Genomic DNA, 55,981 nt, shown 5'->3' on the forward strand with positions numbered 1-55,981 from the left:
TCGGACAATTACGGCCTTTACGATACGAGTGCACCGCCGATCAGCACCACAGATCCGGTCTATACCGGGGGACCGGTTTCGACTGTCCCAACCTACGGTACCGCAAACGACCAGAAGACGACGGGTCTGTACCTGCAGCAGGATCTGACCTTCTGGGACAAGCTCACCACCAGTGTCGGCGTCCGAAACGATTGGTTCGATCTGAGTCAGGACGATCTTTTCTCGAGCGCATCGGATTCCGACACGCAGAGCAAGTTCACCAAGCGGTTCGGCGTAAGCTACAAGATCACCGAGGAATTCGCAGCCTTCGCAAGCTATGCCGAGTCAGCTGCACCTCCCGGCATCGGTACCGAGCCCACGACTGGACGCCAGTATGAGGTCGGCATCAAGTACCGTCCGGAAGCCTTCCCTGCGCTGTTCACGGCGTCCGTCTATGACCTGACGAAGAGCAATATCACCGTCTACGACAGCGTCACCTATCTGCCGTCGACAGTCGAAAAGGTCCGCCACCGCGGTTTCGAACTTGAAGCCAAGGCAGAAGTGACCGAGAGCATCGACGTCATCGCAGCCTATAGCTATATCGACTCCAAGATCGACGAGCCCGGTGGCGTCAATGACGGCAATCGCCTGATGCGCGTACCCAATCACCTGGCATCTGTGTGGACGACCTACACGCTGGACGGCGCGGGCGCTCGCGGCGACATGACGTTCGGCGTCGGCGGTCGATACATGGACTCCTACTTCCTCGACCTTGCCAATAGCGGCTCGTCGGAAAGCGCCTTCGTTTTCGATGCCTCCTTCACCTACAAGATCCAGAAGAATACGACGTTCCAGCTCAACATGAGCAACGTGTTCGACGAGAAGCATATTGCCAGCCAGGACAGCGGCGGCGTCTATTACAATCCCGGCCGTACCGTTATGGCGACGCTGCGCCAGACCTGGTAACGCGGAACTCGAAACGACAAAGCCCACGCGCCTGAAAGCGCGTGGGCTTTTCCTTTGGGATGATCGCGTGGCTAGCGAACCTGCAGCATCCGCCGCCACGCCGCGGGGGTCTCGCCAGCAACCTGCCGGAATGCCTTGGTGAAATGCGCCTGGTCGGAGAAACCGAGCTGTGCAGCAATGCCTGCAACTCTCAGGTCGTTGTCGAGCAGCAGTTTCTTGGCAAGATCGATCCGCCTGGCAAGCTGCCATTGGAGCGGGGTCTTGCCTGTCGTCTGCTTGAAGACGTTGGCAAACCAGCTTTCAGACAGGCCGACGGTGGCCGCCATTTCAGCGACGGTCATCCGGCAGTCGCCAAGCCCGTCGATGCGGGCTGCAAGCTTGTTCATCTGCGCCTGGGTCAGACGGCCGTCGGCTTTACCAGCACCCTGTTCGGAGATCTCGAGCAGTCCGGTGACGATGCTGCCGACCAAGCTTTCCGCATAGACCTCATGGCGGGAGGGATTGTCCAGTTCTTCGGCAAGCAGACCGGCAAGCACCTGCAGTCCCGGTGCATCCTGTAATTCCGCTGGCTGCTTCAGCGCCGACATGGCGGCAGCCTGCCCGACCGATGGCGACAGGAAGCGCAGCAGACGGTCTTTATGAATATGCAGGTTGAGATGCGAGAAGCGATGAAGTGACGTGCTCGTCGTCCACATCGGCACGCCCGCCGGAATGTAGATTGCCCGGTTCAAGGGCCGGTGATTCCGCTCGAAATCGCCATTCTGGTTCGAAATGCGGACCCTCGATGACACGTCGTCGAAGAAGATCATGATGCGCGGATCGGCGGCGAGGTAATAGCCGTTGGCGCCTACCTGGCTTTCCGCCTCCCAGAGAGCGCCGACCATACCGTCGAAGCGTCTCCATCTGACCGGGGAGATCACCCGAATGCCATCCGTGCGCCAAACCATGGAATGCCAGAAATTCACAGGGCACACAGCTCCTAACAGCTCGCTTTGCGCAGCAACGCGAGCGCGGGTTTACCACAACATGACAAATACCATTTTTTGGAGATGTTCATCAACGAAGAAGACTCCTCCCCGGATGGCTTCGTGTCTAAGGCCCACTCATCCCATGAGGCACTTGGCAGAACAGCGGCAATCCTCCTCCAGCCGTCGTTCGATTACCCGACAAGCCTGCAGCTCCTCGCGCGGCCGGCTTTTTCGTTCTTCAGGTACGCGAACAATGCCGAAAGGATGTCTTCGGGCAATTGTTTCGGCTGGACAGCGCTATGCCGTCTCGAAGGTTCGTGTCCGATCAAGGCGGCCGATCGGACGTTCTGTGTAGGGCGCGACTCCGTTCGATTTTTAAGTTTGGCAATGACACATTCAGTGCATGATGTTAGCCAGAAATCGCCGGGTGCTGGGTTGGGACGGAGCGTCGAAAAACGCGCTGGGCTCATTGACCTCGATCACCTCTCCTGCTTCCATGAACACGACACGGTCTGCCACCTTTCGTGCGAAGCCCATCTCATGGGTCACGACGATCATGGTCATCCCTTCTTCCGCAAGCGCGACCATGGTGTCGAGAACTTCCTTCACCATTTCCGGATCCAACGCCGAGGTGGGCTCGTCAAACAGCATGATCTTTGGCGTCATGCACAGGGCCCTGGCGATCGCCACGCGCTGCTGCTGCCCTCCGGACAGCTGACCTGGATATTTGTCGGCCTGTTCCGGGATCCGGACCTTGCCGAGAAAATGCATGGCCATGTCCTCCGCTTCCCGTCGCCGCTTGCCGCGGGACAGGATCTGGGGCAGGGCACAGTTCTCCTTGACCGTCAGGTGCGGGAAAAGGTTGAAGTGCTGGAACACCATCCCGACCTCGCGCCGGATCGCATCCAGGTTCTTGACGCTGTCGCCGAGCGGGATGCCATTGACGGAAATGCGGCCCCGCTGGTGCTCTTCCAGCCGGTTGATGCAGCGGATGAGGGTGGATTTCCCGGAGCCGGAGGGGCCGCAGACGACGATCCGCTCCCCCGTCGCGACGGTGAGGTCGATGTTCTTCAGGACGTGGAAGCTGCCATACCATTTGTCGAGGGCAGCCACTTCGATTGCGTTCAGGTGGTTCGAGGTCATCGGTAGCCCCGGGATTGCACGCGGATTTCAAGCCAGCGGCTGTAGTTGGATATGCCGAAGCAGATCAGGAAATAGATCAAGGCAACAAAGACGTAGCTCTCCACGTAAGGAGCGCCCCACACCGGGTCGGTGGCCGCAACGCGGGCAGCGCTCAGCATGTCGAAGACACCGACGATCAGCACGAGGCTGGTGTTCTTTACCATCACGATCGCCGTGTTGGTCAAAGGAGGAATGACCTTCTGCAGCGCCTGCGGGAGGACGATGTGCCACACCGCTTTCCAGCCGGGGATGCCCAAAGCCCTGGCGGCCTCGATCTGACCGGCGGCGACACCCTGCAGGCCGCCGCGGATCACTTCCGCCAGATAGGCGGCGGCAAACACCGTCAGCGCTGCCAGCGTGCGCCCGAGCTTGTCGATCGACCATCCTGCCGGCAGAAGCAGCGGCAACAGGATGGAGGCCACAAACAGCAGCCCCACCAGCGGAAGGCCGCGGACCAGCTCGATCGTCATCAGGGACAACATGCGTGGGATCGGCAGCGACGACCGTCTTCCGAGCGCCAGGAAGACTGCGAAGGGAAAGCCGAGGCCGAGCGACAGCAAGGCAAGCAGCAGGGTCACCGGCAGTCCGCCCCAGCTCGATGTCGGTACCGGCGTCATGCCGAGGAAGCCGCCCCACATCAGACTGAGCATGACGGCCACGGACGCGACCCAGACAGCGATCAGTCTCTGGCCCCAGAGCCGGGGCGAGAGCGAGGCAAGGATCATCGCAAGGATCAATCCCATGACCAGAAGCGGTCGCCATTGCTCGTCCGGCGGATAGACACCAAACATGATGAAGCGGAATTTCGCCGCGATGAAGGCCCAGCAGGCACCGGCTTCGCGGCAGGCGGAGGGATCGTCGGTGGCCCATACCGCGTCCAGCACCGCCCAGTTCAGTGCCGGGATCATCAGGATCATCAGGAAACCGGTGGAGACGGTCAGTACCGATGCCACCAGATCGCCGAAGAAAAGCTGCAGCAGGGGCCTTCGCGGTGGCCTTGGCGGAGCGGATGGCTCGATATGGACAGCTGTTGAGGCGACATCAATGACGGTCATCGTGCCTCCACCAACGCGACATGCGCATTGTACCAGTTCATCAACAGCGACACGGCAATGCTGATGGTCAGGAAGATGCCAAGCAGCAAGCCGATGCTCTCGATCGCCTGGCCGGTCTGGTTGATCACCGTGCCGACCACGAGGCCAAGCTCCGGGTAACCGACTGCCAGCGCAAGCGTGGTGTTTTTGACGGTCGACAAATACTGCGATGTCATCGGGGGAATGATGATGCGCAGTGCCTGCGGGATGATGATCTTGGTGAGCGTATGCCGTTCCGACAGCCCGATCGCGCGTCCGGCCTCCCACTGCCCGATCGACACGGCGTCGATGCCGCCGCGGATGATCTCTCCGATGAAGGCGGAGGTGTAGATCACCAGGCCGAGCATGAGGGCGGCAAATTCCGGCGACAGACGCAGCCCGCCCGTGAAGTTGAACCCCCGCATTTCGGGAAGGCTGATCACGGCACTTGGCTGGAGAAGCAGCGCCGCGCCGAGGGCAACGACGGCCGTAAGCCCAAAAAGCGCCAGAACGGGATGGCGGTCATGCAACCGGCCTGTTCCCATCATGAGGTGACGCAAGCGCCAAGCGCCCAAGGTCAAGAGGATGACGAGGCCGATCATCAGCCAGGCCATGGCGTCCAGTTCGAGTGCGGGAATGTAGAAGCCCCTCAGCGACAGGAAGACGCCGGGTAGGGGATTATAGGCCTCGCGCGGCGCCGGCAGCGCTGTGGTTGCAAGCGCGTACCAGAACAGCAGGTGCACGATCAGCGGCATGTTGCGCATGGTCGTGACGAAGACGCCGGCGACACCCGATGTCAGCGGGTGCTTCGATCGCCGCGCCAGTCCGACAAGCAAGCCAAGCGCCGTCGACAGGAAGATCGCGAGGGCCGATATCGCCAGCGTGTTGCCGACGCCCGTGACGTAAGCCCAGAGGAAGGTGTCGGAGGGGTCGTAGGGCAGGACGCTTTCCGAGATCGGGAAATTGGCGCGACGCCAGAGGAAGTCGAAGCCGACCCTGATCCCGCGGGCATCGAGGTTCGTGACGGTGTTGTTTACAAGCCAGAGGAGGAGGGCGGCAAAGCCGCCCAGCAGAAGGATCTGCCCGCCCCAGCTTCTGAACCGTCTGTTATCGAGAACAGCGGAAATCATGATCGACACCAATCGCTATTGAAAGGCCATCGGGAACATCAGCCCGCCATCGGAAAACAGCCTGTTGGGGCCGCGTTCGATCTTGAGAGGACTGCCGGCGCCAAGGTTGCGGTCGAACATTTCGCCATAGTTTCCGAGCTGCTTGACGATATTGTAGGCGAACTTGTCATCGAGCCCGAGCGCCTTGCCGTTACCGGGCTCGACGCCGAGGAAGCGCTTTACCCGCGGGTCGTCCGAGCCCATCATTTCGTCGATGTTGGCCTGGGTGATGCCGTAGAGCTCCGCATTGAGGAGTGCCTGGATCGACCAGTTGACGATATCCGTCCAGTTGTCGTCGCCGTGGCGCACGGCCGGTGTCAGGGCATCCATATACTTGGTCGCCGGGAAGATGACGTAGTCGTCGGGCTTGTCGGATTGCGTGGCGCGAACGGAAGCAAGCGCCGCCGCATCGGTGATGAGGGCGTCGCAGCGGCCGGAGAAGAAGGCCTGGCGGGTGGCGGCAACGTTGTCGAACACGACCGGATTGAGCCGCAGGTTCAGCTTGGTGGACACATCGTTGACAACGACCTCGGTGGTCGAGCCGGTCTGAACGCAGACGGATGCCCCTGTCATCTCTTCCACTTTGGTCACGCCGGATGCCTTTGCGACCATGAAGCCTGTGAACTCGTAGTAGGTCGGCGTGGTGAAATTGATGCCGTTTGCATCGCGCTGCAGCGTCCATGTGAGGGTGCGGGGGAGGATGTCGATTTCGCCGGTCTGAAGCGCCGGAATGCGCTGCTGACCGCTCAAGGGGACGAACTCGACCTTGTCCTTGTCGCCGAAGATGGCGACTGCCACCGCGCGGCAGGTTTCGACGTCGAGGCCGGTCCAGTGGCCTTTGTCATCAGGGGATCCAAACCCAATGGTGCCCTGACTTGCACCGCAGATAATGCGACCTCTCTCCTTTACCTTGTCGAGCGTTGGTCCTGCGTGTGCCGTCGTCGCCATCAGTGTGCCGACGACTGCCACAATGCCGATTGTCCAGTTTTTCATGTTGTCGTTCCCTTTGTTGTTTTTGGTTCGTGATTTGCTCAGACAGCCTTCTTCACGGCGGGCGCTGTCGCGATCGCTTCGATGATCGGCTCGAGGTCTGCCCAGAGATCGTCTTCATCTTCCAGACCCACGTTGATCCTCAAGATCGTGCCGGGATGGGCATGAGCGTCAGTCGCGCGGGTGATGGTCATCGGTGCAAGAAGGCTGTGGGTGCCGCCCCAGGAGGCGCCGATCGAGAAGGTCTGCGCCGCCGTCAGGAGGTCGGGGAGAGCAGCCTCGGCGTGCGGGGGAATGACAAGGCTGAACACGCCGCTTGCGCCGGCAAAGTCTCGCTGGAAGAATTCATGGCCGGCAGCGCCGGGGAGGGCTGGATGAAGCACCAGTTCCGGCGCAACGCGGTCCGCAATTTTCCGGGCAAAATCCAGGGCAACCCGGCCGCAATGGGCAAGCCGCACGCCCATGGTCTCCAAGCCGCGAAGCGCCAGCGCGCAATCATCAGGCGAAACCCCCATCCCGATCATCCGCATGGTGTCCTTCAGCCTCTTGTGGAGCGCGATGTCCTTGACCGCGATCGAGCCCATGAGAAGGTCGGAATGGCCGCCGACATATTTCGTCAGCGCCATCGACGAGAAGTCCATGTCATGGGCGAGCGGCTTGAAGTAGAGCGGAGTCGCCCAGGTGTTGTCGCAGCCGGTCAGAACGCCGCGGGATTTTGCGGCCGCGACGATGGCGGGAATATCCTGGATCTCCATCGTCGTAGACCCGGGCGATTCCGTCCAGATCAGCTTGACGGTGTCGTCGATAAGGGTTGCGATGCCGGAGCCGATCATGGGGTCATAGATGCGGTAGGAGATGCCGCGCGGCTTCAGGTAGTTCTCGCAGAAGCCCGCCACCGGCGGATAGGCGCTGTCGGGAATGAGAACCGTGTCGCCGGGCATCAGTGCAGAGAGGAAAACCACAGTGATGGCGGCTTGTCCCGAGGGAACGAGAACTGTCCGAAGCCCCTGCTCCAGAGCCGTGATCGATGCCTCGAGCGTGCGGGAGGTCGGTGTCCCGTGGAGGCCGTAGGTGTAGCCGTCGGGGCCTCGCTTGGAGCGGTTGGCATAGGCTTCTGCGCTGTCGAAGACGATTGTCGATGCCCGGTAGGTTGGTGTTGCAAGGCTCGCAAAACCTTGGTGGGAAACTTCGGGCCGCTTTACGCAGAGCGTCTTGTCACGCATGAACTGTCCTCATTGGATATTTTCCAACAGTCTAAGCAGGAGCGAGGTAGACAAACAATTGACCAGAGGATCTAAGTCTATGCATAAACCGTATAGGTGAGGGATGAACTTCCGTCAGATTGAGGCCTTTCGCGCCGTCATCATCAGTGGCACCGTCTCGCGCGCAGCCGAACTCATGGGCGTGACGCAACCGAATGTCAGCCGCCTGATTGGCGAACTGGAAGACTCTGTTGGATTTGCGTTGTTTGACCGAGTTAAGGGGCGGTTGATTTCGACTCCGGAAGGACAGGCATTCTACCGCGATGTCGATGCCAGCTTCAAAGGGCTTGATCTGCTGCGCTCATCCGCGGCTCGGATCCGGGATTTCGGTTCGGGGCAGATCCGCGTGGCAAGTCTTGCCGCTGCTGGATCAACGATCGTGCCGCGTGCAGTGAAACGGTTTCGGGAAAGCTACCCCGCGGCGATCGTGACGCTCAGCATCATGTCATCTGCTGCTGTACGCAACCATATTGTCGATGGCGATTTTGATCTCGGTCTCGCGGCCGATGAAGTCGACTTGTCAGGCGTCGAACATCAGGTCTTCGGTAGCTTCCCGGCGCTATGCGCCATCCCGCCAGGCCATCCTCTGGTAAAACGAGACGTTGTCCGGCCGGAGGACTTTCATGAAGTGGATTACATAGCGTTGTCGGCAGAGGATCGGGCTCGGCTCCAATTCGAGCGTCTCTGCGCCGAAGCAGGATCCAGACCTAATCTTGTAATTGAGACCCCTTTTGCCATCACGGCCTGCGCACTCGCGCTTGAGGGAGTAGGCCTGGCAATCGTCAACCCACTTGCTATCGATGGTTTTGCTCAGCGCGGCCTGATTTTTCGACCCTTCGAGCCCTCGGTCTACTTCAAGAGCTATCTATTGTTTCGGCCGGATATGCAAAAGGCGAGCCTCGTGCGAGCCTTTGTCACGGCACTGATGGCAGTTCGTAACGCAAGATAGGAACTGCTACTGGTCCTCGCCGCTGCGAATGCAGGGTGGTTTGCGGACTCTGTGCGGATAAGTGCCCTCTTTCCAGCGCAGGTCCCGGTGGAAGGCAAAATACATTTCATCGAAGTGGTTCGTGAAACATCGACACCGCGACCCCTGGCCGTTTGCCCTGTTTTCTAAAAACGTCGAACTTCGTTTTGTCCAGGGTTGCGTCCTTTCTTCCAAGTCGGTAAACGTAATAACATTACATTAACGAGCAGCGCGTTGCTCGCCATGCGCCGCGGGAGATAGACAGTAGTCGTGACTGAAGCATGCCTTACCTTTGACAATCTGACCTTGGGCTACAATCGCCATCCTGCTGTGCATCACATGACCGGTGTCGTACGCAAAGGAAGCCTCGTGGCCGTTGTTGGCGGGAACGGATCGGGTAAATCGACCCTGATGAAGGGTATCGTTGGTCTATTGCGACCTATGAGTGGTACGTGCTCGATAGCACCGGGCACCCGCTTCGCCTATCTGCCACAGCTTTCCGAGCTGGATCGCTCTTTTCCAGCTCGTGTGCTTGACCTTGTGTCGCTCGGTCTCTGGCCCAAAAGGGGTCTTTTGGGTCGTCATAGCGCAGAAGACAGGCAAGCGGTGACGCAAGCGTTGCTGTCCGTCGGCCTGGAAGGGTTCGAGAAGCGTTCCATCGACACACTTTCGGGAGGACAGATGCAGCGAGCGTTGTTCGCGCGTGTCCTCGTGCAAGATGCTGATCTCATTCTGCTTGACGAACCATTCAACGCTGTCGACTCCAGGACGCTTACCGACCTGATAGCGCTCATCAAGCACTGGCAGGATCAAAGGCGCACTGTCATGGTCGTCGTGCATGACCTTGATCTGGTGCGCGAGCATTTTCCCGAGGCGCTTCTTCTGGCGCGGCGGTCGATTGCGTGGGGTGAGGCGCGTCAGACACTCTCTGCCGAAAATCTTCTTCGCGCACGCCAGTTCGGCGAGGCATGGGACGAGAACGCTCCATGGTGTGGGCAACCAGCTCATCACCTGCATGAGACAATGATCGGTCATGACGGCATCGCGGCGTCACCGGCACGTGGCGGGATGTAATCGATATGCTCTATGAGACGCTGATACTACCGTTCGTAGAATTCGGGTTCCTGCAAAGGGCGCTGTTTGGCGCATTCATGTTGTCGCTCAGCGCTTGCCCGGTCGGCGTCTTCCTCATGTTGCGCCGCATGAGCCTGACTGGCGACGCAATGGCGCATGCGATCTTGCCTGGTGCAGCTGCCGGCTTTCTGCTTTACGGCCTTGAGATCGTTCCTATGACCATCGGTGGTTTGATTGCCGGCGTGGTCGTAGCACTGGGTGCCGGCGCCGTCGCCCGGTTCACGATCCAGAAAGAAGACGCCTCTATGGCCGCCTTTTATCTGATTTCACTCTCGCTTGGCGTGCTCATGGTTTCTTTGCGGGGCTCAAGTGTCGATCTTATGCACGTCCTGTTCGGAACGGTGCTGGCGCTGAACAATGATGCCTTAATCCTGATCGCCATGGTGTCGGTGATGACGCTTTGTGCTCTCGGAGTTTTCGGACGGGCGCTGGTGGCTGAATGTATGGACCCCTTGTTTTTCCGCTCCGTGTCACGCCTGGGCTCGCCGGTCCATTTCCTCTTCCTTGGTCTCGTCGTGACCAATCTCGTCGCTGGCTTCCAGGCGCTTGGCACCTTGCTTGCGGTCGGATTGATGATCCTGCCTGCGGCTGGCGCACGCTTCTGGACGCAAAGCGTTGCAACGATGTGCCTGTTGTCGGTTGCGATCGGGTTGTTTTCCTCGGCCGTCGGCCTCCTGTTATCCTACCACGCATCCTTGCCATCAGGACCGGCGATCATGTTATCGGCAGGCTCTGTCTACTTTTTCTCCGTCATCGCAAGCCCTCGCGGCCTGCTTTTGTCGCACCTGCGGCGCACCGCTCACCGCAGCGCCTGAACCGTCCCAGCACTGGATATACAATGAAGAACATGAGTAATCTCATCGCCAGGATGACAGTTGTGACATTCGCCTCATTGGCTGTTCCCGCTCTTGCTCATGCGGAAAAGCTGTCGGTTGTCGCCAGTTTCTCAATCATCGGCGATTTCGCCAAAGCTATCGGTGGCGAGCGTATTGCTTTGCGAACACTGGTTGGTGCCAACAGCGATGCCCACGTTTACGAACCGAAACCAGCTGATGCATTGGCATTGGCCAAGGCGGACGTCATTCTGGTGAATGGATTGCTGTTCGAGGGCTTTATGGACCGTTTGATCCAGGCAAGCGAAGCGACAGCAAAAGTGACCGTTTTGACCGAGGGCGCGGACATTTTGAATGATCCGGCGGGTGGCCATTATCACTATGTCGATGGAAAGGCGGTCTTTCACGCAACGCCGAACGACCCACATGCGTGGCAGTCAGTTGGCAATGCCAAGATCTACATCCAGAACATTGCCAAGGCGTTCTGTGCCGCAGATGCACAGGGCTGCTCGACATACGAAGCAAATGCGACCGCGTACTCAGAACAATTGGCGGCTCTTGCCGAGGAGATCGAGGCAGCTGTGAGCGCGATCCCGCAAGAGCGGCGTGTAGCGGTTGTCGCGCACAACGCCTTTCGCTACTTCGAGCGGGATTACGGCGTGACCTTCTTAGCGCCCCAGGGCGTTTCTACCGAATCTGAGGCATCTGCCGCAGACGTCGCCTCGCTTATTCGTGAGATCCGCGAGAAGCGTGGTGCTGCCGTATTTGCAGAAAACATTTCGGATGCACGCCTCGTCGAGCAGATCGCTTCAGAAGCCGGACTAACGCTCGGCGGCACCTTGTATTCGGACGCCCTGTCGCCAGCCGGCGGACCCGCGTCGACCTACATCGACATGATGCGGCACAACGTCCAAACCCTCACATCTGCGATCAACCGCGGCTGAGTCACCGTCCAACTGGCGGAAAAACCGCCTTTTGAATGTTATGTAATATCATAAATAGGAGAGATGAATGAGACGTTTAATCCGAGGCGCATCTGCGTTGGCGCTATCAACGGCCTTGCTGGGATCAGCGGCGTTCGCCCAGGATGATGAGGAAAGTGTAACACTTTACCGCGTGTTCGTCGGCGACCATAAGGATCCGAAGGTTACGGCGTTTGACCTGAGCAAGCCTGAGAAGCGCTGGACGTTCGACACAGTCGGCCGAAATAAGCTTTACAGCGTCAATGAAGGCGCCAGCGTTGTCGCGGTTCAGTCTGACAATGATGCCGTCACCTTTATCAATAGCGGGATTACCCTTCACTCGCATGGTGACCATTCCGACATCACGATTACCGATCCGTCGGCCTTGGAAAAAGCCTTGACCGGCCCGCGCCCGTTTCACGTCATCGACCATGACGGCAAGATCGTCATCAACTTCGACAAGGGTGGTTACAACGAGATCATCGACGCTCATGAGCTGACCGACGGCGAGATTGAATCGATACGCCTGAAGCAAGCCCGAGCTCATCATGGTTTTGCGGCGCCTGTCGGAAACGGCTGGGTAACGACGGTCGCTTCCGATGCTCCGGTCGAAGGCGATTCTGCTCCGACGCGCGTCGGTTTGCGTGCGGTGAAGGAAGACGGCACGCCCACAGGTGATGTCGCATCCTGCACAGGCATTCACGGCGAAGCCTTTTCCGGCGCTTACCTCGCAGCGGGATGCAAGGAAGGCATTCTGACGGTGATGGCGAGCGCCGATGGCCCAGTGACCAAGATGCTGAACTATCCTGCCGACATGCCGAGCGGCGAGACGACCGGCACGTTGCTGGGTGCCAAGAGCATGCAGGTGTTTCTCGGTAACTATGGCGCCAAGGGACTTGTCGTTGTTGACCCCGCGGACGAGCCGAACTTTCGCTACATCGAGCTTCCTTTCCGCCGTATCGACTTTGCGCTTGATCCTGCCAATGCCCGCTTTGGTTACGCATTGACGGAAGATGGCACTCTCCATCAGATCGACGTCCTTGATGGCAAGCTTGCTAAAAGCGCTAAGGTGACAGGTCCCTACTCGATGGATGGGCATTGGAACGATCCGCGTCCGCGTATCGCCATGGCTGGCGATGACATTGTCATGACCGATCCCAATGCCGGATTGGTGCGTCGCATCTCCAAGACTGAACTTAAGGAAGTCGGCACGATCAAAGTTGAAGGCAAACCTTATAACATTGCGGTTGCCGGTGGCAGCGGCAAGGTCCACGAGCACGCTGACGGTGATGCTCATGACCATAGCGGGCACGAACACGCTCACAGCCACGGCGATCCCAAGATCTACGCCGGTTATTTTGAGGACAGTCAGGTCAAGGATCGCCCGCTGGGTGATTACGCTGGCGATTGGCAGTCGGTCTATCCTTACCTCAAGGACGGCATCCTTGATCCAGTATGGAAGCATAAGGCTGAAAAGGGCACTTCAAGCGTAGAAGAGATCCGCGCCGAGTACGAAGTCGGTTACAAGACGGATGTGGACCGCATTACCATCGACGGTGACGTTGTCACATTCTTCAAGGGCGACCAGGGGTCCAAGGGCACCTATGCCTATGACAGCAAGGAAATCCTGACCTATAAGAAGGGCAATCGCGGCGTCCGGTTTATCTACAAGAAGACAAAAGGCGATGTTAGCGCTCCTCAGTTCATCCAGTTCAGCGATCACGGAATTGCTCCGAACAAGGCTGACCACTACCACCTGTATTGGGGCAACGACCGCGCCGCGCTACTGAAGGAAGTCACCAACTGGCCGACTTATTACCCGTCTTCATTGAAGGCAGACGAGATCGTCAGTGAAATGAAAGCTCACTAATCGATCGAGCCTTTCCAGACATCCGGTCATGACTGATCGGATGTCTGGATTATGCAGCGCATGGGTATCGGAGGGCGGGCCAGGGAGAGGCAGACAGGCCACATCGTCCGGGCCCGAGCTCACGAGCATTAAATCCTGCTGCTCGACAAGCCCACCAACCATCTCGATATCTACCATCAGATTGCTATCCTCCGCGTGTTGAAGGTTCTAGCCCGAATGTAGCTTATGGCTCTGCCGCGGAACCTTGGTGCCGCATTGCCAAAGCTGATGATGCGGTCTCGTTGATTAAGATTACGAACATCCGGTTGATCGGTACCGCTGTCTCAGACAGTGGAATAATATTCGAAGTTCTAGTCAGCGGGAGCAAGCAGGTGAGGGTTCCAAACGACATCCCTTAGATGTCCGTCCAAATCACGGAAATAGCCAGCGTAGCCGCCGTAAAAAGTTGTCGCCGGGGCTTTTACGATCTCGGCTCCCGCTCGCCCTGCGGCGTCTATAACCGCATCGACCTCTTCTTTGGTCGAGACATTGTGCCCGATGGTGGAAGACGTCGAGCTAGGAGGATCTAGCGGCAAGCCTGTGTCATGAGCGACGTCTACCTGCGACCAAAGCGCGAGCTTCAAGCCACCAGCAAGATCGAAAAAAGCTACTGCGCCATGTTCGAACTCACGTCTAACGATGCCTTCCGTTGGCAGGCCAAGGCCGTCGCGGTAGAAGGAAACAGATTTCTCAAGGTCCTTAACGCCAAGCGTCAACACTGTCACTCTAGCTTCCATGCCCAAACTCCCACATTGTCGCGCGCACCATGCACGCGCATTGTAGTCTTGGGCCGCAAGAGAACAGCGGAAGGACCCATATTGATGGGGGCTGGACCAACCTTCCCGAGCCTAACCTGTTTTAGACGGCAGGATTCTAACTTGCGGCCATTCCGTCGTCAAGACGACTGCCGTTGCGCGGAGCCGGAGAAGACCTCTCCCTAGCAGTTATGGATCAGGTGAGACGTCGGGGAGGGCGATCTTCGCTAAGTTGCGGATCGGCCGAGACTACGAGGGCGGTCTATTAGTTAGTAAATGCTAATAAAGCAATTCCGCAATAAGTAACGCCAAGTGTTGACGTCTAATATACCGTGTTCCTTACGTTCGTTTTTACCTCCCACTTCTAAAAACAACGAACATGCTGGGGGGACGACTTTGACTATACGAAATATCTTACAGGATCGCGGTGGCAACTTTGGTATGATTACGGCTCTTGTGGCGACGCCGCTGATCATAGCTGCCGGTGGAGCGATCGACTACACCTTGGCAACCCGCGAGAAAGTTAGCGCACAGGGTGTTGCCGATAGCGCGGCGCTCGCTGGCGCACGCGTCTTTAACGGAACGAATGCAGGTGCCGCCAAGGTTGCAGCTGAACGTTTTCTAGCGGGTTACGCAAAGAGCTTGCCGGCCGGTATGACATATAACGTTTCCATGACCGGGCAGACAGTGCTGGTGACCGTTAGCGGTAGTTCGCAAAATGCTTTCTTGGGGATGGTCGGCCTGAAGACCATTCCTATTGGTGTTGCTGCCTCGGCCATAGCGCCGATGAAACCAAAGTCAGTCACTTTCACACCCAAGCAAGCCCAAGGCTTTTGGTACAAGAAAGTATCGATCCTTGTTACACGGGCTGGCAGCTCCGCAGAGCAAGCCATCGGAACTGTTATCTATCAACCAAAGACACAGCAAAATTCCGGTCAAGGGGATATGACGATATCTCCCGGAGAGGAGTTCGAGCTAGGAAAGTACTCCAAGCTCGTGCTGCAGATGGAAGTTAAGCAAGACGGATGTCCGCTTGAGTACAAGGCGAAAGTGCACCCGAACAAGGACGTTTTCTGCGAAAAGTTAGGCAAGGGTCAAGCTGGGTACACCGCCTCACTGAAGTACGACACCGTATTGCGCACTGACGATCCCAATACTAGCCACTACCTGTTTGTGGATAAAGTGCAGATGCCCAAGAACGCGTCTAGCCCGCTGGATAAGATCTTGGAGTGCGATCAGAAGGTCAACCACGCGTGGGAGGACGGCGGCGGGTTTGAGCGTCAAGACTTCTTCTACACTGCCGCATCCGTTTGCGCGCCGGATGGTGAATTCGTTCGGTTGACCAAATGATGCGCGGGCAGCCACGACAATTCTAGCATGCAGCCAGATAGGGGTAGGATCTGTGGTCAGCTACAAGTCCGAACCTGCGCATCGACGTTCGCTCCAGCGGCTTCGCAGGGCGTAGCCGATAAATTGAAGCAAGCAAACTCCGGCGAACCCAGGGTAGTACAACTAGTCTGTGTCGACATCGTGCTCAGGGCCAACTACGGTCCACGCTCAACGAAGGATCCCGCCTTCATTGCGGACGTTGCGGTCAACAAGTCAGGGTCCCCAAAAGCGGGCATGCCTCCACAGCGGCCTCATGTCGCCTGTGCGCCTTCGAAGCGGACATCGCAGCGCAGGAGCAGCGCAAAATGGACGGCGAGGCGGGCTGTCGAGGTCAGTCTGTTCGGGCGAAAACGCCCGGTGTCACGCCGACATGCCGTGTGAATGCGACGCTGAACGCGCTGGCGGAAGCGTAACCGATCCGTGTTGCGATTTCGACCAGCGGCGCCTCCTGCCGAACCAAAAGGTCTTTTGCAAGCGCCATGCGCCAGCCCGTCACGTATTCCATCGGAGGGACGCCCACCTGCCTTCGGAAGCGATCGAAGAATGCCGACCTCGACATTGCGGCGGTCTCTGCCAGTTCCTCGACGGACAAGCCCGTGCTGGGGTCCTGATGAATGCGTCGCAACGCTGGAGCCAGGCGGATGTCGGAAAGCCCACGCAACAATCCGGGAGATGTCTCAGCCCCTCCTGTACTCCGCAGAGCATCGATGAAGAGAACTTCCAGCAAGCGACTGAGGATCATGTCCCGCGCTGCAAGTCCGCCGACCATCTCTGTGTGAATCATCCTGACGAGATCCATGAGCCGGCGCTCGCCTCGAGCATGAACGATGTCCGGCAGCAGCGAGCTCAGCAACTGCTTGTCGTTCGCCAAGAAGGAACAGTGACCCACCATGGCCGTGACGTCGGCCGGTGCGTCCGGATCGCCGAGGCGGAAGACGCCGGGACCGGTCTCCAGCCGGCGCGGTAACGTGCCCGGCGGAGGCGGTTGAAGGCTGCTCATGGTGAAGGTGTGGATCTGCGGGACAAGAACGAAATCCCCGGATTGGAGGATGATCGGCGATCTGCCAGCGATCGTCAGCAGGCAGCGCCCTTCCGCAATCGCACAATAGAACGGACTACCAAGCTCGCGACGCTCGACCAACCATGCCCCACCGGCCGTAACCAGCTTGGCGATCGATGGCACGGGCTTGAGCAGCGAGACGATCTCGGCGAGTGGATCGGACATGTCTGGACTTTCACTAAACAGGTGCGGACGTTCAGATATAGATAATCCTGCTCTCGTCGTCCATCCTGGCGCCACACAAGGAGACCACAGATGACGACGAACAATCTGATCGACACCGCGCGCCGTATCCCGACCCCCGACGGAGCCCTCACGATAGCCTACTCGCCGATCCGCCTCGACATCGACGGACGGCCGCCTCTGGAACTGCGTTTGACTGCATCGGCAGAAGGCGATCGCCTCCCCATCGTCATTCTGTCGCATGGATTCGGACCGTCATTCTACGTTCCGTCGAAGGACGGCTACGCGCATTTGGCACAGTTCTGGGCGGAGCGCGGCTTTGCTGTCATCCAGCCCACCCACGCGAGCTCCCGCGTCGGCGGCTTTCATGAAGACGCCGAAGGAGCGCCGTTCTTCTGGCGCGAGCGCGTCGCGGAGATACGCACAGTCATCGATCGGCTGTCAGAGATAGAAGAGCGTGCGCCGGCCGTCTCCGGCCGGCTTGACCAGGACCGCATCGCTGCGGCAGGACATTCTTTCGGTGGCCACACCGTGAGCCTGCTTCTGGGTGCGCAACTCCACGGAGAGACTTTTCGCGATCCACGCATCAAGGCTGGGGTTCTTCTCACCGCGCCCGGACGTGGTGGAAAGGATCTGACAGAAGAGAACGCCGCGCGCTTTCCATTCTTTGACCTCGACTTCTCACACCTGGCGACGACGAGCCTGGTCGTGTGCGGGGCAGACGACAAACCGCGTTTTACGCACCGTGGCCCGGATTGGCACGCCGATGCCTACCATGACGCGGTTGGTGGGCATGCGCTTCTTACCCTTCACGGAGTAGGCCACGGCCTTGGCGGCATCGCCGGGCTCGACGCCAAGGAGACCGAGGTCGAGGCGCCGGATGCGCTCGAGGCGACGAAGCGCATGACGCTGGCCTGGTTGAGAACTGCCCTTGGTGATGACGCCAATGCCTGGTCCTCAGCATGTACGGCGTTGAAGGGTCCGGCGAGCAGCCTTGGAACCGTCGTCGAGAAGTAAGCTAATCATTGAGACCACGTGATAGGATACGCTTCCGACCAGTATCGGTGTGTCAAAAAGGCGGGAGCTAGACGTTGCTTGCGCTTCGTTAGCTCTCCGCGACGCCGTTCCGTTCGGTAGAACAGGCTTACGCGATTTCATTACGGCGAATGGCAGGACATCAAGTAGGATTGACTTCAATAGGGTCGAACTCGGACAGTAGCGCATGATGCCCGAAGTCGGCTCTCCGCCTGCTACACCCTAACATCGGATAGTGTGTTCCCGGCCCCATACTCGTTACTCTTGAGCGCGGCTTGCTACCAAACACTACTAAAAACGGTGACGCATCTTCTGAACGACGAGGCCATGTTCTTACCCGCTCAAAAACTCACAGCAAGGATCGGGTTCTTTCTCTCAGAACCTCGTTTCCCTTGCTCATCAGCGCGCACGACGGGTCGCAGCTCGGTCGGCGACTGCCCGCTCTTTGCCTGCCTTGCCGATTCGAGAAGAGGAGCAGGGTAACTGACTGCGGTGCGCTTGACGGCGCAAGTCATTCTGGTTGATCACACTGCAATCGCGCGAATAGAAAGCAGTCCCGCATGCCATATTACCTCGTCACCCAGACATCGCTCATGGAAGGCGCGGATGAAGTCGAGGCAGCTCGGAAAGTCCTCACGAAGTTAAAGTCAGATGGCGCCGTAGGATTCACCGTGAAATACGATGAAGAAAATAGCCAGCACGTGACGGTCGCCAACGTCCCGGCCTCGGAAGTGGCGCAACCGGCTGCCCGAGAGTCCCTACCATCCCCCGAGCAGATGCAGGAAGACAACATGCTTCAGGCCTCAGCTGTCAATCAGGCCCATACCGGTGTCTCCAAGCCGAGACGACTGTCAGTCAGGAGTGTTACTCTTGGACTGAGCCTGTTCGCAGCCGGCGTAGCAGCGGGGATGGTCATCATGGCTCTAGTCGATCGCACTCCTGGATGAGCCACCGATATCTCCAAGAGGATATTGGACTAGAGCTGCCTTTCGTTGGCAGCATGATCGCAGAGCTACTCCAGCGGATCGATGGCTCGGACCGCTCTACGATTGCGACGCGAATCTAGCTAGACCCCATAACTTGGGGGATGACGACAAACTCTCAGCGGGTCGTTGGTTCGAATTGGTTCAAGGCGAAGACGCGGCTAGCATTTTTGCTCAAAACCATGCCGCCCACTTGCAGTGACAGCATTGCGCCTCAACGCCGCCGTTCGGACATCTGGTGCATCTACGAAAGCAGTCCGAACGCGGTCCTAGACATACCGGCCGCGTCGTCATCCTGCTTACTGGCTGCTCAAGATCATCCTTGATGTTTCGGACACACCGGCGTTCAGAATGGCAACGAAGTCCCTGAGCATCGGAACCCGGCGCGGACGGAAGCTCTCCTCCGTCATCTGGATGCCGGCGATGCGGTCGACGCGGAACTTGCGGAAATCCTGCGCAGGCAAACCACCGACGCATCCTAGAACCCATCGGAAACTCACCGCCAGCCGAAGCTGAAGAGGAGAGTTACGCTAAGCTGGACGCACCAGCCATGGCCGCATAACATAAACAAAAATGGCCTGCAGCAAACCCGGTGCGGATCACCGAGACGCGCAGCTCTTGCATGTCAACTCATAGTTAAGAGGCATCTAATATTTTAGCGCAGGCAGGTAGAGAAAAGATCCTCTACCTCGAATACCGGTATCCAAAAGGAGGGAGGCCACGGCTTTGGCCTCCCTCCACGAGGCAGCAAGCGTTGGTTGAAACCAAACGAAGGGACTGCTGCCTCGGTACAGGAAGGCGCTCACCACGCTCCCTATTGTCACCGAAAAGAGGGGGTGTCTGCCGGCAACGCACAAATATTAGCACAATCTACTATACAAGCAAGCAAGTGATACCACCGCTTTCTTGGTGCTATTGAGGCAGCATGGTTTTCACATGGAGTAAGTAATGCGCCCGGCGCGTGGTCCCGCCGAAACTCGCTGCCGAAGTCACGTAATCCTGCTAAATGGGTAAATTGCGAACAACTAGCAAGTTACGACGATAAGGCCCCTTTAGACTGTTGCTTCGCTTAGATACCTTCTGAGACATAGCGTAGACGTCATACGTATAATAGCACCGTCCCAAATACGATGATTATGGCTGGCACTAACGCAATCAGGTTAGCCTTGACCGCATAGCCGGGATTGGCAGTGATAGCCTTGGCAACGAACAACTGACCAACACCACAGCCGACAATCAACCCAGCCATTATCGGAAGTTTTTCAAGCCCGAAAGCAGCAAGACCAAGACCGGCAAAGAGAAGGCCAAGCCATATCCACGCTGTTACTTTCAGAAAACGCATTCTCACACTCCAAAAGATCTGAAGTGATTATGCCGCCTTCGCCTTTCAGTTGCATGAATGTGTCGATCGCGTCTACAGGAACCAGTCGCAGCCGTCCGCGTTCCGTCCTCGGACGGCTACGCTACCGGCGACATCGGTCGCAAGGCCAAAGCCGTCACTCCACCAGGGCAACGCACCACGGCGCTACCCCATTGGGTATCCAGTGTACTGATTAGTACCTTCAAGCAATTTTTACATTTCTACGAAAACTCGGTCAACGAGACCTTCGAGACGCGCAACGCTGTCCTGTCGCTCCAGCACAAGAACAAGCTTATCGAATTTTCGTGAAGCTTTTCCCAATACTCGCGACGACGCAACCGCCAGGTCTATGACGCGCTCAAGCGATTGGAGAACATCGTTCGCAGCAGCTTTAAGCTCAGGTGACGACCTATCACTACCTTCGATTTCAGTTGCTAAGGTGTACATGCTTGATGGCTGGAAACCCCCAAAGACGGTACCAGCCATATGAGTCGTTTATCTGTCATTCCGCATGTAGCGCCTCAATAGGCGATAAGTCACACACAGGTTAGTCGGACTTCGTTAATTCGGTCACAAAAGCTTTTGGGGCGCTCTATAGTACCACTGCTCCTCAACATTGTAGGGTTAAGTGTTGTGCATCCAAGGGCTTCGCCTCTTAGTGTACTGGCGCTCCCCGGCACATCGTGCCGATCCATCCCGGTTTGCGATACTGCCGGAATTCCCGATCGTTCTAGTCACAAGCGGCAGCTCGTAGGCCTTCTAAATATCACGATGGCTTATCTTTACCGGCGAGATCCGCACGAAAACCGTTAACAATGAAACGAAGATCGCCCGCAACTTTGACGGTAAAGTTTTTAGCCTCACCTACGACACTACTATCGCAAACGGTGTTCTCTTCAGGTGCGCCCCCATTAATGAGGAAGCTGCTTTCCATGTAGAAGTGCGTCAGTGGCTGGTCCATGGATTTTCGATAATTCGCCCGCGGGCAGCCGCCGAAACCCGGTCTGACGCGACCGGCAATCCTGCGCTTCCCACGCCGAGCGCAAGGACAACAGTTCGGGCCTGCAGGCTTCCACCCGTGTCGAGAACGAATGAGATCCCGTCTCCCTGGCCATCGTTGCAGCTCACGGCTTTCGCCCGAACAAAATCAAGACGTGCGCGATGCTCCCGCGCTCGAAGCCGGGAGGCGAGCCTGTCACGCAGGTAGAGACCAAAGTCACCTCGAGACGCAAAAGCGTCGGGACTGACGGCTTTACCCCGCGACGTGAGCCAGTCGGTGAAGTCGTCAGGCTGGTCGGGGAAGATACTCATGCGCGCAGCGGGCACGTTGAGGCGGTGGAGATAGAATTCTGTCCGGTACGCCGTTCCCCGTCCGAACCCCGGATCGTCTCCGATCACGGCAATAGTCGCCTCTGGTGGCAGGATATCGAGAAGATTGATTGTCAGTGCGATCGCCGAGAAACCGGCTCCAACAATGGCGACATCGTAGGTCAAGGACGTTCTCCTTAGCCGTTGGGGGCGCTCTGTCTGAGGTGCCCGAGACGCAAACAAGTCAGGTCATTCCCTCAATCGCTACGATTTTTGTAGAGATTGAGGGGATGTAAAGTGCGGGTATCACGGAGGCGAAGGTGAGGCTGCCGTAGGCGCAACCTTCTCGATGTTGCGCCTACGGCAGCCTTCTAATCGTGCTGTAGATGATATTGCGGTTGGTCCCGAACCAGACGCGGGCATCCACTGTCTCTGCACCAACACTGGCACCGACGATACGCCACATGTCTGACTCTGAACGCTGCAAGAGCTCCCAGTTCATATAAGATTCCATATAGCCGTCGTCAGACATCTCATCGGAAAAATTAGCGAACAAGAATACTCCGCCCGGCTTCAGCATCGCGACGCAAATCTGCGTAAGTTTGATCGCGACCTTATCGCTAAGGTAATCGTAGAGACCCGCGGCATAAATCAAATCAAATGTCCCGAGTTGATGCTTTCCCGTGAGGAGCCCACGCACCGATCCATCGATGGGATCGACGGACGTCCCTTCGAATTGTCTCATGATTGATCCGATGCTTTCGGGATCCTGATCAAGGGCGACCCAGCGCTTGATTTCGCCTTTTGTAAGCGCCATCGATGCCTCCGCTTCCCGGAGGTGTCCGGCGGCAATCGCCAGGATTTCAGTATCCGAGGCGGTCCTCGCCGCGGTCTCATCGACGTAGCTGGTCAGAATGTCTCGCCTTTCCCTGACCGCAACCGGCCCTGGTGCGTTAATTGTGTACTCAAAGATCTGAAGCCCGACAGGAGTCGCCTTGGCAACTTCTTCAGCTATCGCTTGATGTCGATAGATGAAGTCTATCAGTCCGGCATCCCCCGAATACCCACGCGGCTTCTCGAACGACCACCGGGTGAAGGGGCACTGCTGCAATATCTGCGCGGAAGGATGCGCTTGTATGATTGGGACGAGCATCTGCCAGACTTCGGGCCCTGCTTTTTGCCTGATATCATGCAGTTGACCGATCAACCATCTGGTCATCTCGGGCAGATCCTTCCCGGCATCCAACCGCTGCATCGCCAGGTTTATGACAATGGCAAATTGAGCTTTTGCTTCAGCTAGAAGTTCTGCCTGGTTGGTCGGTTTTTGAGAAATAAGACTGTCGCTGACGGATCGGGGCATGATCAAGCTTTTGCCGTCAGGCGAGAAAAGGGGCTGAGCCAAGAAAAATAACCTCATGATTAATGGAATGTTAATTCAAGATTAAATTCTTCACCGATTTGTCATTCGTCAAGGATTATTAGTCTGTCCCGCATTGGGCCAATCAAGCGTCACCAACTTTAGAAATTATTAAATAAGCTGGGCGGTTCGTATCGAGTGCGCGCACGATAAGCTCGTTATCGTTTGTCGCGGATGTCACATGGCGCTACTTAACGTACAGCGGCGATCTACGACGCGTAGCTACAACCGAATTGGTTCTTAGGCCATGCTGCACATGTTTGCCGAGGCAGGTTACGTCGCAGCAGGTACGACGCCCTCGCCGGAAGACTTGCGTGATTTGTACGTGCGTGAGAGCGAGCGGGGCAGGAGACGCGTCACTCGCAAAGGCCTATGGATAGCCGTCGTCGCGTATCTGGCGTATTCTCTTACCGACTACCTCTTTATCCCCGACGTCGCTTACTACACCGTCGGGGGCCGTCTCGTCGTTGGGGTCTGTGCCTTAGCGATCTTAGAGGTCTTAATCTACGTCGGAGCAAGATCCGGCCTGATCGATACTGTCGCGGCTACAGCCGTATCCGTAGCCTATCTTGTTTGGATTCTCACTGCACAGATGTCCAGTGCTGTGGAAGCGCTCTCCTACTACATGGTTTTCGGCGCCATCTTCATGATGAGCGTGAACCTGTTTTTCAGCTTTCGCTTTCCCGTTGCACTCACAGCCTCTGCAGCGAATATGCTCATCTTTCTGGGCACGCTTTACCTATATTCACCCATGTTGCCGCTTTATAAGCTGATCCTCGGAGCCTTCTGCATCTCGTGCTTCATATTTACTTCGTACGTGAACCTGAAACTCAACCGAGAGCGTTACAACGTGTTCCTCAACGCTCTCGAGGCCCGTGTCCAGCACAACGCGGCAGAGGAGAGGGGTAAAGCTCTCCTCCTTTTGTCCAACACTGACTCGCTCACTGGGCTGGAAAACCGCCGGGCTGTCGATGAGCGACTGCGTGATTACTGGCGACGTTGGCTCGACCATAGGTCAATGTTCTACGTGCTGCTGCTCGATGTCGATTACTTCAAACGATACAACGACCGCTATGGTCATCAAGAGGGTGACCGGTGCCTTGTCGCTGTGTCCCATCTTCTACAAGAGGTTGTCAATTCCCACGGAGCTAGGATTGCACGTTACGGCGGGGAGGAATTCATCATCATCGCGCAGCAGCAAAGCGTTGAGGACGCCATCGCTTTTGCAGAGGCGATCAAGTCTGCCATACGTGCGCTGGCTTTACCTCATGAGAACCGACGAGATGGAACCTCGATCGTTACGGTCAGCATCGGATTGTCGTTCGCTAGGAACCAGACCAAGCACCTCGACCGAGTTGTCCACGAAGCGGATCTTGCCCTCTACGCCGCAAAGAAAGGCGGTCGGAACACGGTGGTGGTGTTCGATCCTGGTGACGCGAGGACACGGGATGACGAGGAAGACATAGCAGCGATCCTAAAGGTCGCGGTAAACCACCAGCTTGTATCCCTCGTCTATCAACCGATCCGAAATGTTCAGACGGGCAGAGTGGCGGCTGCAGAGGCTCTGATGCGCTTGCGTCGGCCGGATGGCACATCGATCGCGCCGGTTGATTTCATCCCCGTCGCGGAACGATCAGGGTCAATAATCGAGCTGGGGCGTTGGGCGATACGCACCGTCTGCAGCGACATTCTGGCAGGAAATAAGGTTGAGGTAGCCAGTGTCAATGTTTCGCCGATTGAGCTCAAAATGTCGGATTTCTCAAGTTTCGTCGCTTCAACTCTCTCTGATTTCGGTTTAGCAGGAGCGAGGCTCGCTCTCGAAATTACAGAAGGGATGGAGCTGGAAATAGACCAAGACGTAGTGCGCTGCATCAACGATTTGCGAAAGTTGGGCGTCCAGGTCTGGCTGGACGACTTCGGTACGGGTTTCGCGGGATTGTCGTGGCTGCGTCTCATAGAATTCGATACCGTCAAAATTGATCGGTCCTTCCTCCATGACTGCAACACGGAGAAAGGACGACGAATGATGTTGGACATCATCGGCCTGCTTCGTAATCGTGGAACCCGCATTCTTGTCGAAGGGGTAGAAACTATCGAGCATCAGCGTCTGATGCAGCAGTACGGCATTCATCAGCTACAAGGGTACTATCTTGGCCGACCGGCAGCTGCAGACCAACTTCAATCCATCAACGTGTTACCGTTCGATATGATGAAGAGCCGCGTAGGCTAGGTTCCAAGCATTGAGAGTAGTTTTGAGCCTGTTGGCACTGATGCGACTAACGCAGCCTGTGTTCGACAACCTCGCCTGGCCCTGAGTTCAATTCCTCTCAATGCCATACAACTGAGCACGGATCTTTCATCTTGTCGCGAGAAGGAGCGCTAGCACTTCGATGCAACGAGCCGTCCTTCTTACGCGACCCGCTACGACAAGCAGTGCGCTGATTTCTTAGTCATCACGTGGCAGGTTTGCCCTCGGCTCACTCCCTACGTCATCATTCCAGAGCATAGGCCTGCCGAGCCGCCACGCAGGCGATGGACAGGCTGTCGCGTGGATTTGCTACGAATTTTGGAAGGTCGCTCGCTTCGGTCTTGAGAAAACCCGCCACTGCAGCCGACGAGATCGACAAGAGCATGGCGGGTTGAAACGGCAAGAGTGATAAGCCAGAGAGCCGCTCGCGCTCCGATTCCAGGCTCGTCGGCTCATAGGAAACTTCCAGCTGCCTGGCCAGATCGACAACTGAGAACGGCGTTGTCCCCGACAGCTCGTATGTGACGCCAGCATGGGCTTCGGGCTTCGCCAGCACTGCGACGGCGGCGTCGGCAAGGTCCGCCCGTGCCACGGCGGAAATGCGACCTGTGCCGAAGGGGGTGGTGATCCGGCCTTCGCGAGGTGCGGCAAGCGCGCCGATCAGTTCGGCATAGAGACCGTTTCGCAGGATGGTCCATGCCATGCCGCTGTTCATGACAGCCCGTTCGGTCCATCGATGGGCGAGCGCGAAGCCGAGATGATCACTCGCCTGCGAAAGGCTCGTATAAACGACGTGCTTGACCCCCTGCCGACCGGCTGCCTCCAGCACCGCGCCATGTCGACGGATCACGACATCGTCCTCCGCATATCCGGCGGAGACGAGAAACAGGGTTTTAATCTCCGAAAAATCCAAGGTCTCTGGCCGATCAAAGTCCATTCTTCTGTCAGCTGTAGGTGACCGGCTGGCTGTCAGAGCCGGCAAGCCCGACTCATTCGCCTTATCGGCAACAAGCGAAGCGAGTTGGCCTGATGCTCCCGTTATCAAAATCATGCTATGCTCCTTTTGTGTCAGTGCTGCCCGTCACTTAGGAGGTTCTGACCGCACGCATAAGGAGGCACAATCTTGTCCGATACGCACATCGATGTTCGTCCCGCCGCAGTGCTGATCCCTTGTGGAGCGCCCGGCGACGAAGACTGCGGCCTGCGGCTCATCCTCGATCGATTGGGGGAGCAGTGGACGGTCATGGCGTTGGCGGAGCTTACTCCTGGTCCACGTCGTTACCGTCAATTGGAACGGGCCCTGTCGGGCATCTCCCAGCGGATGATGACCTTGACACTGCGCCGCCTTGAAAGGGACGGACATGTTGTGCGCCATGTCGAAGCGAGCGTTCCACCAAGCGTAACCTATGAGCTCACGCAACTTGGCCGCTCCTTCGCTTCTCAGGTCGCGGCCCTTGTTGAATGGAGCCGAGACAGCAAACATCAGATCGAGCTTGCGCAGGAGAGCTTTGACGCACGACAAGGCGCTTGAGCCGTGCGTCTATGATCATGGGAAGCAGGAGGTCAGCGTCATCGATGACTAGGAACACCTGACCCACTGAGCAAGGCTGAACCGTTATCTCGCAATCGGCGGGTTGATCCGTGCGAACCCTTCCTGCCGGTAATATGGGAAATGCGGATAGGGTGCCGTCACCTCGCTGGCATCATTGAGTTTGGCGACATGTTCGGCAGAAAGGGTCCAGCCGACCGCGCCGAGATTTTGGCGAAGCTGAGCCTCGTTGCGCGCGCCGATGATGACGGAGGAGACGGTTGGCCTCTGGACCAGCCAATTGAGTGCCACCTGCGGTACTGTCTTGCCGACCTCTGCGGCAACCGCTTCCAGCGCATCTACGACACGGAACAGAAGTTCATCGTCAACGGGTGGGCCAAAGCTTGCCGTATCGTGGAGACGGCTTCCGTCCGGAATGGGATCACCGCGCCTGACCTTGCCGGTCAGCCGTCCCCAGCCGAGGGGGCTCCACACCAGAGCGCCAAGACCCTGGTCTGCTCCGAGCGGCATGAGGTCCCATTCATAGTCGCGGCCAACCAGCGAATAGTAGACCTGGTTGGCAATGTAGCGCGGCCAGCCGTAGCGATCGGCCGCGGCGAGCGCCTTCATGATCTGCCAGCCGGAAAAGTTGGAAACGCCGATATAGCGAACCTTTCCGGCGCGAACAAGCGTGTCGAGCGTGGACAGGACCTCTTCGACCGGCGTTGCTGCATCGAAGGCATGAAGTTGCAGAATGTCGATGTAATCGGACCCGAGCCGCTTTAGCGCGTCCTCGATCGATCGGATCAGCCTGAAACGCGAAGACCCCGCATCGTTTGGACCATCGCCCATCGGAAGGCTGGCCTTGGTCGAGATCAGAACCTTGTCGCGACGTCCCTTGATGGCGGCACCGAGCACGTGTTCGGATGCGCCGTTGGAATAGACATCGGCGGTGTCGAACAGGTTGACACCGGCGTCCAGGCAGATGTCGATCAGCCGTCGCGCTTCCTCAACATCTGTGTTGCCCCATGCGCCGAACAGCGGCCCTGAACCACCGAATGTGCCGGCGCCGAAGCTGAGCACCGAGACCTTGAGACCGGAGCGGCCGAGATAGCGATAATCCATTGTTTGTCCTTTGCAACGAGCGAGGGTTCAGCGGTCGCTCAAGTGGCAGGTCGAGAGCGTTGGCCACGACCTGTCTGGCAACCCCTGGTGACCAGACCACAAAGTAGACGCTTGCCAATTTCCGATATAGTCTGCCCAGAAGAACATCATCTGTGAATTGAAAGACCAATGGCGCGCTCTGATATCAACCGATCCGGTGAAATGGAGGTCTTTGTCTGCGTGGTAGAACGCGGCGGCTTTTCGGCCGCAGCGCGCGTTTGCCATATGACGCCGTCCGCAGTCAGCAAGCTTGTCGCCCGGCTAGAGGCACGGCTTGGGGCGCGGTTGGTCAATCGATCAACCCGGGCTTTCCAGCTCACAGCCGAGGGGTGCTCGTTCTACGAAAGGGCGACCCGTATTCTTGCCGACATCGGCGATGCCGAGCGTAGCGCTGGTGCAGGCGAGCAGCCGGTGGGACGCATCCGTCTCAACACCAGCGCATCCTACGCCACGCACATTCTCGCTCCGATCCTGCCGGAGTTCCTGGAGCGCTATCCCGGCGTCACCCTTGATCTCGTCCAGACCGACGCGGTTGTGGACCTCCTGGCGGAGCGGACGGATGTGGCAGTTCGCGCAGGAGCGCTGAAGAGTTCAAGCCTGGTGGCGCGCAAGCTTGGGGATACAGCCATGATTGTCGCAGGCAGCCCCGCATACATAGCGCGCTTCGGTGAGCCGCAGACCGTTGAAGACCTCGATCACCACAACTGTCTTGGCTTCTCCTATGTCCGTAACGTCGATGGATGGCCGATGAAGACGCCTGCCGGAACTGTCGTCATTCCGGCCGTAGGGCGGGTTCAGGCGGGCGACGGCGAAGCGCTGCGCCGTCTGGCACTTTGCGGTGTCGGGCTTGTACGCCTTGCCCGGTTCACGGTCCAAGACGACATCGATGCCGGGCGTCTCGTACCCGTTCTGGAGCAGTTCAACCCCGGTGATCGCGAGGCCTTCCATGCGATCCACACGGGTCAGGGTGGACTGCTCCCTTCGCGGGTGCGTGCGCTCCTGGATTTTCTTGCCGAGCGTGGGAAAGTGCGGGGTTAACGGTGAAGCCCCGCTCGCCATCGCGCTGCTAAGGGGCGACGGCCCCATCAATTCCGACGGCGATTGCCGACCGACAGCGACAAGCCGCTGACACTGATGTCCTTCTGTACAGAACGGGTGCTGCTGGCGCCGGGCGGAGAACCAATTCCCGTCGAGGACATGGGCAGATCGGACCGATCGTTCGCGAATATGTCGACCGTCCCGGCGAAAGCGTCATCAAGACGGCGGAGAAATGCGCCAAACCTCTCATGCGTGTGGGCGCACGAGAGCGCAGATCGGCCGCTTCGGGGATCGCACCTCGCTGACCTTCTGGGCAGGACTCGATGAGCTGATGCCCAAAGCCAAATTCATGGCCGACAACGCCATTCTCGCCACGTGAGATCGAAATGTTCCGCGCCGCGGCTCAGCTCGTCAGAATTGCCACGCAGGCGGCTCACCACGTGGCAAGACCCGGCGTGACTGACCACGAGATCTATGAACCTTTCATGCGATCACAGCTCTCCTTCGGCGACGAGACGGGTGACGAATATCAGATCAGCATAAGCTTACCAGGGTACCACCACCCCGTCGAAATAGAAGCCGCCTGTCGGTCCTTCCTCATCCAGCGTCGCAAGCCGCACGATGCCGCTTGCAGCCTGCTGGACCGTGCGATAGCCGGAATGACCGTTGAAGTCGGTTGCTGTGTAGCCTGGATCAGCCGCGTTCACCTTGATACCCGAGGCTGCAAGTTCCTTGGCAAGAGCCACCGTTATGGCGTTGAGTGCCGTTTTGGAGCTGTTGTAGCCGAGAAAGTTAACACCGTAGAACTGATTATTGGGGTCCGAGAGCCAACCAAGGGAACCGAGGCCGCTGCTGACCATGACGATGTTTGCGTTCCCAACCCTCTTGAGAACGGGAAGAAAGGCCTGGGTCACCAAAACAGGTGCGAAGACGTTGGTCTCGTAGATGGTGCGGATGTCATTGATCGACTGCTGAGAGGGTGGCACCATCTGGCCTGGAATACCCGCATTGTTGATGAGAACGTCGAGCTTGCCATCCTCTGTCTGGACGCGATCAGCCGCCTGCCTCACCGACGCCTCGTCCGTTACGTCGATGTAAATCGGCCTCGCCTCAACGCCTTCAGCAGATAGCAACTGCACAGCCTCTTCGCCGCGCGCAACATCGCGGCTTCCAATCCACACGCCGTAGCCCTTACGACCCATTTGACGCGCCGTTTCAAATCCGATGCTTTTGTTCGCACCTGTGATCAACACTGTTTTCTTGTGCACCATGTTTTCCTTTGAGACTGGCCATTGCCGTTGGACTACCCCTAGGAATAGATGCAGATTTAGCGCCCGATAATCCTCTCAATCCTATATACCGTGATCGTCATGGCGAACAATGAAGACATTTCTGGCTTTAACGATCTAGCGGTGTTTCTCGACATCTGCGAGACCGGCGGCTTTCGGAAGACTGCGCAGCGACTTGGGCTGTCTCCGTCGTCGGTCAGCGAACGAGTGAAGCGTTTGGAGCAGCAGATCGGCGTTCCTTTGCTGACAAGGACGACACGCAGCGTCTCGCCGACGGATGCCGGCCGCTCATTGGCGGAACGCCTCTTGCCTCTTTATGCGGAAGCGCGCGCGGCCCTTAAAGATGCCGCAAGCTCCCAAGCCGAAACCCGTGGCTTGCTGAAGCTGAATGTAACCGGCGCAGTCATGGTCGATATCCTTCCGCCACTTGTCGAAGGCTTCCTTGAGAAGCATCCTGGCGTGCGCATCGAGTTCGTGGTCGAGGATAGGCTTGTGGACGCTGTGGCAGCCGGATGTGATGCTGGCATTCGCTACGGCGAGCATCTCGCTCAAGACGTTATAGCCGTACCGTTGGGTCCAGCAAGACAGCGAGCCGCTCTCGCGGCCAGTCCGTCATACCTCGCAGGTCGAGGAAGGCTTCGGCATCCGAGCGATGTGCTTGATCACGAGTGCATCCGCCTGAGGTTCTCCAGCGGGGCCTACGTGTTGTGGGAGTTTGAAAGGGAAGGCGAGGCACTTGCGGTCGACCCTCAGGGACGGCTGGTCGTCGGTGTGGATGCTGCCGCCGCGGCGATCGACTTTGCCCGGCACGGATGTGGCCTGATCTACACGTTCGAGAACTGGCTTCAACCGCACTTTGATTCCGGAGATCTCGAACCCGTGCTACCGGACTGGTGGACAAATTTTGACGGTCCACGACTGTATTTCTCCCGCAGGTTTATGCCTGCGCCATTGAGAGCGTTCATCGATTTTGTTGCCTCGGAAAGAAGTAAGTAACTTGCGCCACTCGGGATCCGCTTGGCAGGTAGGCGCACTTTTGCTTCGCGCCTTCACAGTGGTTGCCAATGCGTACCTCCGGAAGCTGATATGGCTCCTGTGGAGGGCATGTCACTTGCTCGTTCGAACCGGCATGCCGCGATGACCGGCCGCGTGCGCACAGCAATAGAAGATGCGGCGGTCCAGTTCGCGGCGACCCTTCCCCTGGAACAAAGCACGCAACTTGCCATTTCCGAACGCAACCTTCATGGAGGCCTGCGAAACAGATAGCGCAGATAATGCAGCTAGTGCTCGACGATATCGTCGGATGTCTGTCCGGACGGTGACTGGAGTGGGTTGAGCACCAAGGCCATCGTGAGCGGAACCTTGCTTCAATCTAGCGGTTTGCGGCAGGCTAGGTTGAAGAATTAGGTTGCAAGACGGACCCGCGAAACCGAGTCTCTCCTATGCTCCACAACCGGGATGAAGAGGTCAGGCCGAACCGAGGCTGACCTCCCGTTGCTTTCTCTCCTTTCCGATTACACTACCGCGACTGGTCTGTCATGATAGGGAGTAGGAAGAGTTTCCGGGGTATCAAGTTGCAAAGACCGTGGTGACCTTTGGGGGCGTAGCTCGGTAGCTCGTTTACAAACGCTCAAGCATCTAACTGACGATAGGCTGCAAACCGTTCGCCTGGGACCACTTGCTGTGCTGCATTAAATAGCTCCTAGATTTGTTGACGCCCTCGCGCAGCAATGCGCAAATAACAGCTGATGAGGGTATCCCGCGCGTAACTTGGGTGACGCGCGCGTCCAAGAGCGGCAGGTTTGAGGATGAGGCAGTCGCGGCGGACCGCCTGTGGAGATGCGTTTGGTGCGGGCGCTCTTATTAGCTTTGCGCCCGGGCGGAAGGGTGGCTGTGAGACTAAACAAATATACGGCTTCTCCATTAGCGGGCTTATGAAAGCGCGTAATATATATTATGGAATATGGCGTGCCTCGATCCCGGATGGGCTCTAAGAAGCCACTCCCACTTTCCCAGCTCAGGAACAGTAACAGCAGAACGAACCCTCAAGTTTGCGAAATGTAAGGCCTACAAATCAAGGCTTGGCACTGGTGGATTCCCTTGGGCACTATCGGTGTACCGTAAGTGTCATTATCGGTAGTGCCACGCGTCCGGCGATGTAAACGTACATTAGGCGCACTCCCGTTGCCCGGAACAATCGCACTTCGGCGATGTTCGGCGATCGAGGGAGAAAACGGACATGGCACATGAGCAGGACGGATCGAACGGCACCCCCACAGAGTACGAGACGAAGCATAGCAACTCCCGCCGAACCGGTCGGGGACGTTCCAGGTGGGCCATGGTGGCTCTCGCAGTATTCTTGGTATCGGTCGTGGGTTGGGCTCTTTTGAATTCAGTGGAAGGCAGCGGCTCGGCTCCCTCTTCTCCAGTCGGTATGGAGAATGCCAATCCCGGACCGTCAGCCAAGCCCTGACTACACGCGACGTTTTCGGGTCAGCGTCGCAGCTGCGCGGCCTCGCGGTTAATGATGTCCAATCACTGCAATAATGCTGACGGGCCAGTGGGAGCGCCGCTTTAACGTCGGCGTAGCGCTTTGCCAACTGAATTACTCTTGCCGCACCGGACCGGCTGGAAAGATAATCGATCCGTCAACGGTCTCGTCGGTAAGAGCTGCTTCCAGAGGTTGCATCAGTTCAGCGCCTAGTTCTTCCACTGCATAGTTTCGTGTAGCAACGGCTGGCCAGATCGCGATATCGATGATGTCCGGATCGACCGGGACGCTGTCATCCCTCCCGCCTTGGGATTCCATCCACTTGATCTGGATCACGCAGTCTGTGCTACCCACGAGGAAGATCGGGCCGTATGGCAAAGGATCGGGCAACGACGGGCTGAATATCCCGAACGACATCGAAGGGAACGAGGCTTGCGTCTGCTCTATTCGCGTCCACAGATTGCCGCTCAAGGGCTCGGTGACCGGATGCTCCGGTTCGCTGTCGTAGATAGCGATCCTGATATGTTGCTGAAGGCTGGACCGGGTATAAATCACCAGCCCCCTGGGCGTCACGCACAGGCGGCGTGCCTCCATTTCCGCCGTTATCTCCACGGGAGCCTCAAAAGCTTCGTCCTCCTTGTCCACAAGGTAGAACTGACCGTAGTCGGACTGCCAGGCGAACGTCGCCCATCCTTTCGGCGATGGTGCCATTCCCGTCATCGTTCGTGCGCCTCCGCCCAGTGAGGATAGGTCACGTAGGCCGTCAACGCGCCTTCGCCTTCCGTGGTGATCGTCACGGACTCGCCCTTGGGCATGTAGACGATGTCGCCAGGTCCTGCCGTCACGGTTCCGTCCCCAGTGGAAACCGAGAGCCTGCCTTCTATGACTATCATGGTGTCGTGAACGGCCATGGTCTCTGTAAGCGACTGGTCAGGAGCGTAGCGGCCGTATCCGATGGTAACGGGACCACCATCCTTCTCGTCGATTAGGTTTCCGACAAAGATATCGGCATCCTGTCCAGGTGATCGCTCCAGTTTGGCGTCGGACAGACTGAATTTCTGAACCTTCATTTCTACCTCCCTATTACCGACCGGAGGTAGTGTGGTGGCCGAGATCGGCAAGGCTGACAGTAGAGGAGACGCAGATCACCAAGAGCTCCACCTTACCGACACTCGACCAGCCATTACACGGAGATCAGAGGAGCGGCGGCGCGCACGATGACCCCTTCAGGTATGTGGCTATAGAAGTCGGTCGACAGAGCAGCGCTTCGGGAGCAACCATGCTGATACAGGTCAGAGACAACAACGTGGATCAGGCGCTGCGCGTTCTAAAGAAGAAGCTACAGCAGGAAGGCGTGCTGCGGGAGATGCGACGTCGCGAGCACTACGAGAAGCCATCCGAAAAACGTGCGCGAGAGAAGGCCGAAGGTATTCGTCGTGCCCGAAAGCTCGCGCAGAAGAAGCTGAACCGGGAGCTCGGCATAGCCCCTGCGAAGTCGAAGCCGGCCCGAGGGAAGTAAGCGCTCCCGCGCCAATGCACCCCTATGGTACTCGTCGAGTTAGCTGCAGCTTATGGCTGTCGGCTCAAAGAAGCTTCCCTGGCGGACCAGCATTTATTTCGCCAACAGAGGTCTCGATGCGAACACTGCATCCATCGCTTCCACGACCGCCTGCTCTACCGACTTCTCGAAAATTACTTTCGGTCTGGTCGCCAGAGCCAGAAATGTCGCTTCGATAAGGGCTTCTTTCTCCGGTCCCGCCAGATGGTATCTGAGCGCGCATCGCCCAAGCAGGGATTGAAGCACGAGCTTGTCGTTGTCCGAAAGACTACGCACGGACTTATTCATTCGAACCTCCCAGACTACGTCCTCCCGACATCGCCCTTCCACTCAAGGCCTGCAATCTAGAATAAACGTCGATCGCCACAAGCCCGAACGGAGACGACCGGCAATCGACGACTTAGCCTTTCGACCGCCGCACTGGCTCCGGTTGCTGTGCGGACTGCCACACCGTCTAAAGCGTCTCCTAGCAGCGATTGAGTACGATTTTCCATGACGGCGAGCTAGCGATTGCTCCAACGCTCTTAAGTCGCTCCCGTCGCGAACGACTTGGCTAGCCGCGGAACATATCGAATTCCGATGGGTTTCTCCAGCGCCACGAGGCGGCAACCATGACAGACCAAGACAAAAATCATAATTATGATCGCCGCGGAATGTCAGTCGTCTCGTTCGGCATTCCCGCCACCAAGTGACGGGTAAGCCAAAGCGGCCGCCGGAAATTCCCGGCGGCTTTCTTTCCCCTTTTGAGAACGGAACAGAACCATGGCCGACACCAAGAATCTTGCAGACCTTTTTCATGACACGCTCAAAGACGTGTACTTCGCCGAAAAGAAGATCGTCGATACCCTACCGTTGATGAACGAAGCTGCCAAGAATGGAAGCCTCAAAGATGCTTTCACCCAGCACCTCGCCGAAACTAAGGTTCACATCGAGCGGCTGGAACAGGTGTTCAAGATCATTGGCAAGGATCCCGAGCCGAAGACATGCGCCGCTATCCTCGGCATCACCGACGAAGGCGACGAGATCATGAAGGAATATGCGGGTTCCCCCGCGCTGGACGCAGGGCTCTTGGCTGCGGCGCAGGCTGTAGAGCATTACGAAATGTCGCGCTACGGGACATTGCGGACTTGGGCGCTGGAGCTCGGCTTAAGTGATGCGGCCAGCCTTCTTCAGGCAACGCTGGACGAAGAGCAGGCGACCGACTTGGCTCTGACTTCGATCGCGACATCTGTCGTCAATCAGAACGCCGAAGGCTTATAAGAACTCTACGAGGAAGAGGGGCAGCAGCACAGTGCAGCCCCGCTTCCTCACAGACCAGTAAAGACGCACCAAGCCGCGAGACCACTCATGCCGGACTTAGGGAAAGCCATAATAAGGTACCGAGGTTCCGGGGGGAGACTGCCTCTCGGCTCGCCGGGATGAATGACGGCGAGCCAGTTTCGCCCACACTCTCGCAACGTCCAGCGAACTCCCACGAAGGTTCCTGCAGATTTGTCCATCCCGACTCGTCGGCGGGTGGTTTTCGCGGCACTTCAACGTGTAGATTTAACCGGGCGATCGGACGCCTCCTGGTACGCACGGGGACCCCGATCATCTACACCTCTGCGATCGGCGCCGAACAACTGGACGACCCGCTCGAGATCGTAACGTTTCGGAATGAACTCGACATGGTCGGCAAGGTCCGCTACTTCCGGTCCTACTCTCGCAGGCGTCACGACCGTGCGAATTGTTGGCCATCGGCTGCACACCAGACGGGACAGCGCCAGCCCGTCGAGCCTGCCGGCCTGTTGACGTCAGTGAATATGATGTCGATATCGCTTCGGGACGACAGAATTCACAACGCCCCGTCCCCGGTTAGGGCCTCTGTCGGCTAGAACCCGCATTCTCCGAAATAGTCGGAGGTGCCCATCAGTATCAGAGATTCGTCGTCGACGATAAGGACGACGGTCTTACCGGTGACGGCCTGGGTCATCTGATACTACATTCAGTTTGGCGCCGCCGGGATCGCTATCACCCACATCTTCGATCCGCAGGCAGCGGTTTCTAGCTAAATCGTTCTCGAAGCATGAGCTGCAGCTTCGCGGAACTTCAATGGCAGTCTGCTTGTTTTTTTTCGTTGCCGAGTTTCGTTGCGGAACGAAATCCGCTCGGTTCTGTTCTCCCGCCACAACGAGAGCGGGGGATGGCGTCGCAAGTTTCACAACGTCGTATCGCAACTCCTGACGTTCGATATGGCGGACGTCGAAGACGACGACCTATTCAGCAACATCAACGGCAGACCTACATCCCAACTGGAAAAGATCGTCGTGCGCCAGGAGAGACCAGATTGCATACGACGAAGCTTTCGGAGGCGGAGATCGCCATGGCCGCGTGCCTCCTGACCGCCATGGGCAACAGGAAGCGTATGCTCATCCTCGATATTGTCAGCAAAAACGAGACGTCGGTCGGCAAGCTGGCGGTCATGTTGGGCATGGGACAGTCGGCGCTGTCACAGCAGTTGACTATACTGAAGAACGCGGAGCTGGTTCAGACCCGACGCGATGGGCACACCATCTACTACAGAACCGATTCCGAACAGGTCAGGATGATCCTTGCGACGCTCTACGAGCTATTCGATATCGCAGTGCCCTCGCCTCGCGACGGAGAGATAGCGAACGAGATCCTCGTCACGGGATAAGCGGGTAAGGACGAGAACCGGGAATATCGGCATGAACATCATCGGGGACGACTTCTACGCCCTCTAACGGTTGCCCGTCGTGAGAACCATAGACGGCTGGCACTAATGCCTCCGACGGCCAGCGAGCACAGCGACATGGACCAGGACAGCTGTCGAAAGCAGGATCGAAGAAACCAGCGCCGCGACCGATAGCACTCCCCGGTTTGTGATCTCTACCTCCGCCCTTAGGCCGCTATGCCTGGTCACCATTAACGAGACTTCGGCTCTCTGGACATCATGGATCGACGAGACACCGGGGGCCTGATGCTTCTTCTGGTCAACGACATTTTGCCCGCCATCACTCATTTCTTCAGCTTGTCCTCGACCTTGGCACGGCTGTTGCCAGCTTCCTTAACTGTCTGCTTGACCTTCGCCTTGGATACGCCTTCCTTCTTCGCCTCGTATGCGACCTCGTGGTCCTGCCCTGCGGCGACCCGTGCCCTGTCTTGATTGCGCCCGCGTGTTGTCGTTGCCATCTGAGCCTCCCTGGTTTAAGTGGTCACCGATAACTGGGCAGGATTCGCGAAGTTCCCTGACAGGTGAAGTGCGAGCCGGCCGTTCTTTAACCTTTCCGTGGTCTCCTTGCGATCATGGCAAGGAAACCATCGGATCGCCCAAGACTTCAGAGCCTGAAAATCGAGCCCGACGCGCCGTTACGCGGGGGCCGACGGAAGCCACGCGATCCAAGCCAGCCACAGCTACCTCTCGACCCCATGCCCGCCCGCGTCGAGCCTTGTCTCGCGCTTCTGGCAAGCAAGCCGCCGGAGGGCCCGGCGGGGGGCTACGAGGTGAAGTGGGACGGCTACCGTGTCGCCGTGCATGTTGAACTCGGCGGCAAGGTCCGCATTCTGACGCGCGGCGGACACCACTGGACCGACCGATTTCCAACCCTCGCAAAGGCTGTCAGGGAGCTCGGTCCGGGGACGATGATACTGGACGGTGAGGCTGTCATCCTAGACGAACAGGGGCGAAGCGACTTCAACCTGCTCGTGGCGTCTCTCGGTGGCCGAGGGGGCAGGAAGGTGTCCTCGGACACGGTGCTATACGCCTTTGATCTCCTGTATCTCGACGGTCACGACATATCAATGCTGTCTCTTGAAGAGCGTCGCATGCTGCTCGACCCGCTGTTGGAGAACGGCTCGGATGCGATCCGACTTTCCGAGATGTTCGACACCGACGGGGCCTCTCTGTTCGCGAGTGCGGCGGAACTCGGCCTCGAAGGAATCGTTGCGAAGAGGCTTGACGCGCCCTACAGGTCGGGACGTGGCGGCGACTGGCGCAAGGTCAAATGCATTCAGGCCTACACCTTCGTCGTCATCGGTTACGAGCCTTCCACTTCGTCCACGGGCGCCATCGGCAGCCTGATGCTCGCTGCACGCAAGGGCGACGACCTGGTCTACGTCGGAAACGTCGGGACAGGTTTCTCGGATGCGGTCGCGCGTCGGCTTAGGAAAGAGCTCGACGCGATCGCTACGAAGCGACCGATAATCCGCGTGAAGGCAAAGTCGGCCGTCTACGTCGAACCGATCATCGCCGCCGAAATCGAATACCGCGCGTGGACAGGCGACGGAAAACTCCGACATGCATCGTTTAAGGGCGTAAGGGAAGCTTCGGACGAAATCACGATCTACGAAGTCATAGACTGATCACTGAATGCGACAGGCCAGTTATCGTCTGGGCGCTCTCTCGCGGCAACAGCCAGCTGGTGTTCCTCCTCTAGCGTCGACAGACGCGCATTCGCGGCATCGAATTCGATTAGCCAACGGACGGCTAACGCCTGTCTACCGTCAGCGCCTTCAAGTGTCCGAACCCGCAGTCGCTGTCCTCAGTCGCGAGTTGACAATTCGTTTTCCAGCTCGAGAAGCCTTGTTCTGTGGCACGAAAGGAAAAATGAATACTGAGGGTCACCCTCGCCGCCAAACCCATGAGCGGCCTCGTATTGCTGGATGATCTCCCGCAGTTCCCGGTGATCTTTTTCCAGCGTTGCCCTGGCGATATCCATGCGACGCTCCTTATCGCAGCTGAGAATTTACAACGAGCGAAATTGTTCCAACTGCAACGCCGTATGGATAACAGGTCATAATCGCAGCCGAGCTGTGTCGTTGCCTCTACAGGTTACGCCGGAATACTCGGAAAGCAGGCGCTACGACCCGATATCCTGCGTCGCAGCCAGTGGCGCTTTGAAAGCCGCCGTGAAGCCCGTAGGACGATAAGACCTCTCGACGGTCCGTGTCCCAGCGATCCCCGTCCTGATCAGCCTCGATCCAAATCCGCGCCGAATCCGCTCGGAGACGTGAGGTCCGCCGCGCTCGGTAATTTATCCCGTCGACACCGCCTCACGCGGAAACCGAATTTGGTCATCATCAGACTTCTTGGAGACAGTGCTTGACGAAGTACGCTAATCGCCTCTCTTTCTCGCGACCAGCCAGAAGCTCCTGGTAGTGAATTCGAAGACTCTCTGCCGTGATCGATCCGACAATCCACTCTTCGACAGCTTTTAGGTACGTGGGATCGTCCTCGAATTGCAATCCAAGTGCGTGGGCTCTGTTTCGGACCGCTTCGAATATCTCACGGCGTCTCTCAGTCGTCATATGAGCCTTCAATGTTTCGCTGACGATAGCAACACTCGTCGAAAATGACAGTAACTCACGATTGTACGGGATCGTACCATGGGCTCTGAAGGGGAACGTCTCTGGCTAGAGATGCTTAAGTCTCAGCGGTCGTAAGGTCCGCCGCCTAAAGCGACCGCAGAGCAGGCGACATTCTCAATTGGAGTGTCGCCTGTTTGCTCCTCAGGACAGGAAGCCAGGCGCGTACTGAACTGAGAAGGTGAACCCTAGTACCGCTATAAGTCCCCGCGAGGCGTCAGACACCGTTATGGTGATGCTCTCTGCAGGTGGAAACTTACGAGCCACAAAAATGGCTAACGCGTTATAACCATCGTTCACTGCCGTGTGGGCATTCGCGACGTCAATCTCGACCTCTGCCTCGACACCGTCCTGAATATGCAGAATGAACTTTGGCATGCCATCTCCAGAAATTTGAGATTTCAAGGATGGTCATGAAAACGATCGCTACGCCACAGAATTCCGTACTTTAGAGCCTCATAACCGCTGGCGGCAGGTTTTCGGTAGAAGATGACGGTGAGTGAATTAATCAGTGTCATTGTCGGGCATGCTCCAGGCTCGATGAAGCGCTACGAGCAGCTGACATCCAGGCCATGGGCGGCGAGCCGGCTCGACGGCACTGGCTGGTCCTTCTGGTTCACGCGTAAGAACGTCGTTAATATCTTCCATTAGGACCATCACCTGCGTCGAACGCTCACTCTCGGGTAAATTTCGGCCGCCATCCCCTCGCCGCTCCGTAGCTGAGAAACGACGATGCCGTCCTCAGTTGCTCATGTAGAAAGGACGCATCAGCAATAACTTCACGTAAGGCTACTACGGCATCGCCGTGGTGCGCAGCGAGGATAACTTCTATAAGATCGTTCTCAATCTCATCAGGCGCGTTGGCTTGGGTAGTGTGTATCATCTTCAAACGTGACGTGAGTTGATTTTGTTCGCTCTATGTTCTCGCCCCTCTAAGCAAAGGAGTCAACGCTATCGAAGAGAAAATTCACAACAGATGCGGGCCTCAATCGCTCTTGTCACCCCAACTGAGCATAGGGGTATCTAATTTGAACACTACGCGGCGCGGGTACGCCATCGCGCGAGCGACCTCCCTCACCTAAATAACCATGGGCCTCTGATTACACTGAATGCTTTGGCGGGCGCTTAGTTGCCAATCAGGCGATCAAGGGTGTCTGCGCTGGTTCGCGTAGCTAGAGTCTCGCTGAATGCGGACTGCCTTGGGTATCCGGCTCCAACAACATGCGGTAGGTTGCGATTTGTCGGAGTATCCACAGCATGGAACCAGCTATATACATCCGAGTTCATCGGATTGGACGGCTGCGCTACCGGCGACATCGAGCGCTAGGCCAAAGCCTTCCTGCTCATTGCGCGGCGCACACTCCCTACTGTGGTTGGAAGTATCTGCGGCAGCCGATACGTACTTTCACAAGAACTCGCTTACGCAGCGAGACTTGGCGGTGTTCCAGAAGCAGCTTTCTTCACAAGCTCGCACAAAAAAGCGAACCGTCGGTCAGCTTTTGCTAGAACGCTTGAGTCTGCAATTGGTAGTTCGATTACGCCGTGGAGCGAACGAGCGAGATTTCGAGCCGCCTTCCGAATCTCCGGAGAAGCCAGAGTTCCGGCCTCCCGGATCTCCAAAGCGATTGCATACATCTGCCTATGGCTTTTTGCTTCGATAGCCGCTGAGAGCCATAATCTCAAATAAGCGTTGGTCATAAGCGAGTGTACGCCCCAATCCGAGATTGGTTGCAAGATATTAGATACGTAGTCAACCTAACGTTAACCAATACATCGAACGCTTATCAACGAGACGCGACTGCTACCATGGTAGTCACGGCAATCATAAGCGCGGTCACCCAGACCATCGCCGTTGACAGCCCCACCAACGCAAGCAATGCACTTGCAAATACAACGCCGACTGCCTGGGAAGTCCGCAGGAGCGCGAAGATTTCCGGTCGTCGTTCAGGAGGGGCCAGAGCATCCAGAGCTAGCGAGTAGTAGGTGCCAAGAGGCGTGAGCACTGCACCTATGAGCACCGTTCCAGCAATGGTTACCGCCATCGAGTGATTGGCTGCTGCGAGCCCTGACCCACAGGCCATCACGACAAGCTGAACAAGCAAGACCTTTCGCGAGGCCATGCGATTTCGGACGCTTATCCAGATGCCTCCGGCGACGGACGCGATGCAGAGCGGCACAGTGAACAGAATAGCGAGAGCGGGTTCGTAACCAAAGTTCAGTGCCAGCGCGACGGCTCCGATTTCAATGACGGCGACCGTCGCTCCACCTCCTGCAGCACACGCGAACCACACGAGCACTCCGGGGGTAAAAACTCTGCCGCTAAATCTTGGAGATGCATCTACACGGTGCACACCGGTCCATGGAACAAAGAACGCAGGCAATGACCCAAAGATCATCAGCGCAACGAGCGAAACTATCGGTGAATAAGTCGAGAGCCCGGACGCCGCTACCGGGGCCATGACGAACGTTACTTCGTTCAGCGTCGACGCAATCCCAAGCGCTCTTGGCAGTCGCGTGGTTGGGACGAACTGGTTCAGCAATGATCGCAGATAGCCATAGGCTGCGCCGTAGACCAAGCCTGCCACCCCGGCGAACAGCACAAGCCATGCGAACGGAAGGTGATATTCTGCGCCGATAACAATCGCGGCTAGAGCTACGGCGCGAAAGCAGACCAGTAGCCTGAACATCGTCGCGGCCGATAGGTTCTTTCCGGCTCGCGCCAACGGGACAGCGCCGACCATCTGCGCCACCGTCATGGCTAAAATCATAGCCGCGCCGCCCCTGGTATCTCCAGTAAGGCTGAGCGCGACGAATGAGAAGGCGACAGGTCCCGCAGCCTGCGGCACAGGCAGCGTGGCCGATGAAGCGTACCAGCGGACAAGCGCCGATTTTTTGGATCGTTGACTCTCGTCGGGGACGGCGCTGCCCTGTTCCAATGTATCTATTAGACTGACCACCCTAATGCGTAGCCTATAAGTTGACCGCAGTACGGAGTCCATCGACTGCCTCTGCGACCCGGACGCGTGCTTCAGGTTGAAGCCCCAGAACTGGACGGGGCGGCTCGAAGCTTCCTACCCCAACTATCTCTGCGATTGCGTACATAACACGAAAGCTCCCGAACTCCTTGAACAGAGACCACAACGGTCCGAACGCCCTGTCGACGCGCTTCGCTCGCTCTATGTCGCCGGATTGAGCCGCTCTGGTGAGAGCCAAAGCCTCCGATGGAAGAAGCCCTGCGACAACGCTGTACCAGGCGTCGGCTCCTGCCAGCAGCGCGTCGGCAGCACCCCAGTCCCCGCTATAGCCAGTCGCAAAAGTAGACGCCGTGTGATGGCGGATAGTGGCCATCTCGGAAAAGTAATCTCCGTTGACAGGCAGCGGCATCTTTATGGCCACGATGTTTGGAACCCGCGCAAGCCGCTCGATCAGTCCAACGCTGAACGTGAATTTCGTGGTGCTCGGGTTGTTGTAGACGCACAAAGGAAGTTGTCCGACGTCAGCGACTGCCGCGTAGTGCTCATAGACCTCCTGCTCGGTAAGAGGCGTGTAGGACACAGGAGCAAGGAGAAGGCCATCCGCCCCTGCCTCTCTGGCATCCCTTGCCAACGCCTGAGCTTCATCCGTCCGAAGAGCACCGACACCGACGATGACGGGTATCTTCCCCCCGACCGTCGCCAGCGCGGTTTCCACGGCGCGACGTCGCTGATCACGAGACAAGAGCGCGTACCCCCCGGTGCGGCCGAGCAGTCCGATGGAATTCGCACCCGCTTCGTTGATACGATTCAGAATGAACGCCAATGCTGACGTATCGACAACGCAAGCCTGGTCAGTGGGGGTGATGGGGAATGCCGACAGTCCTTGAAACAGGGTCATCAAGGTTCCTTAGTTATAAGCGCGAAAGCAGCTCCATGCTTGCCGCTCCATACACGACTGCGAGGGTGCCCTCGATCCAGCGGGGACCGCGACGGTAGACACGGACCATCTGTCCGGTCGGCAAAGGAGTGCGGAGCATCAGATCGCCGTTTCCGTTCCGCTCATGACGCTCGGCTTGACAGGTTGCGGCCTCTCAGGACGTTTTGTCGCTATCAATCTTGTGTCGTTTTTCGGTTTCCCGCGACATTCTCAGCTTTCGCAACCGGTCGGTCTTTTGCTCACGTGCGGACGCTTCCTTGTCCAGGATCTCGTAGGCCGCGCGATCAGTTTCCTCTCGCTTCGCAATTCTATCAATCTGCTTCATTCCAACCTCGATTGCCGATCCAACTAACGTAGCGCGACACCGGCGTCTGCCAACTCGCTGTGGGATTGCATTTTGCAAGAAGTCGCCGAGACAACCTCTTCAATTAAGTCACGGCCATCAGACGTCTGTCGGTATTGAGAGATTGATCATCGCCGTATAGGCGCCAGATCCGGATTAGTGCGATGACTGTTCCGACCTCTTCCGGCTTGCCGCTCGTCGAGCGGGCCGCAGTTCCTCAATAGTCGGTTGCCACCATTCCGCTCCATCGGCCGCAGGCGTCTTCGAGGGCCACGCCTGCACTAGCTCTTCAAACGAAGGTTTCCGCCATGTTCCCCAGACGTGGTCGTCGGTGGCGCCTGGGTAGAATTCGCCGACGACATCCGGTTCGACGAGTTCCCCGGTGATCTGTTCGAAGACAACGAGTCCATACTGGACCGCGATGACACGGCCGAGTGGCGGTAGCTTGTCGATGTTTACCGGATAGCGTCGTCGCTTCCGCTCCGCGGTCCGCGCTTTCGACTTCGCTTCCTGTTCGGTACCCTTCCTCCCTTCGGCGCGGCGTCGCCTTTCTTCTGGTTCGTTCCGGCGCGCTGCTTCCTCGATTTCTGGCCATCGATCCTTGAGCTCTCGGTACGACCGAAAGGGAACGTGCCATAACTTGAGGTCGCTATCCCACCGCGAGTAGGGAATCTCGCGAAGCTTCTCGACGACTGTCCTCGAATAGGGAGTGTTGATCCGGAATCCCGCTCTTCCAAGCTCAAGATAGACGCTCGCGATCGGATCGAACTCAAATGCGTCCCTGCCTTTCGCGTCGGCGAATGCATCGGCTTCCGCCTCCAGCTCCGCGAGCCACCGCGTGAAACGACGAGAGGCAGTGAGGCCTGGGACGAACCATGCTTGGCGGGCTTCACTCCACCGTGCACGGGGGAAGCGTTTCCGGAACTGCTCCACGGTCATTCTATCGAACGGAAAGCTGACATCAGCACCGAGCCTGGTGTCGGCTTCAGTCGTCGGTTCGACGTCGTCTGGTGTAGCTTTGGCGCTCATCGCCATGTTAACGCCCATCGGCCTGGTCAGGTTTCAGCCAGGACTACGCCGCTGCCCGAAAGCGTATGGCGGCAAGTTCAGCGGAGAGGTTCGGGTCGACAGACAGGTCAGAACGTATAAGGCCGTGGCTCCAGCGGTCACCAGAGAATGGTCGATGCCACGGAGGGCAGTCGACGATTGGATACCAGCACACCCCGGCTATGACAGCGCCATGGAACACCGCGATATCGACCTGCTCCAGCACGTGCCGGAGCCAGCCGCCTTTGTTGAGGCCCGGATATCGGCGGTGGTGTATCGGATGTCCGTCGTGCCAGCTTGTCTCCGACACCATGATCGGCTTGCGGTAACGTCTCCATGTCGCAAGCAAGACCTTCACGAGCGACGTTCGGGCCGTATGCGGGTAATAGTTCACCCCGACGACGTCCACATCGACCGCGGAAACGATTGCGTCTGTTGCCTCGAACTGGCGCTCCCCCACTCCCGTGATAGGGTCGTTCGTTAGAATTCCGACATCGGGATGATGAACCCGAGCGACCTTTGCCATCACCACTGCCATCTCGACAGCCTCGTGACGCGGCATTCCGGCGATCACCGGATAGAGCGACGGCTCGTTGACAGGACAGAGCCACAGCTTTTCATTTCCGTTCACCGCAAGTGCCGCCTCGGACGCAATACGAGCGCACCGAACTGGATCCTGATTGCGGTGATAGTGGGAGAGATCCCAGATCGCTTGAACGCCCGCGTCTCGTGCTGCAACGAGGCGAGAGAGCGCGTGGTGTCCGGGGACGAGGCCGTCGCGGATCGTGAGAAGTCCGTGGTCGCGAACAATACGGAAATGGTCGGCTAACCGCGCATCAGCCGTGTGCCCGGTGGTGACAAGAAGGTCGTGCCGGCCGCGATGAACAAGGCCGCACTCGAAGCCCGCCATAATAGGACTTCGGAAGAGTGCAGCGGGATGGAGGGATAGCGGCAGTTGGTTCATTTCGTCGGCTGAGACCGCACAGTCAGCTTGTTTCCGTCCGGATCACGAAGGTAAGCAACGAACGATCCGTTAGGTCGCTTGGAAGGAGGACTTTCGATCGCGGTACCCCCATGTTGGGTTCCAGCCACATGCCAGGCCAGTACGTGATCGTGGCCCGCAGCCGAGATACCGATAGTCCCGCCGTTTGCAACGGTCGCTGGCTCGCCGTCGATCGGCTTCGTGATCATCAACCGACCGCCCTCATGCAAGTAGATCAGTCTCCCTCTTTCATCCATATCTCCGGGCTTTCCGCCTAACGCAGCAAACGTTGCATCATAGAAGCGCCTAGCCTGCTCCAGGTCGTTGCTGCCAATCATAACGTGGGTGAACATGCTTCGTCTCCGGTTTGATCCTTGGTTTTACCATCCGTCGCTCGACGACCAGCATTGGGAAATCAAAAAACAAGGCAGCCGTTTGCCATATAAACTTGTTCGCGGAAGTGCGGAAGCGGTTACGCGTCGGGGACATCTAGGGACAGCCTTTCAGCGGAGGGCATGTAAGATGCTCTGCGGGATGGCTAACCCGCTTGATCACCGATGCAGGTGGCATCTTTTCGGTTTTAGGATATCTTGCGTATCTCGGCAGACGGAGGCACCCGATGTTCATCAAGACGGTCGAACCAAGCGATGCGACAGGCGAGATCGCCGCGCTTTACAAGGCGGAAATCCTCTCGATGGGACAGGTCATGCAGGCTACCCAGTGCTGGTCCGCTCGCCCGGATGTTATCGTACCCATCGAGAACCTGCTCCACCAGATACGCGACGGCTTTTCACTCGGGCTCCTGAACTTTCGCCTGATCACGTTCGTCGTGGCGGTAGACGTGCCATCGAGCTATTGTTCGCACGTCTATTTCCGCAGCCTGTCGAGCGAACTTGGCCGTGATCGGGTTCTTGCCATCCGTAAGGACTACCGGAACGCAGGGCTGGCCGAACAGCAGGTCGAAATGCTTGCGTATGCGCAGCAGATCACCCGCGACGCTTCCATGATCAAGGAAGCCGACATACAGCGGTTGCGGGATGTGGGTCTCACCGATGTCAACATCGCCGATATTGCGCTGGCAGCCTCGTTCAGAAACTTCGTCAGCCGCTACTTCGACGCGGTCGGCGCGACCGTCGAGCCTGAATTCCTCGATAACGATCCGGTTGTCAGGGAGATGATGGCGGTCGGACGGAAACACAGCGATGGTGCCCGGACCGTCTGATATCTGGTTGACCTGAACGGCGCCTAAGCCTTCGTCTGGACGCTTGTCGGAGTTCCCACGCGATCGCCTCGACGCATCTAGCCGTCAAGCCGCCTTCGGCACAGAAGGGAAGCCGCCCGTCAATTCCCGGTTGAAAGTAATATTGCGAAACAACTTTCTTTTAGGAACGATAACCGCACGGTTCTGTTGTCCCGCCACAGACAGGGAGTAGGGCATGCGCAGAGTACTCGTGGTCGAGGACGAAGTCCCGATCCGGATGACGGTGACCGACGCTCTCGAGGATGCGGGGTTCGAGGTAATCGAAGCGGGCACGGCCGACGACGCCATGAATACGATGGACGACGGTGCCATCCACTTTCTGTTTACCGACATCCAGATGCCCGGCCGTCTTACGGACGTTGATCTCGCCCACGAGGTGGCGGCGCGGTTCCCAGAGGCTGGGATAGTAGTCGCATCGGGCCGTATCAAGCCATACGAAGTCGACTTGCCCCGTCGGCTCAGTTCTACTCGAAGCCATACGACCTCGACCTGATTGTCGCGAGGTTCGAGGCGATGTCCCGCGCGCAGATCAACGATAGCTGACCGCTTCAGGTCGGAAAAGACAATCTGCCGTTCCGGTCCGTGACCATCGAATTCGAATGGTCCCGTACCAGACCTTCCTGGCCCATCATGCGCAGACCTGCCTTCTCATACCAGGGAAGGACGTCGTGCGCCCGGAGATAACACGATGCGTTTGACCATGCCCTCGGCGACGGAAATTGCCCAGGCCTCCAGCTTCCTGACTTTGATCGGGAACGGGAAGCGTATGCTCATCCTGGATATCGTCAGCAGAAACGAAACCTCGGTTGGTAGGTTGGCCCAAATGGTGGGTATGGGGCAGTCGGCTCTTTCGCAGCATCTGACCATCCTGAGAAACGCCCACCTAGTGCAGACGCGACGCGATGCCCAGACGATCTATTACAGAAGCGAGTCTGCATCGGTCGCTTCGATACTGGCGGTCCTCCACGAGATTTTCGACATCGAGGTTCCCGCTTCCCGAGGCGTCGAAGGTGTCGACGAACCCATGGTCGTGGAATTGCTCAGACAGTAAGCGCGACGGCAGGAGACGTCGGTATGAATATCATCGTAGTCGACTTCCACGCGCGCTGGAGGGCGCCCGTCGTCATCATCGGAGAAGAGCCGTCATCGAACGCAACCATCCTTGGTCCGGCTGACGCGTTGCGGTATCTGAGGACGTGCGCGGTCAGGTCGGACAGGGTTTACGTCCGTGCGGTCGATCTCTGCCAGCACGCCCTCCTGAACGGCGTTGACCCGGAACTGTCGCGTCCGCACTTTCTCGCTGCGTGCGCCAACGAGGGTTTAGAGGAGCCATGATAGGGCTGAATGAAACGATCAGGAGGCCAGGCGGCGCGCATCCAATGCTAGCGGGACAAGGGCGCAGACCGGGGACCTGTAATCGGAGATCGTTCCGCCAAGATGGGCTGACACGGTCCGCTAAATCAAAATGCTGCGGTAGCTACCCGCACCTTGCGGTGTAACTACTTCGGGAGCGCCTGTTCGGTTCAGGCAAAAAACACGTCGTCGCCGTCGACCGACCCCGAGACGTCCTTCGTCCCCATCGCTGCCAAAGAAGACCCGACCCGTCACATATGCCTCGGCTACCCGATCCTCGGCACCTCTCCTGATACGGCCGGAGAACGCCGTCCCGTCGTAGGGAGCGAGCGCCTGAGTAACGGAGGTCAGCGCATGGCGTAATTGAGTCTTAGTCCTTGGCAAACACCGTAGCGGACTCTGAGGTGGAGACCATCGTGTTGTAGTCGGAGACCAACCATTCGAGATCGTCGCCCGCGCCTTTGCGGGCGTCGCCTTTGGCCATCTCAAGTTTTTCGTCGAAATTGCGAAGCTTGGACAGGAGCGACGCCGGGCTGGACTCAAACACGTGGAATGAGTTGGGATGCTGCAGCGCGTAGTCGTCGAACTCCCGGACAGACTGAGCGTAGTCGGCAAGCACTGATCTGAATGCAGGCATGGCGACCACGGGCTTTTCGTTTGTCGGCATCACGTCCATCACGGCCTCTGCCCGGAACATGACGTTTCGCACATGCCAGCGCGATTTCTTACCCTCGGCCTTTTCGAGCGCGAGCAGCGATGCGCGGTCGAGCTTGACCTTTTCGGTCCTCAATGCGGCGTCCACTGTCTTCCGGCGTTCTTCATAGACGGGCGAAAGGGCAGCGATGTCCTTATGGAACGCCTTACCGTCTGCCATCTTGTCCGACTTATAGTCCTGGCGCTCGTAATACTTGTTCGCCCGCTCGATGACGGGAGCCAGTTGCTGGTAGGTCTCGACATAGGCTGTCATGGCAGCGTCAAGCTCCGGCAGCTTTGGCTCTTCCTGAGCGGAAGCCAAGGCTTTGCCCGCCAACTCTCTCACGTCGTATAGAGAGTACATGCCATAGATGATGCGCTCCTTGCCGGTCGGGCCCTTCTTCATGTCGACCCAACTGTCGTAACGCTGTAGCGACTCGGACGCGCGCAGGGTTTGGTTGAGAAACTCGACGTACGTGTTCATCTTGCCCATCGCCGCGTCAGATACGGTGGCATCGGGTGGCGACTGGGCCTGTACGGCGGATGTCCCCAAAAGATATGGGACCGAACCCTGAAGGATCAGGACCAGAACCGAGGCGGTAACCGCCTTTGCGAGCGTCTTCATCGGATGCATTCCCCCATCGATCAGCCTGCTATCTGTCGCGCAAGATCCCTAGATCAAGGCCTCGTCTTACTCGGAAGCGCCGGGACGCCGCCTTCATGTTAATGACGCTCCGCCGTCATTTAGCCATTGAAAGCGCTGTTGATACTCCAGCGTGGCCGCATATCTAAGCACGACACGGAGAGACGGGCATGTGCAACCTCTACAATGTCACGACCAACCAGCAGGCGATCAGGGACTTCATCAGCATCACGCGGTTCAGGGAAGGAAACCTGCCACCGTCGATCAACGTCCATCCCGATCGCGAGGGACCGATCATCCGCGTGGACACCGAAGGCGAGCGCGAGCTTACGATGTCGACGTGGGGCATGCCGACGCCCGAGGTGCATCTTGACGGCAAGCCCGACAGGGGTGTTACGAACGTCCGCAAGACATTCATTCCCCATTGGCAGCAGTGGCTCCGCGTCGAGAACCGTTGTCTTGTTCCCGCGACGGCATTCAGCGAGTACGAACAGTCGGCTGACCCGGCCACGGGAAAGAAGCCGCTACGATGGTTCGTCGTCGGCGAGGATAAGCCGCTATTCATGCTCGCAGGCATTCATACGAAGTGGATTGGCGCACGAGGCCCGATCAAGGCACCCCGAGAGGGTGAACATGACCTCTATGCCTTCCTTACGACCGATGCCAACGAGATCGTACAACCTATCCATCCGAAAGCTATGCCCGTCCTTCTGACGACGAAGGAAGAATGCGAGATTTGGATGACCGCGCCATGGAGCGAGGCAAAGGCCCTTCAACGTCCCCTGCCCGCAGACCGAATGATGGTGTTGCCGCGTTACACGGAGGTAGGTGGCCTTGGGGGCCTTCCGACATTGACGAAAGACCTGTTCGGCTGAAGGTTCGTCGAACGGCCGTAGTGAAACAGACATCGCTAAGCGTATAGTCGCGTATCTGTCATGGCTGAGCAGATGAAGGCGAGCCGACCTTGGTGGCGGCGATCCGCTCTTCAAGAGTACCCGCCGTACCGAGGGCAGTATGTCGCTTCGAGCCCCTGGACCGACCGCGCAACCGCTCGTATTAATTGACGAGAAGCGAGGCTCGCCGCCCGCTTGGAGCGTGGTCCGTCCGCAGCGAGCCTCGGCTGCAGGCTAGGACCTCGGGCGGGCAACCGCAGCACGCCATTGTGGACCGATCGCCATACGTGAGCAACGGCCATATCTGACCCTCTGAACGCTAGGCGACCCGGCGGGATCGAAGGTCAACCGTTCCTGTGCTTGCCTCGAGGCAGAGAATGCCTCTGTCCGTCAGACGGTGAGGCTCGACAGAAGCGCACAGACCGAAGGACGCAAGTTCTTCTATACAGAGGACATGCTTCGACCCAAGTCGTCGCGGAAGCTGACCAGCGAGCATGCGCAGCGTTTCAATCTCGTCCGGTATCAATTCGGGCATAGGTCCCTCCAACGCCCGAATAGGACGTCGGTGGTAGACAGGTCAACGACACGATCACGTGTCGACGCATCGGCAATGGCCGCCGTGATTCCCACAGCCGGGTTGGCCGTCAGGTATAACGGACTGCGATGCTGGCTTGTAGGTTGACGCCGTTCTGCATCCGTTCCAATTATTCGTCATGGTCGGGAATCTCAGAACACTTGCCGAAGCCGTCAGGCACAACATGGTCGTCGTTGCGGCATGCCGCCCATGCGGTCGCGAAGGCAGGTTTCTGGCGCGTGACCTCGCCCAGTACAAAGGTTGGAACGCCAACCCTTGGAAACTGAAGTTCAGGTGCAGCGCCTGCGACGGGACCGAGATGAAAGTCACTTGCGAGTTGTTCGATCCCGATCCCAAAAGCGTCCAGGTGATCTGGAAACCGATTGAGATCAAACGGTAAGCCTGCATGACGAAACCACGCTGAATCAAACTCGCAAGATATCCGCTCAAGCCATTGAAAAATGATTCGTTTTGACTCGGAACGAATCACTTCGAATCCGATTGGAGTCGCCAACCAGGTGATTCGGAGTAAAGCGTATGGCAGGTCATCGAGCGCAGTGGAAAGGCTTCCTCAAGTTCGGAGAGGTCACAGCGGGTGTAGCGCTTTATACGGCAGCCTCCACCTCCGACCGCATCACTTTAAACACGATCAATTCGGCGACAGGCAACCGCGTCAATCGCGTCTTCATCGACAGCGAGACCGAAAAGCTGGTGCCTAAGGAAGCCCAGACCAAGGGCTTCGAAATCGAAAACGGACAATATCTCGTCATCGATCCAGACGAGGTGGCCGCCACGATCCCGGAGAGCGACAAGACGCTCGAAATCGAGGCGTTCATCCCCTGCTCAGACGTCGACGACGTTTACTTCGACAAGCCTTACTACCTCACTCCAGATCGCATGGGCTCCGACGCGTTCGCCGCACTGCGCGACGGCATGAGGAAATCGAAGGTCGCAGCCATCGCCAGGACCGTCCTCTTCCGGAGAATGCGCACGGTTCTCATCCGTCCCCACGGCAAGGGCCTGATCGCCACCACGCTGAACTACGACTACGAAGTTCGGTCCAGCGCGAAGGCCTTCGAGGACATGCCGAAGCTGGAGATCGAAGGCGAGATGCTCGATCTCGCCAAGCACATCATCAGCACGAAGAAGGGGACATTCGATCCGGCAACCTTCGACGACCGATATGAGGCAGCACTCGCCGAACTGGTAAAGGCCAAGGTCGAGGGCAAGGCGCTTCCCAAGCGCAAGAAGATAGAGGTCTCGCAGCCGAACGACCTGCTCGCCGCCCTTCGAGAGAGCGCAGGGCTGCTGAAAGCTGCCGAACCAAAACCGGAACGCACGGCCGCCAATGCCAATGCTGGCACGGGTCGCAAACGTGCGGCGCGTGGGGCGGTCGTGAAGTCCGCCGCTTCAAAGACCGCCCCGCAGCGCAAGGCAAGCTAGGAGAGAGACGATGGCAATCCGTCCTTACTGGAAAGGCTACCTAAAGCTATCGCTCGTGACCTGCCCGGTCTCCATGACCCCGGCAACCAGCGAAAGCGAGAAGGTGCGGTTTCATACGCTGAACCGCGAAACGGGCAACCGTGTCGTTTCGCAATACATCGACTCTGTCACCGGGAAACCCGTGAAAGACCGAAACGAGGCGAAGGGGTATGCTCGCGGCGAGAACGACTACGTTATCCTGACCGACGACGATCTCGACGCAGTGCAGCTCGATACGGTGAAGACCATCGACATCCAGAAGTTCGTACCGTCGCAAAGCATCGAGTGGGTCTACCTCGAAAAACCGCACTACCTGATGCCTGACAATACCGTCGGCCACGAGGCTTTCGCCGTCATCCGTGATGCGATGAAAGCCGACAACGTCGTCGGTGTATCCAAGCTGGTGATCGGCCGTCGCGAACGGGCGGTCGTGCTGGAGCCACGCGACAATGGCATTGTTCTCTGGTCTCTTCGCTTTGGGGACGAGGTACGGCCGGAAGAGGCCTATTTCGAAGACATAGACGACGAAGCGGAACCCGACCTCATCCCGCTCGTGCAGAAGCTGATCAAGCAAAAGTCCGCGAGATGGTCGCCCAAGATGGTGAGCGATCCCATACAGGAAAGTTTGCTGAAGCTCATCGAGGAAAAGAAGACAACCCTAAAGCCCACAAGGAAGTCCTCGAAGACAAAGGAAGCGCCTGCTCCCGCGTCGAACGTGGTCAACATCATGGACGCGTTGCGCAAATCTGTCGCGGACGACCTCAAGAGCAGGAAGGCAAGTTGATATGATCGGCCATACCGAAATCACCCTGTGCGAACCACGAAAACGGACAGATCGCGGTGACTGACGGCTCGCAGGTCTGGTCGGTGATCGTGACATGCGAAGCGATCAGATCGATTGCCAACCCGCCAGAGATGTCGTTGCGACGTCTGACGCTTAATGCCAACCTCCTCACTGGTTTGGCTGCTGCCGCGATATCTCGCGGGGAGGACATCGGGGGCAAGGTGTTCATCAGTGAGAGCGATGTACTTTTTGCGCGACCACTGCCAGTTTCATCGGAGGCGCGCACGCCTCGTCGTAGGTGACGATCTGTGCTTGATCAGAGCTGGGATGGCGACAGCGGTACCGCTTCTAAGCCAACAATGACTTGTCTCGCAGACCGATATGCCCGAACGTTCAGGCTTCCTCGGCCTGAAGCGCGACCGGGCAGCAGAACGCAGTGGGGTGGGTGATAGGACTGGAGCCGAAACGCTAAGGCGACGACACCGATACATGCGTCACTCCAATGCACCGAGTTCGCGGAAGGCCCGACGTTGATCTTCTAGAGTATCTCCGTCGAAGAACACACGAAACGCTTTGCCTTGAGATTTTAACTCCCGAGCAGTCTGTAATGCGTCCGTGAATAGAAGCTTTGGCTCATTTTCAGTATCGCTGCCTTCAGGGTCGGTCGAACTGAGGGGAATTATCTGGAATGTTGCTGGCACGATCACTCCTGGGGACTTAACCTTCATTGCCGTCTGAAACAAAGTTCTCTGAGCCGCTGTTTCGGGCAGCTTGTAACGCTCTCGCCTGGGGCAGCCACTTGGCCTCTAAGACAGCGTCGATGACCACGACGACCTCATCAACGCTCCAGTTGGCGTCTGCTAGTTCGCGAACAAGCAAAGTAAGCTTTTGATCAATGATGTCCCGAAGTTCGTTATCTTGCACTCGCTCATCAGGTGTCATCGCAAATCCTCCAACTGCCGAAGATAAATCGCTGTGTGTAGACATACCGCGTGGAACTAAGTCAGTTCGCGGTACGCTATCGCACATGGATACGCTCACGGCAGCTACTGCTTCGAAGTAGACGTGTTGGACGCCTCGTCACCATCGTTGTCTTTCGGACGCTGGTGTTTGTCGTCCTGTCGTTCCAGATCACGCTCGATTGTCTCACGTGAGCCCTCAGCGGGATCTTGCTCCGGATGTTTCTCAGCTTCACTCACGGCATTTCTCCCGTTTTTTTGGACGCGCTACTTAGCGTGGAAACGGCAACAAATTTGTTGCTCGATAGTTCCGTGGGATAGCCACTTCGCGTCTGGGGCGGCTAAACGGCGCACGTGACTACCGAGTCACCGCGTTCGCCCCCTCTTGACCGCCTCGCCTAAGCTTGGAAATCCGATTTCAAGAATGTCCTCATTCAGGTGAACTGCAGCTTGCCAGACAAGAGCTTTCATCGGTTTGAAACATTCTCAGCTTGGCGGCTCTCGGGCGATAGTGCATCAGTGGATCGACAGATCTCAGAGGCCGCGTCTTATATCCTCGGCCGCGCTTTTGTCTCACCATGTCGAGAAAGTGCTGTAAAGCTTGAGATTGTTCAGCGAACAGGTCAATCCTCAGGCGACCATGGGACCCTACCCTCCCCCAGCCACGTGCTACCGCATAGTCTCCGAACAGTGTTGGTTCAATTGACACTCTGTAGAACCGGCACATGTTGCGACTACGATCCACACGGACGAGGTGAACCTGAAACTGTTGGGTGCTCATAGCAGTCAGAATGGGAGATAACCCAGTCTAGGTCCAACGACAGTTTTGAATCGGTAAGAGGTGATCGATTCACAACGTGAATGTCAGGATCAGCGGCTGAGTGCTCCAATGCCTCCAAGATTGAAACCGAAACCGGCGAAAATAGATGGTCCGGGGACCCTGCAAATTTTCCCAGGAATTTCGAAAATCCTGGCCAAATTTTCCGACCCCTGTTTCTTCCTACGAACTCTATGCTCAAACCTCATCTAGCCCTATTCGAGAAGGGTCTCACTGTCCGGCAATAACGCGGGTTGGCGGACGACGCTGCTGTAACGTACTCGGCTGCATCGTCGTCGGCGTTCGAAACTGGTGGGCCCCTGCCCTCGCAGCTGAGCTTGGGCCTTGCCTCCAGCCATTCAGTACCATGCAGCGTCTAATGTATTCCTGGCGCCTCACTTCATTGGTGATCGCGTTGCCGAGTTGAGCCCCAAAGACGTAGCCCGGTGTCCCCATGGCGAACATCCCCTGCTCCGTTGACATCGCGTTGATCTCGCACTGCGCCAACGCGTATTCCAGTTCAGGGCCGGGGCCAATTCGAGAGTACGACACAGACTGGCATCCCACTAGAGCGGCAGCGCACAAGACAACGATCGTAGTGTAGATGATATTTCGTTTGTTCATTGCCCATCCCCATAAGCTGGAATGAACATGCCGTAGAATATCTAATTTTT

The 55,981-nt window shown here is 57.6% G+C and carries 58 protein-coding genes and 1 pseudogene (1 of these 59 running past the window's edge); 26 read left to right on the top strand and 33 right to left on the bottom strand.

Annotation, left to right across the window (positions count from 1 at the left end; genetic code table 11):
* Window positions 1-945 carry the 3' end of a TonB-dependent siderophore receptor gene (locus tag G6K99_RS22110; RefSeq protein WP_174197960.1) on the top strand. Its footprint begins 1,191 nt before the window's first position, so the window shows 945 of its 2,136 coding nt (coding positions 1,192-2,136); its start codon lies beyond the left edge, outside the window; the stop codon is at window positions 943-945.
* 71 nt (window positions 946-1,016) lie between these two features.
* Here the strand turns inward: G6K99_RS22110 and G6K99_RS22115 are convergent, their stop codons facing one another.
* From G6K99_RS22115 to G6K99_RS22140, 6 genes are all read right to left on the bottom strand, one after another.
* Window positions 1,017-1,910, bottom strand: coding sequence for a helix-turn-helix domain-containing protein (locus G6K99_RS22115; RefSeq protein ID WP_174197961.1), 894 nt, complete (start codon window positions 1,908-1,910; stop codon window positions 1,017-1,019).
* 399 nt (window positions 1,911-2,309) lie between these two features.
* Window positions 2,310-3,056, bottom strand: a complete 747-nt coding sequence (locus G6K99_RS22120) for an amino acid ABC transporter ATP-binding protein (RefSeq protein WP_174197962.1) — start codon at window positions 3,054-3,056, stop codon at window positions 2,310-2,312.
* A complete protein-coding gene (locus tag G6K99_RS22125) occupies window positions 3,053-4,150 on the bottom strand; it encodes an amino acid ABC transporter permease (RefSeq protein WP_174197963.1) in 1,098 nt (365 codons plus the stop codon). Before G6K99_RS22125 ends, G6K99_RS22120 begins: the two co-directional genes overlap by 4 nt.
* Entirely contained in the window at window positions 4,147-5,298 is a 1,152-nt protein-coding gene (locus G6K99_RS22130; RefSeq protein ID WP_174197964.1) for an amino acid ABC transporter permease, read from the bottom strand. The genes G6K99_RS22125 and G6K99_RS22130 overlap by 4 nt, the downstream gene beginning before the upstream one ends.
* Before the next feature lie 15 nt (window positions 5,299-5,313).
* Window positions 5,314-6,330, bottom strand: coding sequence for an amino acid ABC transporter substrate-binding protein (locus tag G6K99_RS22135; protein ID WP_174197965.1), 1,017 nt, complete (start codon window positions 6,328-6,330; stop codon window positions 5,314-5,316).
* A 38-nt stretch (window positions 6,331-6,368) separates the two neighbouring features.
* A complete protein-coding gene (locus G6K99_RS22140) occupies window positions 6,369-7,550 on the bottom strand; it encodes a PLP-dependent aspartate aminotransferase family protein (RefSeq protein ID WP_174197966.1) in 1,182 nt (393 codons plus the stop codon).
* A 103-nt stretch (window positions 7,551-7,653) separates the two neighbouring features.
* Here G6K99_RS22140 and G6K99_RS22145 point away from each other — a divergent pair, with 103 nt between their 5' ends.
* From G6K99_RS22145 to G6K99_RS23455, 5 genes are all read left to right on the top strand, one after another.
* Window positions 7,654-8,538 carry a LysR substrate-binding domain-containing protein gene (locus tag G6K99_RS22145; protein ID WP_174197967.1) on the top strand — a complete coding sequence of 295 codons (885 nt, stop codon included), beginning with the start codon at window positions 7,654-7,656 and terminating at the stop codon, window positions 8,536-8,538.
* Between the two features lie 288 nt (window positions 8,539-8,826).
* The gene (gene aztA, locus G6K99_RS22150) at window positions 8,827-9,630 is read left to right on the top strand and encodes a zinc ABC transporter ATP-binding protein AztA (RefSeq protein WP_174197968.1); all 804 of its coding nucleotides are present in this window, start codon (window positions 8,827-8,829) and stop codon (window positions 9,628-9,630) included.
* The gene (gene aztB, locus G6K99_RS22155) at window positions 9,630-10,505 is read left to right on the top strand and encodes a zinc ABC transporter permease AztB (protein ID WP_174198033.1); all 876 of its coding nucleotides are present in this window, start codon (window positions 9,630-9,632) and stop codon (window positions 10,503-10,505) included. The genes aztA and aztB overlap by 1 nt, the downstream gene beginning before the upstream one ends.
* 23 nt (window positions 10,506-10,528) lie before the next feature.
* Window positions 10,529-11,467 (top strand): zinc ABC transporter substrate-binding protein AztC, encoded by a 939-nt coding sequence (gene aztC / locus G6K99_RS22160; protein ID WP_174197969.1) that lies wholly within the window; start codon window positions 10,529-10,531, stop codon window positions 11,465-11,467.
* Between the two features lie 1,258 nt (window positions 11,468-12,725).
* Window positions 12,726-13,355 (top strand): ZinT family metal-binding protein, encoded by a 630-nt coding sequence (locus G6K99_RS23455; RefSeq protein ID WP_371816277.1) that lies wholly within the window; start codon window positions 12,726-12,728, stop codon window positions 13,353-13,355.
* Window positions 13,356-13,705: 350 nt separating this feature from the next.
* Here G6K99_RS23455 and G6K99_RS22170 read toward each other — a convergent pair whose 3' ends face one another.
* Window positions 13,706-14,131 (bottom strand): VOC family protein, encoded by a 426-nt coding sequence (locus G6K99_RS22170; protein ID WP_174197971.1) that lies wholly within the window; start codon window positions 14,129-14,131, stop codon window positions 13,706-13,708.
* A 414-nt stretch (window positions 14,132-14,545) separates the two neighbouring features.
* Here G6K99_RS22170 and G6K99_RS22175 point away from each other — a divergent pair, with 414 nt between their 5' ends.
* Complete coding sequence (locus G6K99_RS22175) at window positions 14,546-15,499, top strand: TadE/TadG family type IV pilus assembly protein (protein WP_174197972.1); 954 nt, start codon at window positions 14,546-14,548, stop codon at window positions 15,497-15,499.
* A gap of 370 nt (window positions 15,500-15,869) precedes the next feature.
* Here G6K99_RS22175 and G6K99_RS22180 read toward each other — a convergent pair whose 3' ends face one another.
* Complete coding sequence (locus G6K99_RS22180) at window positions 15,870-16,763, bottom strand: AraC family transcriptional regulator (protein WP_174197973.1); 894 nt, start codon at window positions 16,761-16,763, stop codon at window positions 15,870-15,872.
* A gap of 90 nt (window positions 16,764-16,853) precedes the next feature.
* On the opposite strand from G6K99_RS22180, the gene G6K99_RS22185 reads away from it, so the two are divergent.
* Complete coding sequence (locus G6K99_RS22185; RefSeq protein WP_174197974.1) at window positions 16,854-17,798, top strand: dienelactone hydrolase; 945 nt, start codon at window positions 16,854-16,856, stop codon at window positions 17,796-17,798.
* 578 nt (window positions 17,799-18,376) lie between these two features.
* Window positions 18,377-18,763, top strand: a complete 387-nt coding sequence (locus tag G6K99_RS22190) for a hypothetical protein (RefSeq protein WP_174197975.1) — start codon at window positions 18,377-18,379, stop codon at window positions 18,761-18,763.
* Window positions 18,764-19,098: 335 nt separating this feature from the next.
* Here the strand turns inward: G6K99_RS22190 and G6K99_RS22195 are convergent, their stop codons facing one another.
* The 5 genes from G6K99_RS22195 to G6K99_RS22215 form a co-directional block, all read right to left on the bottom strand.
* Window positions 19,099-19,263, bottom strand: coding sequence for a WYL domain-containing protein (locus G6K99_RS22195; RefSeq protein WP_244631591.1), 165 nt, complete (start codon window positions 19,261-19,263; stop codon window positions 19,099-19,101).
* 635 nt (window positions 19,264-19,898) lie between these two features.
* Entirely contained in the window at window positions 19,899-20,141 is a 243-nt protein-coding gene (locus G6K99_RS22200; protein ID WP_174197976.1) for a hypothetical protein, read from the bottom strand.
* Window positions 20,142-20,925: 784 nt separating this feature from the next.
* Complete coding sequence (locus G6K99_RS22205; RefSeq protein WP_174197977.1) at window positions 20,926-21,120, bottom strand: hypothetical protein; 195 nt, start codon at window positions 21,118-21,120, stop codon at window positions 20,926-20,928.
* Entirely contained in the window at window positions 21,105-21,653 is a 549-nt protein-coding gene (locus G6K99_RS22210; protein WP_174197978.1) for an FAD/NAD(P)-binding protein, read from the bottom strand. The genes G6K99_RS22205 and G6K99_RS22210 overlap by 16 nt, the downstream gene beginning before the upstream one ends.
* Window positions 21,654-21,825: 172 nt before the next feature.
* The gene (locus tag G6K99_RS22215) at window positions 21,826-22,869 is read right to left on the bottom strand and encodes a class I SAM-dependent methyltransferase (RefSeq protein ID WP_244631592.1); all 1,044 of its coding nucleotides are present in this window, start codon (window positions 22,867-22,869) and stop codon (window positions 21,826-21,828) included.
* 262 nt (window positions 22,870-23,131) lie between these two features.
* Between G6K99_RS22215 and G6K99_RS22220 the strand changes: the two genes are divergently transcribed.
* Window positions 23,132-25,114 (top strand): bifunctional diguanylate cyclase/phosphodiesterase, encoded by a 1,983-nt coding sequence (locus G6K99_RS22220; protein ID WP_174197980.1) that lies wholly within the window; start codon window positions 23,132-23,134, stop codon window positions 25,112-25,114.
* Window positions 25,115-25,376: 262 nt separating this feature from the next.
* Here the strand turns inward: G6K99_RS22220 and G6K99_RS22225 are convergent, their stop codons facing one another.
* A complete protein-coding gene (locus G6K99_RS22225) occupies window positions 25,377-26,183 on the bottom strand; it encodes an NAD(P)H-binding protein (protein ID WP_174197981.1) in 807 nt (268 codons plus the stop codon).
* A gap of 72 nt (window positions 26,184-26,255) precedes the next feature.
* On the opposite strand from G6K99_RS22225, the gene G6K99_RS22230 reads away from it, so the two are divergent.
* Window positions 26,256-26,663, top strand: coding sequence for a helix-turn-helix domain-containing protein (locus tag G6K99_RS22230; protein WP_174197982.1), 408 nt, complete (start codon window positions 26,256-26,258; stop codon window positions 26,661-26,663).
* 84 nt (window positions 26,664-26,747) lie between these two features.
* Here the strand turns inward: G6K99_RS22230 and G6K99_RS22235 are convergent, their stop codons facing one another.
* The gene (locus G6K99_RS22235) at window positions 26,748-27,785 is read right to left on the bottom strand and encodes an aldo/keto reductase (RefSeq protein ID WP_174197983.1); all 1,038 of its coding nucleotides are present in this window, start codon (window positions 27,783-27,785) and stop codon (window positions 26,748-26,750) included.
* Between the two features lie 168 nt (window positions 27,786-27,953).
* On the opposite strand from G6K99_RS22235, the gene G6K99_RS22240 reads away from it, so the two are divergent.
* Both G6K99_RS22240 and G6K99_RS22245 read left to right on the top strand, forming a co-directional pair.
* The gene (locus G6K99_RS22240) at window positions 27,954-28,862 is read left to right on the top strand and encodes a LysR family transcriptional regulator (protein ID WP_174197984.1); all 909 of its coding nucleotides are present in this window, start codon (window positions 27,954-27,956) and stop codon (window positions 28,860-28,862) included.
* Window positions 28,863-28,925: 63 nt separating this feature from the next.
* A pseudogene (locus G6K99_RS22245) lies at window positions 28,926-29,422 on the top strand (aminopeptidase P family protein); the annotation flags it as partial.
* Here the strand turns inward: G6K99_RS22245 and G6K99_RS22250 are convergent.
* Window positions 29,408-30,133, bottom strand: a complete 726-nt coding sequence (locus G6K99_RS22250; RefSeq protein WP_174197985.1) for an SDR family oxidoreductase — start codon at window positions 30,131-30,133, stop codon at window positions 29,408-29,410. The pseudogene G6K99_RS22245 and the gene G6K99_RS22250 sit on opposite strands and share 15 nt — an antisense overlap.
* Window positions 30,134-30,232: 99 nt before the next feature.
* On the opposite strand from G6K99_RS22250, the gene G6K99_RS22255 reads away from it, so the two are divergent.
* Window positions 30,233-31,147 (top strand): LysR family transcriptional regulator, encoded by a 915-nt coding sequence (locus G6K99_RS22255; protein WP_174197986.1) that lies wholly within the window; start codon window positions 30,233-30,235, stop codon window positions 31,145-31,147.
* Window positions 31,148-32,756: 1,609 nt separating this feature from the next.
* On the opposite strand, the gene G6K99_RS22260 is transcribed toward G6K99_RS22255, so the two are convergent.
* Together G6K99_RS22260 and G6K99_RS22265 are read right to left on the bottom strand one after the other, a co-directional pair.
* A complete protein-coding gene (locus G6K99_RS22260) occupies window positions 32,757-33,362 on the bottom strand; it encodes a hypothetical protein (RefSeq protein WP_174197987.1) in 606 nt (201 codons plus the stop codon).
* Window positions 33,359-33,712: an AraC family ligand binding domain-containing protein gene (locus G6K99_RS22265; RefSeq protein ID WP_174197988.1), complete on the bottom strand. Its 354-nt coding sequence runs from the start codon at window positions 33,710-33,712 to the stop codon at window positions 33,359-33,361. The genes G6K99_RS22260 and G6K99_RS22265 overlap by 4 nt, the downstream gene beginning before the upstream one ends.
* A 209-nt stretch (window positions 33,713-33,921) precedes the next feature.
* Here G6K99_RS22265 and rpsU point away from each other — a divergent pair, with 209 nt between their 5' ends.
* On the top strand, window positions 33,922-34,161 hold the full coding sequence (gene rpsU / locus G6K99_RS22270; protein ID WP_174197989.1) for a 30S ribosomal protein S21: 240 nt from the start codon (window positions 33,922-33,924) through the stop codon (window positions 34,159-34,161).
* Window positions 34,162-34,254: 93 nt separating this feature from the next.
* Here rpsU and G6K99_RS22275 read toward each other — a convergent pair whose 3' ends face one another.
* Window positions 34,255-34,488, bottom strand: a complete 234-nt coding sequence (locus G6K99_RS22275) for a hypothetical protein (protein WP_174197990.1) — start codon at window positions 34,486-34,488, stop codon at window positions 34,255-34,257.
* 474 nt (window positions 34,489-34,962) lie between these two features.
* Here G6K99_RS22275 and G6K99_RS22280 point away from each other — a divergent pair, with 474 nt between their 5' ends.
* Together G6K99_RS22280 and G6K99_RS22285 are read left to right on the top strand one after the other, a co-directional pair.
* Window positions 34,963-35,460: a ferritin-like domain-containing protein gene (locus G6K99_RS22280; RefSeq protein ID WP_174197991.1), complete on the top strand. Its 498-nt coding sequence runs from the start codon at window positions 34,963-34,965 to the stop codon at window positions 35,458-35,460.
* A gap of 1,066 nt (window positions 35,461-36,526) precedes the next feature.
* Complete coding sequence (locus G6K99_RS22285) at window positions 36,527-36,877, top strand: metalloregulator ArsR/SmtB family transcription factor (protein ID WP_162734815.1); 351 nt, start codon at window positions 36,527-36,529, stop codon at window positions 36,875-36,877.
* A gap of 341 nt (window positions 36,878-37,218) precedes the next feature.
* Here the strand turns inward: G6K99_RS22285 and G6K99_RS22290 are convergent, their stop codons facing one another.
* Window positions 37,219-37,392, bottom strand: a complete 174-nt coding sequence (locus G6K99_RS22290; protein WP_174197992.1) for a DUF3606 domain-containing protein — start codon at window positions 37,390-37,392, stop codon at window positions 37,219-37,221.
* 237 nt (window positions 37,393-37,629) lie between these two features.
* Between G6K99_RS22290 and ligD the strand changes: the two genes are divergently transcribed.
* Entirely contained in the window at window positions 37,630-38,562 is a 933-nt protein-coding gene (gene ligD / locus G6K99_RS22295) for a non-homologous end-joining DNA ligase (RefSeq protein WP_371816271.1), read from the top strand.
* 179 nt (window positions 38,563-38,741) lie between these two features.
* On the opposite strand, the gene G6K99_RS22300 is transcribed toward ligD, so the two are convergent.
* On the bottom strand, window positions 38,742-38,918 hold the full coding sequence (locus G6K99_RS22300; RefSeq protein ID WP_174197994.1) for a hypothetical protein: 177 nt from the start codon (window positions 38,916-38,918) through the stop codon (window positions 38,742-38,744).
* 790 nt (window positions 38,919-39,708) lie between these two features.
* Window positions 39,709-39,942, bottom strand: a complete 234-nt coding sequence (locus G6K99_RS22305) for a hypothetical protein (protein ID WP_113112088.1) — start codon at window positions 39,940-39,942, stop codon at window positions 39,709-39,711.
* A 117-nt stretch (window positions 39,943-40,059) separates the two neighbouring features.
* On the opposite strand from G6K99_RS22305, the gene G6K99_RS22310 reads away from it, so the two are divergent.
* Window positions 40,060-40,215 carry a hypothetical protein gene (locus tag G6K99_RS22310; protein ID WP_174197995.1) on the top strand — a complete coding sequence of 52 codons (156 nt, stop codon included), beginning with the start codon at window positions 40,060-40,062 and terminating at the stop codon, window positions 40,213-40,215.
* A 1,133-nt stretch (window positions 40,216-41,348) separates the two neighbouring features.
* On the opposite strand, the gene G6K99_RS22315 is transcribed toward G6K99_RS22310, so the two are convergent.
* The 6 genes from G6K99_RS22315 to G6K99_RS22340 all read right to left on the bottom strand — a co-directional run bounded on the left by G6K99_RS22315 (window position 41,349) and on the right by G6K99_RS22340 (window position 46,201).
* A complete protein-coding gene (locus G6K99_RS22315) occupies window positions 41,349-42,500 on the bottom strand; it encodes an MFS transporter (RefSeq protein WP_174197996.1) in 1,152 nt (383 codons plus the stop codon).
* A 34-nt stretch (window positions 42,501-42,534) separates the two neighbouring features.
* Entirely contained in the window at window positions 42,535-43,437 is a 903-nt protein-coding gene (locus G6K99_RS22320; RefSeq protein WP_174197997.1) for a dihydrodipicolinate synthase family protein, read from the bottom strand.
* Window positions 43,438-43,630: 193 nt separating this feature from the next.
* Window positions 43,631-43,801 (bottom strand): hypothetical protein, encoded by a 171-nt coding sequence (locus G6K99_RS22325; protein ID WP_174197998.1) that lies wholly within the window; start codon window positions 43,799-43,801, stop codon window positions 43,631-43,633.
* A gap of 174 nt (window positions 43,802-43,975) precedes the next feature.
* On the bottom strand, window positions 43,976-44,848 hold the full coding sequence (locus G6K99_RS22330; RefSeq protein ID WP_244631598.1) for a hypothetical protein: 873 nt from the start codon (window positions 44,846-44,848) through the stop codon (window positions 43,976-43,978).
* A gap of 43 nt (window positions 44,849-44,891) precedes the next feature.
* Window positions 44,892-45,776, bottom strand: a complete 885-nt coding sequence (locus G6K99_RS22335) for a glycosyl hydrolase 53 family protein (protein WP_174198000.1) — start codon at window positions 45,774-45,776, stop codon at window positions 44,892-44,894.
* Between the two features lie 50 nt (window positions 45,777-45,826).
* On the bottom strand, window positions 45,827-46,201 hold the full coding sequence (locus G6K99_RS22340; RefSeq protein WP_174198001.1) for a VOC family protein: 375 nt from the start codon (window positions 46,199-46,201) through the stop codon (window positions 45,827-45,829).
* 266 nt (window positions 46,202-46,467) lie between these two features.
* Here G6K99_RS22340 and G6K99_RS22345 point away from each other — a divergent pair, with 266 nt between their 5' ends.
* The 4 genes from G6K99_RS22345 to G6K99_RS22360 all read left to right on the top strand — a co-directional run bounded on the left by G6K99_RS22345 (window position 46,468) and on the right by G6K99_RS22360 (window position 48,444).
* Window positions 46,468-47,070, top strand: coding sequence for an alkylhydroperoxidase (locus tag G6K99_RS22345; protein ID WP_174198002.1), 603 nt, complete (start codon window positions 46,468-46,470; stop codon window positions 47,068-47,070).
* 214 nt (window positions 47,071-47,284) lie between these two features.
* Window positions 47,285-47,602, top strand: a complete 318-nt coding sequence (locus tag G6K99_RS22350; RefSeq protein ID WP_174198003.1) for a response regulator — start codon at window positions 47,285-47,287, stop codon at window positions 47,600-47,602.
* A gap of 195 nt (window positions 47,603-47,797) precedes the next feature.
* Window positions 47,798-48,160, top strand: a complete 363-nt coding sequence (locus G6K99_RS22355) for a helix-turn-helix transcriptional regulator (protein ID WP_174198004.1) — start codon at window positions 47,798-47,800, stop codon at window positions 48,158-48,160.
* A 23-nt stretch (window positions 48,161-48,183) separates the two neighbouring features.
* Window positions 48,184-48,444, top strand: coding sequence for a DUF982 domain-containing protein (locus G6K99_RS22360; protein WP_174198005.1), 261 nt, complete (start codon window positions 48,184-48,186; stop codon window positions 48,442-48,444).
* 388 nt (window positions 48,445-48,832) lie between these two features.
* On the opposite strand, the gene G6K99_RS22365 is transcribed toward G6K99_RS22360, so the two are convergent.
* The gene (locus G6K99_RS22365; RefSeq protein WP_174198006.1) at window positions 48,833-49,780 is read right to left on the bottom strand and encodes a YiiG family protein; all 948 of its coding nucleotides are present in this window, start codon (window positions 49,778-49,780) and stop codon (window positions 48,833-48,835) included.
* 188 nt (window positions 49,781-49,968) lie between these two features.
* On the opposite strand from G6K99_RS22365, the gene G6K99_RS22370 reads away from it, so the two are divergent.
* The gene (locus G6K99_RS22370) at window positions 49,969-50,673 is read left to right on the top strand and encodes an SOS response-associated peptidase (RefSeq protein WP_174198007.1); all 705 of its coding nucleotides are present in this window, start codon (window positions 49,969-49,971) and stop codon (window positions 50,671-50,673) included.
* A gap of 722 nt (window positions 50,674-51,395) precedes the next feature.
* Here the strand turns inward: G6K99_RS22370 and G6K99_RS22375 are convergent.
* Complete coding sequence (locus tag G6K99_RS22375; RefSeq protein WP_174198008.1) at window positions 51,396-51,779, bottom strand: hypothetical protein; 384 nt, start codon at window positions 51,777-51,779, stop codon at window positions 51,396-51,398.
* A 23-nt stretch (window positions 51,780-51,802) separates the two neighbouring features.
* Here G6K99_RS22375 and G6K99_RS22380 point away from each other — a divergent pair, with 23 nt between their 5' ends.
* Both G6K99_RS22380 and G6K99_RS22385 read left to right on the top strand, forming a co-directional pair.
* Window positions 51,803-52,708: a Ku protein gene (locus G6K99_RS22380; protein WP_174198009.1), complete on the top strand. Its 906-nt coding sequence runs from the start codon at window positions 51,803-51,805 to the stop codon at window positions 52,706-52,708.
* 10 nt (window positions 52,709-52,718) lie between these two features.
* Window positions 52,719-53,531, top strand: coding sequence for a Ku protein (locus G6K99_RS22385; RefSeq protein ID WP_174198010.1), 813 nt, complete (start codon window positions 52,719-52,721; stop codon window positions 53,529-53,531).
* Between the two features lie 494 nt (window positions 53,532-54,025).
* Here the strand turns inward: G6K99_RS22385 and G6K99_RS22390 are convergent, their stop codons facing one another.
* The 3 genes from G6K99_RS22390 to G6K99_RS22400 form a co-directional block, all read right to left on the bottom strand.
* Window positions 54,026-54,232 carry a hypothetical protein gene (locus G6K99_RS22390; RefSeq protein WP_174198011.1) on the bottom strand — a complete coding sequence of 69 codons (207 nt, stop codon included), beginning with the start codon at window positions 54,230-54,232 and terminating at the stop codon, window positions 54,026-54,028.
* 16 nt (window positions 54,233-54,248) lie between these two features.
* Window positions 54,249-54,473: a hypothetical protein gene (locus tag G6K99_RS22395; protein WP_174198012.1), complete on the bottom strand. Its 225-nt coding sequence runs from the start codon at window positions 54,471-54,473 to the stop codon at window positions 54,249-54,251.
* A gap of 447 nt (window positions 54,474-54,920) precedes the next feature.
* Entirely contained in the window at window positions 54,921-55,271 is a 351-nt protein-coding gene (locus G6K99_RS22400) for a WGR domain-containing protein (RefSeq protein ID WP_174198013.1), read from the bottom strand.
* Window positions 55,272-55,981: the final 710 nt, after the last annotated feature.

Source organism: Neorhizobium sp. AL 9.2.2, assembly GCF_013317225.1.
In the GTDB taxonomy this organism is placed as follows: domain Bacteria; phylum Pseudomonadota; class Alphaproteobacteria; order Rhizobiales; family Rhizobiaceae; genus Neorhizobium; species Neorhizobium soli.

Bases quoted from the DNA above. Each gene is read 5' to 3' on its own strand.
- G6K99_RS22190 (WP_174197975.1), top strand. From the start codon at position 18,377: ATGCCATATTACCTCGTCACCCAGACATCGCTCATGGAAGGCGCGGAT.
- G6K99_RS22125 (WP_174197963.1), bottom strand. From the start codon at position 4,150: ATGACCGTCATTGATGTCGCCTCAACAGCTGTCCATATCGAGCCATCC.
- G6K99_RS22325 (WP_174197998.1), bottom strand. From the start codon at position 43,801: ATGAAGCAGATTGATAGAATTGCGAAGCGAGAGGAAACTGATCGCGCG.
- G6K99_RS22385 (WP_174198010.1), top strand. From the start codon at position 52,719: ATGGCAATCCGTCCTTACTGGAAAGGCTACCTAAAGCTATCGCTCGTG.
- G6K99_RS22260 (WP_174197987.1), bottom strand. From the start codon at position 33,362: ATGACGGGAATGGCACCATCGCCGAAAGGATGGGCGACGTTCGCCTGG.
- G6K99_RS22345 (WP_174198002.1), top strand. From the start codon at position 46,468: ATGTTCATCAAGACGGTCGAACCAAGCGATGCGACAGGCGAGATCGCC.
- ligD (WP_371816271.1), top strand. From the start codon at position 37,630: ATGCCCGCCCGCGTCGAGCCTTGTCTCGCGCTTCTGGCAAGCAAGCCG.
- G6K99_RS22250 (WP_174197985.1), bottom strand. From the start codon at position 30,133: ATGGTGCACAAGAAAACAGTGTTGATCACAGGTGCGAACAAAAGCATC.
- aztC (WP_174197969.1), top strand. From the start codon at position 10,529: ATGAAGAACATGAGTAATCTCATCGCCAGGATGACAGTTGTGACATTC.
- G6K99_RS22340 (WP_174198001.1), bottom strand. From the start codon at position 46,201: ATGTTCACCCACGTTATGATTGGCAGCAACGACCTGGAGCAGGCTAGG.
- G6K99_RS22255 (WP_174197986.1), top strand. From the start codon at position 30,233: ATGGCGAACAATGAAGACATTTCTGGCTTTAACGATCTAGCGGTGTTT.
- G6K99_RS22220 (WP_174197980.1), top strand. From the start codon at position 23,132: ATGCTGCACATGTTTGCCGAGGCAGGTTACGTCGCAGCAGGTACGACG.
- G6K99_RS22140 (WP_174197966.1), bottom strand. From the start codon at position 7,550: ATGCGTGACAAGACGCTCTGCGTAAAGCGGCCCGAAGTTTCCCACCAA.
- G6K99_RS22305 (WP_113112088.1), bottom strand. From the start codon at position 39,942: ATGCCAAAGTTCATTCTGCATATTCAGGACGGTGTCGAGGCAGAGGTC.
- rpsU (WP_174197989.1), top strand. From the start codon at position 33,922: ATGCTGATACAGGTCAGAGACAACAACGTGGATCAGGCGCTGCGCGTT.
- G6K99_RS22350 (WP_174198003.1), top strand. From the start codon at position 47,285: ATGCGCAGAGTACTCGTGGTCGAGGACGAAGTCCCGATCCGGATGACG.
- G6K99_RS22275 (WP_174197990.1), bottom strand. From the start codon at position 34,488: ATGAATAAGTCCGTGCGTAGTCTTTCGGACAACGACAAGCTCGTGCTT.
- G6K99_RS22400 (WP_174198013.1), bottom strand. From the start codon at position 55,271: ATGAGCACCCAACAGTTTCAGGTTCACCTCGTCCGTGTGGATCGTAGT.
- G6K99_RS22335 (WP_174198000.1), bottom strand. From the start codon at position 45,776: ATGGCGGGCTTCGAGTGCGGCCTTGTTCATCGCGGCCGGCACGACCTT.
- G6K99_RS22180 (WP_174197973.1), bottom strand. From the start codon at position 16,763: ATGTCCGATCCACTCGCCGAGATCGTCTCGCTGCTCAAGCCCGTGCCA.
- G6K99_RS22240 (WP_174197984.1), top strand. From the start codon at position 27,954: ATGGCGCGCTCTGATATCAACCGATCCGGTGAAATGGAGGTCTTTGTC.
- G6K99_RS22320 (WP_174197997.1), bottom strand. From the start codon at position 43,437: ATGACCCTGTTTCAAGGACTGTCGGCATTCCCCATCACCCCCACTGAC.
- G6K99_RS22200 (WP_174197976.1), bottom strand. From the start codon at position 20,141: ATGCGTTTTCTGAAAGTAACAGCGTGGATATGGCTTGGCCTTCTCTTT.
- G6K99_RS22265 (WP_174197988.1), bottom strand. From the start codon at position 33,712: ATGAAGGTTCAGAAATTCAGTCTGTCCGACGCCAAACTGGAGCGATCA.
- G6K99_RS22145 (WP_174197967.1), top strand. From the start codon at position 7,654: ATGAACTTCCGTCAGATTGAGGCCTTTCGCGCCGTCATCATCAGTGGC.
- G6K99_RS22130 (WP_174197964.1), bottom strand. From the start codon at position 5,298: ATGATTTCCGCTGTTCTCGATAACAGACGGTTCAGAAGCTGGGGCGGG.
- G6K99_RS22360 (WP_174198005.1), top strand. From the start codon at position 48,184: ATGAATATCATCGTAGTCGACTTCCACGCGCGCTGGAGGGCGCCCGTC.
- G6K99_RS22205 (WP_174197977.1), bottom strand. From the start codon at position 21,120: ATGGACCAGCCACTGACGCACTTCTACATGGAAAGCAGCTTCCTCATT.
- G6K99_RS22135 (WP_174197965.1), bottom strand. From the start codon at position 6,330: ATGAAAAACTGGACAATCGGCATTGTGGCAGTCGTCGGCACACTGATG.
- G6K99_RS22225 (WP_174197981.1), bottom strand. From the start codon at position 26,183: ATGATTTTGATAACGGGAGCATCAGGCCAACTCGCTTCGCTTGTTGCC.
- G6K99_RS22395 (WP_174198012.1), bottom strand. From the start codon at position 54,473: ATGACACCTGATGAGCGAGTGCAAGATAACGAACTTCGGGACATCATT.
- G6K99_RS22355 (WP_174198004.1), top strand. From the start codon at position 47,798: ATGCGTTTGACCATGCCCTCGGCGACGGAAATTGCCCAGGCCTCCAGC.
- G6K99_RS22330 (WP_244631598.1), bottom strand. From the start codon at position 44,848: ATGAGCGCCAAAGCTACACCAGACGACGTCGAACCGACGACTGAAGCC.
- G6K99_RS22290 (WP_174197992.1), bottom strand. From the start codon at position 37,392: ATGGCAACGACAACACGCGGGCGCAATCAAGACAGGGCACGGGTCGCC.
- G6K99_RS22300 (WP_174197994.1), bottom strand. From the start codon at position 38,918: ATGGATATCGCCAGGGCAACGCTGGAAAAAGATCACCGGGAACTGCGG.
- G6K99_RS22365 (WP_174198006.1), bottom strand. From the start codon at position 49,780: ATGAAGACGCTCGCAAAGGCGGTTACCGCCTCGGTTCTGGTCCTGATC.
- G6K99_RS22370 (WP_174198007.1), top strand. From the start codon at position 49,969: ATGTGCAACCTCTACAATGTCACGACCAACCAGCAGGCGATCAGGGAC.
- G6K99_RS22170 (WP_174197971.1), bottom strand. From the start codon at position 14,131: ATGGAAGCTAGAGTGACAGTGTTGACGCTTGGCGTTAAGGACCTTGAG.
- G6K99_RS22380 (WP_174198009.1), top strand. From the start codon at position 51,803: ATGGCAGGTCATCGAGCGCAGTGGAAAGGCTTCCTCAAGTTCGGAGAG.
- G6K99_RS22185 (WP_174197974.1), top strand. From the start codon at position 16,854: ATGACGACGAACAATCTGATCGACACCGCGCGCCGTATCCCGACCCCC.
- G6K99_RS22235 (WP_174197983.1), bottom strand. From the start codon at position 27,785: ATGGATTATCGCTATCTCGGCCGCTCCGGTCTCAAGGTCTCGGTGCTC.
- G6K99_RS22120 (WP_174197962.1), bottom strand. From the start codon at position 3,056: ATGACCTCGAACCACCTGAACGCAATCGAAGTGGCTGCCCTCGACAAA.
- G6K99_RS22280 (WP_174197991.1), top strand. From the start codon at position 34,963: ATGGCCGACACCAAGAATCTTGCAGACCTTTTTCATGACACGCTCAAA.